The organism is Streptococcus sp. 3.1, assembly GCF_016648915.1.
Classification (GTDB): domain Bacteria; phylum Bacillota; class Bacilli; order Lactobacillales; family Streptococcaceae; genus Streptococcus; species Streptococcus salivarius_E.
Map to the genome: position 1 here is coordinate 1 of NZ_JACLQV010000007.1, position 57,671 is coordinate 57,671.

Annotated in this window: 53 protein-coding genes and 1 pseudogene (1 of these 54 running past the window's edge); 6 read left to right on the forward strand and 48 right to left on the reverse strand. The window is 40.7% G+C overall.

The genetic code is table 11. From position 1 onward, the window contains the following. Window positions 1-95: 95 nt before the first annotated feature. Both H7U02_RS05350 and H7U02_RS05355 read right to left on the reverse strand, forming a co-directional pair. A complete protein-coding gene (locus H7U02_RS05350; protein WP_073688448.1) occupies window positions 96-1,685 on the reverse strand; it encodes a DUF4231 domain-containing protein in 1,590 nt (529 codons plus the stop codon). A 2-nt stretch (window positions 1,686-1,687) separates the two neighbouring features. Further along, complete coding sequence (locus tag H7U02_RS05355) at window positions 1,688-2,419, reverse strand: ABC transporter ATP-binding protein (protein ID WP_002891761.1); 732 nt, start codon at window positions 2,417-2,419, stop codon at window positions 1,688-1,690. A 274-nt stretch (window positions 2,420-2,693) separates the two neighbouring features. Between H7U02_RS05355 and H7U02_RS05360 the strand changes: the two genes are divergently transcribed. Beyond that, entirely contained in the window at window positions 2,694-3,425 is a 732-nt protein-coding gene (locus tag H7U02_RS05360) for a DUF554 domain-containing protein (protein ID WP_037599106.1), read from the forward strand. A 351-nt stretch (window positions 3,426-3,776) separates the two neighbouring features. Here H7U02_RS05360 and addA read toward each other — a convergent pair whose 3' ends face one another. The 10 genes from addA to H7U02_RS05410 all read right to left on the reverse strand — a co-directional run bounded on the left by addA (window position 3,777) and on the right by H7U02_RS05410 (window position 19,726). Then, window positions 3,777-7,430, reverse strand: coding sequence for a helicase-exonuclease AddAB subunit AddA (gene addA / locus H7U02_RS05365; RefSeq protein WP_201042913.1), 3,654 nt, complete (start codon window positions 7,428-7,430; stop codon window positions 3,777-3,779). Continuing rightward, window positions 7,420-10,740, reverse strand: coding sequence for an ATP-dependent nuclease subunit B (rexB, locus tag H7U02_RS05370; RefSeq protein ID WP_201042926.1), 3,321 nt, complete (start codon window positions 10,738-10,740; stop codon window positions 7,420-7,422). Before rexB ends, addA begins: the two co-directional genes overlap by 11 nt. A 247-nt stretch (window positions 10,741-10,987) precedes the next feature. Beyond that, window positions 10,988-12,361, reverse strand: a complete 1,374-nt coding sequence (locus H7U02_RS05375) for a GHKL domain-containing protein (protein ID WP_070839219.1) — start codon at window positions 12,359-12,361, stop codon at window positions 10,988-10,990. Window positions 12,362-12,396: 35 nt separating this feature from the next. Next, complete coding sequence (locus H7U02_RS05380) at window positions 12,397-13,707, reverse strand: hypothetical protein (RefSeq protein WP_110981190.1); 1,311 nt, start codon at window positions 13,705-13,707, stop codon at window positions 12,397-12,399. Between the two features lie 279 nt (window positions 13,708-13,986). After that, window positions 13,987-15,729 carry a DUF6287 domain-containing protein gene (locus H7U02_RS05385; RefSeq protein ID WP_110981189.1) on the reverse strand — a complete coding sequence of 581 codons (1,743 nt, stop codon included), beginning with the start codon at window positions 15,727-15,729 and terminating at the stop codon, window positions 13,987-13,989. A gap of 9 nt (window positions 15,730-15,738) precedes the next feature. Further along, a complete protein-coding gene (locus H7U02_RS05390) occupies window positions 15,739-15,999 on the reverse strand; it encodes a hypothetical protein (RefSeq protein ID WP_002884593.1) in 261 nt (86 codons plus the stop codon). Continuing rightward, the gene (locus H7U02_RS05395) at window positions 16,000-16,815 is read right to left on the reverse strand and encodes an ABC transporter permease (protein ID WP_110981188.1); all 816 of its coding nucleotides are present in this window, start codon (window positions 16,813-16,815) and stop codon (window positions 16,000-16,002) included. Window positions 16,816-16,823: 8 nt separating this feature from the next. Beyond that, a complete protein-coding gene (locus H7U02_RS05400; RefSeq protein WP_002891779.1) occupies window positions 16,824-17,609 on the reverse strand; it encodes an ATP-binding cassette domain-containing protein in 786 nt (261 codons plus the stop codon). Between the two features lie 9 nt (window positions 17,610-17,618). Then, window positions 17,619-18,131, reverse strand: coding sequence for a hypothetical protein (locus H7U02_RS05405; RefSeq protein WP_110981187.1), 513 nt, complete (start codon window positions 18,129-18,131; stop codon window positions 17,619-17,621). Further along, the gene (locus H7U02_RS05410; protein WP_107372358.1) at window positions 18,128-19,726 is read right to left on the reverse strand and encodes an Hsp70 family protein; all 1,599 of its coding nucleotides are present in this window, start codon (window positions 19,724-19,726) and stop codon (window positions 18,128-18,130) included. The genes H7U02_RS05405 and H7U02_RS05410 overlap by 4 nt, the downstream gene beginning before the upstream one ends. A gap of 299 nt (window positions 19,727-20,025) precedes the next feature. On the opposite strand from H7U02_RS05410, the pseudogene H7U02_RS05415 reads away from it, so the two are divergent. Next, window positions 20,026-21,275: pseudogene (locus H7U02_RS05415) on the forward strand (ISL3 family transposase). A 234-nt stretch (window positions 21,276-21,509) separates the two neighbouring features. On the opposite strand, the gene H7U02_RS05420 reads toward H7U02_RS05415, so the two are convergent. From H7U02_RS05420 to H7U02_RS05445, 6 genes are all read right to left on the reverse strand, one after another. Then, window positions 21,510-22,547 (reverse strand): S66 peptidase family protein, encoded by a 1,038-nt coding sequence (locus H7U02_RS05420; protein WP_110981086.1) that lies wholly within the window; start codon window positions 22,545-22,547, stop codon window positions 21,510-21,512. Between the two features lie 96 nt (window positions 22,548-22,643). Next, window positions 22,644-23,339 carry a hypothetical protein gene (locus H7U02_RS05425; protein ID WP_110981087.1) on the reverse strand — a complete coding sequence of 232 codons (696 nt, stop codon included), beginning with the start codon at window positions 23,337-23,339 and terminating at the stop codon, window positions 22,644-22,646. A gap of 4 nt (window positions 23,340-23,343) precedes the next feature. Further along, window positions 23,344-23,790, reverse strand: coding sequence for a LytTR family DNA-binding domain-containing protein (locus H7U02_RS05430; protein ID WP_110981088.1), 447 nt, complete (start codon window positions 23,788-23,790; stop codon window positions 23,344-23,346). A 209-nt stretch (window positions 23,791-23,999) separates the two neighbouring features. After that, complete coding sequence (locus H7U02_RS05435) at window positions 24,000-25,727, reverse strand: zinc ribbon domain-containing protein (protein WP_070437928.1); 1,728 nt, start codon at window positions 25,725-25,727, stop codon at window positions 24,000-24,002. 46 nt (window positions 25,728-25,773) lie between these two features. Then, on the reverse strand, window positions 25,774-26,955 hold the full coding sequence (locus H7U02_RS05440; protein WP_073689911.1) for a DUF6574 domain-containing protein: 1,182 nt from the start codon (window positions 26,953-26,955) through the stop codon (window positions 25,774-25,776). A gap of 117 nt (window positions 26,956-27,072) precedes the next feature. Further along, complete coding sequence (locus H7U02_RS05445) at window positions 27,073-28,458, reverse strand: Cof-type HAD-IIB family hydrolase (protein ID WP_073689910.1); 1,386 nt, start codon at window positions 28,456-28,458, stop codon at window positions 27,073-27,075. A 73-nt stretch (window positions 28,459-28,531) separates the two neighbouring features. Here H7U02_RS05445 and H7U02_RS05450 point away from each other — a divergent pair, with 73 nt between their 5' ends. After that, window positions 28,532-29,497, forward strand: a complete 966-nt coding sequence (locus H7U02_RS05450; RefSeq protein ID WP_073688481.1) for an asparaginase — start codon at window positions 28,532-28,534, stop codon at window positions 29,495-29,497. A 3-nt stretch (window positions 29,498-29,500) separates the two neighbouring features. Continuing rightward, window positions 29,501-29,644, forward strand: a complete 144-nt coding sequence (locus H7U02_RS05455; protein WP_171966960.1) for a hypothetical protein — start codon at window positions 29,501-29,503, stop codon at window positions 29,642-29,644. A gap of 49 nt (window positions 29,645-29,693) precedes the next feature. Here the strand turns inward: H7U02_RS05455 and H7U02_RS05460 are convergent, their stop codons facing one another. The 18 genes from H7U02_RS05460 to H7U02_RS05540 form a co-directional block, all read right to left on the reverse strand. Then, window positions 29,694-29,906 carry a helix-turn-helix domain-containing protein gene (locus H7U02_RS05460; protein WP_002884695.1) on the reverse strand — a complete coding sequence of 71 codons (213 nt, stop codon included), beginning with the start codon at window positions 29,904-29,906 and terminating at the stop codon, window positions 29,694-29,696. 9 nt (window positions 29,907-29,915) lie between these two features. Next, window positions 29,916-30,524, reverse strand: coding sequence for a DUF2975 domain-containing protein (locus H7U02_RS05465; RefSeq protein ID WP_201042915.1), 609 nt, complete (start codon window positions 30,522-30,524; stop codon window positions 29,916-29,918). A gap of 191 nt (window positions 30,525-30,715) precedes the next feature. Continuing rightward, a complete protein-coding gene (locus tag H7U02_RS05470; RefSeq protein ID WP_022496192.1) occupies window positions 30,716-31,153 on the reverse strand; it encodes a hypothetical protein in 438 nt (145 codons plus the stop codon). Further along, window positions 31,140-31,379: a hypothetical protein gene (locus tag H7U02_RS05475; protein ID WP_155123901.1), complete on the reverse strand. Its 240-nt coding sequence runs from the start codon at window positions 31,377-31,379 to the stop codon at window positions 31,140-31,142. The genes H7U02_RS05470 and H7U02_RS05475 overlap by 14 nt, the downstream gene beginning before the upstream one ends. Window positions 31,380-31,396: 17 nt before the next feature. Continuing rightward, window positions 31,397-32,155 carry an ABC transporter permease gene (locus tag H7U02_RS05480; protein ID WP_014632622.1) on the reverse strand — a complete coding sequence of 253 codons (759 nt, stop codon included), beginning with the start codon at window positions 32,153-32,155 and terminating at the stop codon, window positions 31,397-31,399. Between the two features lie 2 nt (window positions 32,156-32,157). Continuing rightward, window positions 32,158-33,045: an ABC transporter ATP-binding protein gene (locus H7U02_RS05485; protein ID WP_155123900.1), complete on the reverse strand. Its 888-nt coding sequence runs from the start codon at window positions 33,043-33,045 to the stop codon at window positions 32,158-32,160. Continuing rightward, complete coding sequence (locus H7U02_RS11705) at window positions 33,032-33,271, reverse strand: Msa family membrane protein (RefSeq protein WP_398578091.1); 240 nt, start codon at window positions 33,269-33,271, stop codon at window positions 33,032-33,034. Before H7U02_RS11705 ends, H7U02_RS05485 begins: the two co-directional genes overlap by 14 nt. A 724-nt stretch (window positions 33,272-33,995) precedes the next feature. Then, on the reverse strand, window positions 33,996-34,502 hold the full coding sequence (locus H7U02_RS05490; RefSeq protein WP_201042917.1) for a hypothetical protein: 507 nt from the start codon (window positions 34,500-34,502) through the stop codon (window positions 33,996-33,998). A gap of 11 nt (window positions 34,503-34,513) precedes the next feature. After that, on the reverse strand, window positions 34,514-36,544 hold the full coding sequence (recG, locus tag H7U02_RS05495) for an ATP-dependent DNA helicase RecG (protein ID WP_260318441.1): 2,031 nt from the start codon (window positions 36,542-36,544) through the stop codon (window positions 34,514-34,516). Between the two features lie 118 nt (window positions 36,545-36,662). Continuing rightward, the gene (gene alr / locus H7U02_RS05500) at window positions 36,663-37,766 is read right to left on the reverse strand and encodes an alanine racemase (RefSeq protein ID WP_110980997.1); all 1,104 of its coding nucleotides are present in this window, start codon (window positions 37,764-37,766) and stop codon (window positions 36,663-36,665) included. A gap of 27 nt (window positions 37,767-37,793) precedes the next feature. After that, the gene (gene acpS / locus H7U02_RS05505) at window positions 37,794-38,147 is read right to left on the reverse strand and encodes a holo-ACP synthase (RefSeq protein WP_014635032.1); all 354 of its coding nucleotides are present in this window, start codon (window positions 38,145-38,147) and stop codon (window positions 37,794-37,796) included. A 5-nt stretch (window positions 38,148-38,152) separates the two neighbouring features. Next, window positions 38,153-39,181, reverse strand: coding sequence for a 3-deoxy-7-phosphoheptulonate synthase (locus H7U02_RS05510; RefSeq protein WP_201042921.1), 1,029 nt, complete (start codon window positions 39,179-39,181; stop codon window positions 38,153-38,155). An 84-nt stretch (window positions 39,182-39,265) separates the two neighbouring features. Further along, a complete protein-coding gene (locus tag H7U02_RS05515; protein WP_002891816.1) occupies window positions 39,266-40,297 on the reverse strand; it encodes a 3-deoxy-7-phosphoheptulonate synthase in 1,032 nt (343 codons plus the stop codon). A 20-nt stretch (window positions 40,298-40,317) separates the two neighbouring features. Then, a complete protein-coding gene (gene secA, locus H7U02_RS05520) occupies window positions 40,318-42,867 on the reverse strand; it encodes a preprotein translocase subunit SecA (protein WP_110980998.1) in 2,550 nt (849 codons plus the stop codon). 182 nt (window positions 42,868-43,049) lie between these two features. Further along, entirely contained in the window at window positions 43,050-43,394 is a 345-nt protein-coding gene (locus H7U02_RS05525; protein ID WP_013991167.1) for a hypothetical protein, read from the reverse strand. 2 nt (window positions 43,395-43,396) lie between these two features. After that, entirely contained in the window at window positions 43,397-44,344 is a 948-nt protein-coding gene (gene manA, locus H7U02_RS05530; protein ID WP_201042923.1) for a mannose-6-phosphate isomerase, class I, read from the reverse strand. Window positions 44,345-44,409: 65 nt separating this feature from the next. Next, window positions 44,410-45,303, reverse strand: a complete 894-nt coding sequence (gene scrK / locus H7U02_RS05535) for a fructokinase ScrK (RefSeq protein ID WP_004183453.1) — start codon at window positions 45,301-45,303, stop codon at window positions 44,410-44,412. A gap of 180 nt (window positions 45,304-45,483) precedes the next feature. Beyond that, entirely contained in the window at window positions 45,484-47,385 is a 1,902-nt protein-coding gene (locus tag H7U02_RS05540; protein WP_002884626.1) for a sucrose-specific PTS transporter subunit IIBC, read from the reverse strand. A gap of 189 nt (window positions 47,386-47,574) precedes the next feature. Between H7U02_RS05540 and H7U02_RS05545 the strand changes: the two genes are divergently transcribed. Then, window positions 47,575-49,017 (forward strand): sucrose-6-phosphate hydrolase, encoded by a 1,443-nt coding sequence (locus tag H7U02_RS05545; RefSeq protein ID WP_021143622.1) that lies wholly within the window; start codon window positions 47,575-47,577, stop codon window positions 49,015-49,017. Between the two features lie 8 nt (window positions 49,018-49,025). Next, window positions 49,026-49,991: a LacI family DNA-binding transcriptional regulator gene (locus tag H7U02_RS05550; protein WP_013991172.1), complete on the forward strand. Its 966-nt coding sequence runs from the start codon at window positions 49,026-49,028 to the stop codon at window positions 49,989-49,991. A gap of 90 nt (window positions 49,992-50,081) precedes the next feature. Here the strand turns inward: H7U02_RS05550 and nusB are convergent, their stop codons facing one another. The 12 genes from nusB to uvrA form a co-directional block, all read right to left on the reverse strand. Continuing rightward, window positions 50,082-50,516, reverse strand: coding sequence for a transcription antitermination factor NusB (gene nusB / locus H7U02_RS05555; protein WP_002884506.1), 435 nt, complete (start codon window positions 50,514-50,516; stop codon window positions 50,082-50,084). After that, the gene (locus H7U02_RS05560) at window positions 50,509-50,898 is read right to left on the reverse strand and encodes an Asp23/Gls24 family envelope stress response protein (RefSeq protein ID WP_110981000.1); all 390 of its coding nucleotides are present in this window, start codon (window positions 50,896-50,898) and stop codon (window positions 50,509-50,511) included. The genes nusB and H7U02_RS05560 overlap by 8 nt, the downstream gene beginning before the upstream one ends. A 70-nt stretch (window positions 50,899-50,968) precedes the next feature. After that, window positions 50,969-51,529 (reverse strand): elongation factor P, encoded by a 561-nt coding sequence (gene efp, locus H7U02_RS05565; RefSeq protein ID WP_002891830.1) that lies wholly within the window; start codon window positions 51,527-51,529, stop codon window positions 50,969-50,971. A gap of 115 nt (window positions 51,530-51,644) precedes the next feature. Beyond that, the gene (locus H7U02_RS05570; protein ID WP_110981001.1) at window positions 51,645-52,100 is read right to left on the reverse strand and encodes a deoxycytidylate deaminase; all 456 of its coding nucleotides are present in this window, start codon (window positions 52,098-52,100) and stop codon (window positions 51,645-51,647) included. Between the two features lie 18 nt (window positions 52,101-52,118). Continuing rightward, window positions 52,119-53,180 carry a M24 family metallopeptidase gene (locus tag H7U02_RS05575; protein WP_013991173.1) on the reverse strand — a complete coding sequence of 354 codons (1,062 nt, stop codon included), beginning with the start codon at window positions 53,178-53,180 and terminating at the stop codon, window positions 52,119-52,121. Window positions 53,181-53,312: 132 nt separating this feature from the next. Next, window positions 53,313-54,035 (reverse strand): hypothetical protein, encoded by a 723-nt coding sequence (locus H7U02_RS05580; RefSeq protein WP_225791566.1) that lies wholly within the window; start codon window positions 54,033-54,035, stop codon window positions 53,313-53,315. After that, window positions 54,025-54,846 carry an ABC transporter ATP-binding protein gene (locus tag H7U02_RS05585; protein WP_064523077.1) on the reverse strand — a complete coding sequence of 274 codons (822 nt, stop codon included), beginning with the start codon at window positions 54,844-54,846 and terminating at the stop codon, window positions 54,025-54,027. The genes H7U02_RS05580 and H7U02_RS05585 overlap by 11 nt, the downstream gene beginning before the upstream one ends. A 129-nt stretch (window positions 54,847-54,975) precedes the next feature. Next, window positions 54,976-55,836 (reverse strand): thioredoxin family protein, encoded by an 861-nt coding sequence (locus H7U02_RS05590; RefSeq protein ID WP_110981002.1) that lies wholly within the window; start codon window positions 55,834-55,836, stop codon window positions 54,976-54,978. 266 nt (window positions 55,837-56,102) lie between these two features. Continuing rightward, window positions 56,103-56,303, reverse strand: coding sequence for a hypothetical protein (locus H7U02_RS05595; protein WP_037602602.1), 201 nt, complete (start codon window positions 56,301-56,303; stop codon window positions 56,103-56,105). 36 nt (window positions 56,304-56,339) lie between these two features. Beyond that, window positions 56,340-56,489 carry a hypothetical protein gene (locus tag H7U02_RS05600; RefSeq protein WP_171966959.1) on the reverse strand — a complete coding sequence of 50 codons (150 nt, stop codon included), beginning with the start codon at window positions 56,487-56,489 and terminating at the stop codon, window positions 56,340-56,342. Window positions 56,490-56,663: 174 nt separating this feature from the next. Continuing rightward, window positions 56,664-56,909 carry a DUF3923 family protein gene (locus tag H7U02_RS05605; protein WP_107372368.1) on the reverse strand — a complete coding sequence of 82 codons (246 nt, stop codon included), beginning with the start codon at window positions 56,907-56,909 and terminating at the stop codon, window positions 56,664-56,666. 95 nt (window positions 56,910-57,004) lie between these two features. Next, on the reverse strand, window positions 57,005-57,671 hold the 3' portion of the coding sequence (uvrA, locus tag H7U02_RS05610; RefSeq protein WP_110981003.1) for an excinuclease ABC subunit UvrA. It continues 2,159 nt past the right edge of the window; only the last 667 of its 2,826 coding nucleotides appear in the window; the start codon falls outside the window, past its right edge — the gene reads right to left on this strand; it ends in the stop codon at window positions 57,005-57,007.

Below are 57,671 nucleotides of genomic sequence, written 5' to 3' on the forward strand. Positions count from 1 at the left end.
ACATAAAAAAAGAGAAGACCTATCAGGTCCTCTCTAGATGTTAGCTTTTCGTCACCCACTACAGTTGACAAAGAGCCCTCTTTAAACAGTTTGTTCTAGGCAAAAAATATGGCTCTAATACGTTTCCAACGTCTGCGGTCAACAAAGAGATAAACGATTAGGGCAATTAAAGCTATAAGCCCAGATACTATAGCGTTGACTACTAGGGCAATCCAGAACTTACTTGCAAAGAAGACAATACCTCCTAGCAAGGCAGCGATGAAAATTGTAAGAATAAAGATACCCATATAGAGCCACTGTCCGCCACCCCGATTGAAGAGCTGAGTGACTTCCTGCCAATTCACTTCCAATAATTTAAGGTCACGTTCAAAGAAATAGCCACCTACAAGATAGGTTGTTACGAGAAAACCAAGAGCGAAACTTGCCACCAAAATAGGATGGAGATGTGCAAGGAATATTAAACCAAGTCCTCCTAGTAAGAGGGATACACCGACTTGCAAGCCATAGAAAATCCAAAACTTTTGACGAAGATAGTCACCCGTATTGATTGGCAGGCTACGGATAAAGTCAAAGTTTGTTCCCTCTAAGGAAGTTGCCACCCCAAGAAAACTTGTTGGTTGCGCTGAAAAGAAACCAAAGGCAATTCCGACTAAAAGCATGAGCCCGAAATAGTCTGGACCTAAATCTTTCAAAAAGAAGGCACCTCCGCCCAGCATGATCATATATAATACTGGTACCACATAGGTATTGATAATGAGGGTTGAGTTTCCCAAAGTAGATAAATGATGGCGAACCAAGACCTGTCTTTGACTTCGAGTAACAACTTTTACCTGAGTCTTTCTAGCCTTTTTGTTATAAATGGCTTCGTGGAAATAACGAGGCATTCTGACTTTATAAAACCAAAGACCCAAGATAAGCACTGAGATAAGAGGAAGATAAAAATTTAGTAGAGCCTCCGGAGATAGAGGAGCAGCTACCACATCATAGTAACCTCTTAGATAAGGCAACAAAGGAAAATCGATATGTCCAGCACCCTTAACATAACCATTAAGAAAACCAACCATCATGATAGGGAACATAATCAATAGGGTTGACAGGGTCATCAAAATAGTCGAATAGAGCTTTTGACGAGAACTGCGAACAATCAGCGTTCCAACACTATTAGACAGAATCACTGAAAAAACGAGATTGATAAAGAGAGAAACGATAAAGGATAGAAACCCCACGACTATCCCCAGCGGGCCAATAAATTGCCAGTAAGCTAGAATGAGAAGACTAAGGATAGGTACCATGAAGGTCATCCCAACCATAGAACCTGACAAGGTCTTGGCCAAAAAGACTTCTGATGGCTTTAAGGGAAGAGGCAGATAAGCCTTGCTATCCTTACTATCGTAAAAGGTACTATAGAGAGCCGTAAAAGTCTGGAGAAGCCCCATGACTGAAAATGTCAAAAGATATAGGGTTAAGACTCCAGGATTGGCCTTATAATCGACACCTACAAAAAGATAGCTATATACAACCGTAAAAACAATTAAAATCAAGAGTTGTTGTCTAAGCATGGCATTAACGATGGAGAAATTAGCCTTTTTCTTTTTCTCCTGACGTTTCTGTAGGTTAGTTACTGCTTGAGGATTTGCATAGAGGAGATTAATTTTAAAAAGCTCCCAAACATGGTTCCAGTTCATGACTACACCTCCTCGATCTTACGTCCAGCCATTTCCAGATAAATAGTTTCCAAATCCTTGTCAGGGTACTGAGACTTAAGTTCCGCTAGAGACCCTTGGAAGATGAGTTTTCCTTTCTTCAAAATAGCAATACGATCACAGAGCTGCTCAGCTACACTTAGAACGTGGGTTGAAAAGAGCACACTATTACCCTCCTTAGCGTGGTTACGCATGGCTTCTTTCAAATCATAAGATGCCTGTGGATCCAGACCAGTCAAAGGCTCATCCAAAACCCAAATCTGCGGATTTACCAGAAGAGCACCGATAACGACAACCTTCTGACGCATACCGTGAGAGAAGGAAGAAATGAGGTTATAGCGACTTTCCGTCAAGTCAAAGGTAGCCATAAGATTAGTCAAACGTTCCTCAACCTGACTAGCTTCCAAATCATAGATACGTGTCAAAAAGTACCAATAGTCATTAGCAGTTAAATTTAAGAATAAGTCTGGTGAATCTGGCACATAAGCGATTTTTTTCTTGATAGCATCACGATGTTGGCTGAGGGCCATATCATCGACGTAAACTTCACCGTAGCTAGCTTCAATGATAGACGTCAAAATGGAAATAGTCGTGGTCTTACCAGCCCCATTGTGACCAATCAGACCAAAAATCTCACCATCTCGAATCTCGAGGTTAAGATCTGAGAGAGCATCCTTATCTTCATAACGTTTCGTTACGTGTTCAAAACGAATCATCTTTTATCCTTTCTTGAGAATCTATTTAACAATAGTCTCATTTTACACTTTATATTAGATTATAAATTAGAGTTGTTACCTTGTTTTTTATGAACAATACTCTAAGAACACTGGCAATAGATTTAGATAAGGCTATTTCCTTACCTTCTCATTTATTGTATCATTTCAAAGATACAATTTCAAGAAAACGTTTGTAAAAACGAGACAATTTTGCATTCGATCTTTGATAATGCTAAACTTATAGTATTTAGAATAAATAGGAGGAAAATCACTGATGCCAACTGGAATTATCATCAACTCGCTATCTATTATCTTAGGAGGAATCGCTGGAGGGCTCTTCGGGGACTATCTCAGAGACGATTTCAAGGAAAATCTTAACCTTATCTTTGGTCTAGCCTCTATGGTAATGGGGATTAGCGCTATTATGAATATGGTTAATATGCCTGCGGTTATCTTTGCAGTAGTTATCGGTACCATCCTTGGGCTGGCCCTAAAATTTGGAAACCTCATCAACAAGGGAGCTGGGCTTATGGAAAAAGGCTTGTCCAAGATTACACCAAGCAAGCAAACAGGGTTAGCTCACGATGAATTTTATGCGCAGCTCTTGACAGTTATCGTCCTTTTTTGTGCGAGTGGTACAGGAATTTACGGGAGTCTTGAGTCTGGGATGACAGGCGATGCTTCTATCTTAATTTCTAAATCTATCCTAGATTTCTTTACGGCTATGATTTTCTCTTGTAGTCTAGGCTACATCGTCTCCATGATTGCCATTCCACAATTTATCGTTTTCTTCCTCCTCTTTGTGAGTGCTGGTTTCATTCTCCCTCTAACAACAAAAGCCATGATTGGAGACTTTAAGGCTTGCGGGGGCTTTCTCATGATTGCGACCGGTTTTCGTATTATGAAACTGCGTCAATTCCCAACAGCAGATATGATTCCAGCCATGATTCTGGTTATGCCTATTTCCTGGGCCTGGGTCAATTGGGTGGTTCCTTTGATTAGTTGATATTAGGATTAAAATAAACTAAAACCGTTAGTCTCATGCTGACGGTTTTTATCTCTATTTATTGCTATTATGGATCCTAACTATTAAAAACTAGTAATGTTTGTGGCAGTTAATTCTAATTTTTCTAACCTTGTTTAGACTAAGATGAGTTTGTTATAATAGCCCTTGTAGGCCTAAGCAACCTACAAGATACTTTTTTTCATAACTATTTCCATCCTCTAATATTTTAACGAACTTACAATACTGATGGAAATCTATCGAAAAGACTGGTGTGTGCACACCGGTCTTTTTTGGTGGGATTAAGACACAAAAAACCACTCTTTCACCATGAAAGAATGGTTAGGCTATAGCTTATACTTCTACGACTTCCAAGTCTTTTCCACCTAGGAGAATAAGGTATTTATCAATCTTATCTATTTGATAGGCTTGGCTGAGTGCTTTAGCATAGAGGCTCATTTGACCTTTGTAACGTTCCTTAAGTTCACTAGGATGAGTGAAGCGGTCCGTCTTATAGTCAAAGAGGACAATACGGTCTTCAAGAAGAAGGTAGCCATCGATGATACCACGGACGACAAAATCTTCTTTACTAGCGGGATCTTCTGCCAACATAGCAAATGGTGCTTCACGACGCAACTTACCACGGTTAGCTAGAATGAGCTTCCCAAGTTCGGTGTCAAAGAAGCCTAGTAACTTTTCTAACTGCACACGCGCCTTAACTTGATCATCTGCCGATACCCGACTCAACGCCTGTGTCAAATCTTGGAGGGTCACCTTGTCAGAAAGAATCAAGCGTTGCATGAGTTCATGGGTGGCTGACCCAACTGCAGCTCCAGTGACCTTAGTTTTTTGCCCAAAGTCTGGAAGCTCAAAGGTAGTGGTAGTCTCAAGAGGTTGCACTTCCTCTTTCTTATCCATAATATCCACCCCTTCGGTATCCATAACAGGTTCGTGGAAGGCTTTGAGCTGGCTCGGCGTACGCACAGATGGAAGGTCAATCGCTGGTGCATAAAGCTGGTTGAGTTTTTCAACACTTTCTAAGACAGTTAGAGCACGCTTAATGTCTTCCGTCTGGCGATTGTTAGATAAATCATCAGCATCTACTGCTGCTTTAACTTCAACCTGACCAATAGCCTCTGGCGTCAACTCCTCAGCCTCAACAAAGCGAACAGTAAACTTGAGATCCTTTCTCATAAAGGCGGTATCCAAAGCCATAACCCAATCCTGATAAGTAGCGATTTGGTCACGGAGAGCTACTGATAGGCGATTATTTTCGACATCCGTGCCAAATTGCTGGGTTAACTTTTCCTTACTACCCTTACCAACCAGGTAGAGTTTTTTCTCTGCACGTGTCATTGCAACATAGAGCAGACGCATCTCTTCTGAGATACTTGCTCTGCGCTCTTCCCTACGATTTTCCTGGAAGGTTAAGGTCTCTAGAACAACATTTAACTTGGGCAAATTGGTGTTTATCTGGTCTTTAAGGTCAGCTAGGTACTTAATGCCAAGTCCTTTTTCACGGTTGATAATATACTTACCACTTAGTCCATCCCTACTGTGACCAATGAACTTGCGATTCATCTGCAAGACAAAAACATACTTGAATTCTAGCCCCTTGGACTTGTGAATCGTCATAAGGCTAACGGCATTTTTAGGAACCAAGTCTGTCACTTCCTCTAGGTCGTTACCGCTAGAAATGATCTTATCAATCATACCAATAAAACGAGAAAGTCCCTTAAAACCAGTCTTTTCATAGGCATTGGCTCGCAAGGCAAGGGCGTAGAGATTGGCCTGGCGTTGCTCAGCTCGTGGAAGACTGCCAACATAATCATAATAGAAACGATCGTCATAAATCTTCCAAATGAGATCGTAGAGCGAGTGCCACTTACTGTAATCACGCCAATCTGCCAGAGTCTCAGTGAAAAGGGTCAACTTGGCATCAAGTCCTTGCGTGACAACTTCCGGATGGAGGCCTGATTGCGTATGGGCTGCAAGAAGCTTGTCATAGAATTGCCCCTCATCAGCCTGGACAGCAATACGAGCCAAATCATCCTCGTTGAAATTAAACATCGGTGAACGAAGGAGGGCAACGAGGGCATAGTCATTAAGAGGATTATTGATGGCACGAAGGGTATCCAACATAATCATAACTTCTAGTGACTCTAGGTAGCTTGACTTGTACTCGTCAGGAACCAAGGGAATTCCGTGCTCCTCAAAGCTTGCCATCAAGTCCAGATAGGTGTTGCGGGTTGGTGCTAGGAGGGTAATGTCCTCAAAACGTACACCCTGCTTATGCAGACTGATAATTTCTTTGATAACCAAGGAAATCTCACCACTACTGATAGGTTGATCAGAACCTTCCTCGTCAGGAGTCATACTAGCTTCATCACTATTGTAAATCAGAACCTCTGTCACATTTTCAGGATGGGGTTCTTTTTGCTTCTCGCTACCCGCTACCAACATGTGTGTCTTGTCATAGAGGATGTCCCCGATTTCCTGGTCCATGAGGTGGCTAAAAACACCATTGGTCGCATCAAGAACTTCAGATTGGCTACGGAAGTTCTCTTTAAGGAGAATCAGCTTACCTGCATCTGGATTTTCAAGGAAAAGCTGGAACTTGCCATTAAAAATCTGAGGATCCGCCTGACGGAAACGATAGATGGATTGCTTGATATCTCCCACCATGAATCGGTTGTGACCGTTAGAGAGGAGCTCCAATATGCGTTCTTGAGTATGGCTATTGTCTTGATACTCGTCTACCATTACTTCATGGTAACGGTCACGGTAGCTGGCTGCCACCTCTGGATTTTCCTCCAAAATACGGATGGCAAAGTGGGCAATATCTGAGAATTCAAAGGCATTTTCCTGAATCTTGGCCTGTAAATACTGGTCTGAAAAATCAAGCACAAAGGCCTGAAGCAGCTCTAACAGAGGTAGGATGTCATCATTATGCTTGGTCAAAACCTCGAGGACCGTTAGTTGGGTATCAATCTCACGCAACTGGGCCACAAACTCATTTTTGGTCTTGTTGTAAGCTTCCTTGTAGGCCTTGAGTTCCTCGTCTTTAGGACGGGTCATATTTGTCAAGCCAGTCCCTCCTGACAGAGTCAAGAGTTGTTTGAGCAAGTCCTCCATATCGGTTTGGTCATTGGCCAAGGCTCCCTCCAGAAGGCTAATGGCATCTGACACATTATTCAGATACTTGGCCTTGGCAAATTCACGCTGAGCTAGACCTAAATGGTCTCTTAAGAAGGCTAAGAAATCAGCCAACAAGCCATCTTTGAGACCCTCTAAAAGCTCAACTTTAGCCTTGTCTGGCTTGGCACCCGTCTGCCCTTTTAAGAGATTCTGACGTAGCCATTTTTCAGGACCTGCAGTAGCCTGAGAAAAGTTATAGACATCGTAAACTAGATCACGGAAGGCCTTACTAGTCTTACCATTTCCAGCGAAGTTGCGGACCAATTTTTGGAAAAGTTGGGCATCCTTCCCTTGCATGTAATCATTGAAAAGATCGGTATAAACCTCATTTTTCATGAGTGTCTGCTCAGCAGGATCTGTCATAATGCGGAAAATAGGTGACACCCCCAGGAGATAGCCATACTGATTGACCAATTTCTGGGTGAAGGCATCCATGGTTCCAATATCAGCCGTCCCAATTTTGGCAATCTGGTCTGAAAGAAAGGCACGCTCTTCATCCGTCTCAACTTCTCCCAACTGCTCTGTCAGACGCTTTTCCAGACGCTCTTTCAACTCACCTGCAGCCTTTACCGTAAAGGTTGAGATAAAGAGTTGGTCAATACCAACGCCACGTCCAATCATATCAAGGATACGCTCAACCATGACAAAGGTTTTTCCTGATCCGGCCGAAGCTGACACAAGAATATTGCTACCATTACTGTAAATGGCTTCAATCTGCTCAGGTGTTAACTTGCGTTCCTTGTCAGAAGCTGCTTCTTGGGCAATGCGTTCCTTAATCTCTGTTGGACTTAAAAAAGCTTTAGTCAACATGGTTGTCCTCCTGGTCTTTTTTGTCTGCTTTTACAGCTTGATCAGTGACTGGAAAGGGGATGATATTTTCAGCAACTTGCATCTGATTATTGTCCTCGTCTTTTGTCATCAGCTCCAAATAGGCTTCCTTCTTGCCCTTACTTGGTAAACGCAAGAGTTTACGAGCCTGTCCCATGTGGCGGTCGGCCTCAAAATGAGTAATAGACTTGATTTGATCCCCTTGAACAGACTTGCCATCCTCGGTATAAGGATTGACCGCAAAATTCCCACTTCGAATAATCTCAGCAGCATCTGTAAAGAGTTTTATATTGTAGTCTAACAAGGTTTCTAGGTACTCCTTATCATAGGTGACAGTCTTTTGTAAATCATAGTTTCCACCAGCCAGATGCTCTGTTTCTGAAGCCACAAAGAGCCCCTTATAGGTCAATTCCTTATGAGCCTGAGCTGCTAGCTTATCCAGACCAAACTGAGCCAAGTTAAGCTGTGGGTCCTGCATGTGAAGATACATGGCACCAAAAAGCTGGTCAGCATCGACCTTATAGGTTTGTCGAAGGGCCTCCAGATAGGTCACCAATTGCGGACTGAGGCCATTGTAGAATTTCTGAATGTCAAAGACATTTTTACCTGATTTGTAGTCAACGACACCCAGAGCCCCATCCGTTAAACGGTCCACTCGGTCAATAATCCCTGTAATCTTGATGCTATTTGCTAAAAGCAAGTCAAACTTGGCTTCCTCACGCTCAACCTTAACCGCCGCATTGTCACGCAAAACACTGGCAGTTGAACGGGCGATATCTTCCAAGATCTGACGAGACAAGCGACTCTCTTGGTCCTCGGTATAGAGAATTTCAAAGGGTTGTTCCTGATTGGTCTGAGCAATAGCCTTTTCCAATTTATCATCGAAGTTTTCTGACGAAGAATCACCCATCACACGCTCAAAGACACGGTGTAAATAAGTCCCGTGGTGTCGAGCATCTGGATGGATGGATTCCAACTCTTCAAGTCCCAAAACATAACGCAAGAAATAAAGATATTGGTTGTTATAGAAGGTCGTCAGAGCCGAAGCTGATAATTTTAGTGGTTCTTCCCCCGGAAAGACCAGCTGCATGACCTGATCATCCACCTTGGTCGTCGTCACATCGTCAATCACATTTGGAATCAAGACTTGGTCCTTATCAAGTCGCTTACGGAGATAACGCACAGCAACTGACCAAAACGTCTGCGTTTCCTTGTCCAAATCAGCATCTAGATGGCTACTGTTAAGGGCAATGACAGTCGATAGGAGGTCCTTGTAGTTCCCAATCTGGTCACCCTTAGCCTCGAAACGATTACGTCCCTTTTCAACCAAAGGAAGACCAAGGTCAAGAAGTTCCTTCAAATAAACCGACATGTCATCCTGCGTCTCATTGAGAATTTGTGGCTGACTAAGCACCAATTGTTCACTAGCCGCATTGAAAAGCGACATAGCCACAAAATGCCCCCGCTGACTATTACTCTGCGTAACAATATCCAAACTCCTATGCTCATCCGTCGCCTCATTGATACGATTACGCTCCTCATCAGACAGGAGACTCTTATTTTGCCCAACCTTTGGAAAATGCGACTGAGTCATGCCTAAGGCAAAAACATAAGGAGCTGAATGTGGTTGAATCAAATCGTATTTCTTCACATTGACCACATCAACAGTGGCTGGGACCGTACGGTAATCACAAGCCAACATTCCCGAACGCAAAATTGACAAAAAGTCATCCACTGACAGTGTTTCTTCCCCAAAAATAGTCTCAACCTGCTCCAAGAGTTGGGTGAAAGACTTCCAGACCTGTTCATTCTGTTCTTTTTCAGCTTCACTGGCCTTGACAGTCAAAGCAGCCATCTGATTTGGCACTTGTACAGTCCCTAAAAAGACCGCAAGTTTCTTAAGCAGACTAGAACCCTTTTGTTTGCGACTGTTAAGTAACTTGTCCAAAGGCTCTACCAGTTGTGAGCGCAAGGCATTAAGCTGGTCTAAATCATACTTATCACGACTATTGGCCGTAAAATCAGACAAGAACTTGTGACGCCCCTTGATATCTGCAAAATTGACATAATACTCAAAAAGGTCTAAGTCCTCTTGAGTAAAACCGCCATAGAGACCTGATTTTACGAGATTAAGCAAATCCTCGGCACGATAATTATAGCGCTTGATACGCTCTAGCGAATCCACAAACTGCACCAAAGGATGGCTAGACATGGTTTCTTCCTTACCGAAATAATAGGGAATATCAAATTTTCGGAAAATCTGACCCACCTGAAGCTTATAACTCTCCTCATCACCAAGCAGGACCAAGATATCCTTGTAGCGCTTGCCATCCGCCAGCAACTGACGAATACTCTTGGCAACCTGAGCCACTTCTTCCTTTTGGTTGACCACTTCCCAGACCTGCAAGGCTTGCTTGTCTTGATCAGTAACCTTCTCATCCACCGTACTAAAATCATGACGGCTTTCTAAAAGACGACTAATACGTGCAAAAGAAGGATTGCCCTCTTTGTCTGTCGTCACGTAGTCAGGTGTCACCTTATAAGTCTGAGCCAAAGTCTTCAGAAAATCCACTGAAGCCTGATAAACATTGCCATAAACAAAGTTAGCCTTATAAGCTTTTTGACTGGCATAGGTCCCAATGACAATCTGGTGGCACTTATCATTCAAGAGTGCAACCAGTGCTTCCTCCTCAGCTGAGAAACGCGTAAAACCATCAATGACCAAAACCGTGTTACTCAAGGCCTTATCGAGGTGGCCTGAGGTAATCTCCTTGAAGAAGGCACTGAGTTTGGATTGATTGTCGAAATCTCCCGCCAACAAGAGATCCTGAGCCGCACTGAAAATCCTTACCAAATCCTCTTGTTTCTCCGCCTGATCCAAATGCTGCAAATCCAGAACTGTCATATTAGCCTGCTGTAACTCTTTGTAAAGGTCCACCAATTGATTAATAAAGTTACTATCCTTGCGTAAACGACCATAAACCTTGAGCTCATCATCGCCCATATGTGACAAGACCTTATAAAAAATCATGGCCAGACCAGTATCATCCAGCTGAGTTTTCGGGTTACTCGTATTGAGAATAAAGTACCTAGCCATCTGAGTAAAACGCGTCACCGTAATCTCAAAGGACGCTGACTGAGGCAGGTAGTCCAAGACCTTACGCTCCTTTTCAAATGATAGGGCATTAGGAGCAATATAAAAGACCCTCTTTCCCTTTTGAGCATAGCTAGTTGCCTGCTCCGTCAGAATTTCAGTTAAATCCTGAGACATATCCGTATAAAGTAATTTCATAAGACGTCCCTTTCTTGTCTCTACACCAGTCGTTAGGCTAAGCAAGAATTGCCATTCACTTAGCGCTAACAACCACTAATCCTTGCTATTATAACACAGAATGAAGCAACAATCAGACTCCTCCCTTATCCCTTTCTAGCCCTCTGTCCTATGGGCCGGACATAAGCTTAAGCTCAACAGCAAAGAGCACTACTTTATGGATCTGTAACGAAAAAAAAGCCAAATCCTTTGATTTAGCTCCATATATTTATTTAAAAATCAATTCCTGTTTGAAGAGGTAATCACCACTGCTTGTAATCAGATTGGCATCACTATACTTCCTAAGAATATCCTTGGCTGAGTGAAGGTTAAGACCAGAGGTCTTCTTCTGATTTTCTTCCTGCATAATGGCATCAAGATCAACTTTTTCTTCTTGCGTCCTATTTTCCATGACGAAATGGTAGCTCCCATCCTTATCATGGCGATGGAAACTAAAATTGATTTGACTGGCAGGTACCTGCTCACTCTCATCAATCGCATTACTAAAGAAAATGGACACCAGCAAGGTCAAGTCAACCACGTTCATGGTAAAGCCTGAAATTTCCTCAGGAATATCACAAGTCACTGGAATATTACTACGTTTAGCCTCCATCATACGAGCCGAAAGAAGACTACGTAAGGGCAGGGATTGAATATTTTCTAGCTTAGGATTATCAATGACACGGAAACGTTCAAACTCCTTGGCGCTCTCCCTAAGAACATTCTGATACACCTGTTCAGCAAGAGCCTCTTCCTGGTCACGCACCTCCTCTGAAAATTGTTCCACAACCGTCTGATAAGACTGTCTGTATTGTAACAATTCATTGTAGAGAAGATCAATCTTTTGGTTGGCCTTGGTCAAACTATTCAAATGCCGTTTTTCCTCCATGGCCAAACTTTCTTCCAAATACTGCCTAGATAGTTGATTAAGATGAGCAATTAGGAAAATAAAGGCTACTGCAGATAAGAGAACCCATAACATACGAAATCTCAATTCCAAATCTGGAGAATAACCAGGTAACCAGTCATCTAAATTCACACTGAGAAAGATTCCCAATAAATAAATGGCCATTGCTAGAGCAACTCTTCTAGAAATCTGGAGATTATGAAAAGAGTCATCACTATAGACCTTCCAACGCTTCAAATCCAAGCCCAAGAAACGGTCAAAAACAAAATAAAGTGGCAAAATCAAACCGTAAGATAAGAGATAGAAAAGAGCATTCGACCCTACCTCAGCGACAGGGAGATTCAAGAGAAGGGGAATAAAGAAGAGTCCCAATAAACGATAAAGCAAATCTGATGTCACCACTGGAAACAAGGTATGAAAAGCATACTGCGTTACCGTCCAAGTCTTTCCTTTAGCCAGAATAGCCAAAACCATCAGAATAAAGACATCAGCAATCATGTTCATACTCTTAATATTATACTGAAGGACCACATCTAGCAGGGCTAAGGTCAGAAACACCGTCCAGGAGATACGAATGTCTGTCATTCGTTTGAAAATAGCACAGTTTATCGTCAGCGTTATAATAATCTGAATGGCTAGAAAGGCATCTGTATTATAGAGATTTAAAAAATTTATTCCCAAAAACGACTCAAACATCGAATCTCCTTTCTATATATTTTTTTACAAGTTGTTTAGTATTCAAATTGCTGTCTATAGATGAACTTATCATTCTTAAAGCTAAATTTAGACTGAGGGTAACGCTCCATAATATCTTCGAGCTGTTCATTGATTGACAGATGATTCTCGTACGCCTTGTGAGGTGCCTCAGCGCTGTCTTGCGAAAGGGTTGTCTCTACAGAGAGGACCTGAACCTCACCACTTTGGTAATAAGACAGACGAACTAAGCTATTTTCTTGCCCATGAGCTCTCAATAAGGCATTGTCCAAGAAGGTCGTTAGGACAGCTGATAAATCCACTATATCAATATGGGATGGGGATATAGGGTCTGGAACCTCCATGATAAAATCAATTCCAACAGCATGAAACTCCATATACTTACTCTCAATGACGGAACGTAGCAATTGAGAAAGCAGGTTGGAAATATCTGGCATAACCTTGCTGAAGGGAACTTCTTCCTCACATAGGTTTTGACTGTCTCCCTCTTGACTAGTAGCCAGAACAGTCTTAGCCTTCTTAGGTACAACTACCTTAGGCACTCCATCACGGTATAACTCCTGATAAAGATGGAGGATATGCCTACTAGATTCCTGTAAGCTCTGAAAATGACGTTCCTGCTCCTCTTTCAACTCCAGAAAAAGTTCATCCTTTATCCACTGATTGGCATAGGAAACAACGATAAAGAAGGCGCCTGTTGCCAATAGAACGACCAACTTAGCATAATTGTTAACCACTTCCACAGGCCAGATACTAGCAAAGTAAGGCATGAATTCATTTAAAAGCCCATATGAAAGAAAGGCAAAGCTAACCCCAATAACAATAGGGGTGAAGTGTATGCGCAAGCGCTCCTTTTCCTCGACCTGCAAATATTCATAACCAATAAAACGGTGAACCAAGAGGTAAATAGGATAGGTAACTACCACACAGATAAACTCCGTTAAAGATTCTGAAATACGGCTAGTCAAGTCGGCTCCCAAAAGTAAAGGAAAGACGATTAATGACAAGCCCCGTATAATGATATTAGTTGTTCCCCAGGCATAAAAGCTATTAAATACCGGCTCTATCCATGGCAAGTCTGGACGTTTGTAATAACTAAAACAAAATAATATGAGAGGATTAAGTAAAAATTTGAATCCCATAGGAAGAAGGGGAGTCAAAACAACTGACAAAAGACCACCTAATAAAAGTAGCCTCCAAGAAATCTTGACCCTACCAGCTGCATGAAACATCAGATAATTGACAAAGAAAATCAAGAGTGTGTCTATAGATACTAGCCAATGAAAATCTTTAAAAACAGCAAATAGCGATTCAATAATAAAAGTCATTCTTTTCCCCCTCTCCCTTTAATCTGATTTAAGAAACTTCCTCAAAAATCCCCTAGGAAGCCCTTTTTACAACACTACTCATTATATAGCTTTTTGTAAGTTTTCACAATAATTAAATTTCTAATAAAGTTTATAATACCTCTAAGAATCCATTTATTTATATAAGATGGACTTACTATTAAATTAAAGTTACAAATGTAACATAAAAAGTTGAGATAATTTTATCTCAACTTTTAGGTTATAACATTACTTTTTTTAAGACTTTCACCCTTGTCAGGTCTAATCAGCCTTGTAGTAGAATTGTTTGGCGTCAGATTGTGCACTTCCTGATTGGGTCACCAGGATACGGTCTTTGGTGTTATCTGAAGCATCGGGATAATTTCCTGACACATTCGGTAATGTCGTACCTTTAGGGATGAAATAGATTATTGCGCCATACATTCCTGTTCTTAGGCTCGCTCTTAGGTAGCCATTTTCAAGACTGGAATTAGCATTTTGAACCTCATAATCTGTTGGTGCAGTTACTTGATCCTTAGAAAATGTCAAACTACTACCATTCCCATTCTTCCAAGTCCCTTCAAGGCTTTGGAAGTTATTATCCTTGATAGCATTAACATCCATGCCTGTTTGATCGGTCTTGGTTTCCGTTTTTGATTCTGTTTTGGCCTCTGATGAGCTTGACGATGACTCTGATGTTTGTGAAGAACTTGAAGATTCTGAGCTTTCAGACGTACCAGCACTAGAGTAATGCTTGAGCAGCTCTTGGTAAGCCTCTTGCATGTCATCTGGTGCTACCTTATAGGTCTGAACAGCCTTCTTATCGTAATTGCCCTTCCAGTAGTTAGTTACATAATAAACAGTACCATTAGAGCCTAGAACGATTTGGTAAGAATCCTTATCTTGGTCAACCAAATCCTTATAGAGCTTGTTATAGCCATTATAATTGCCACCAGTTTTATCATCAGCTGAGAAGTCCTTAAAGAGGGCTTTCTGTTCAGCGGCATCGTCTTCATACATAGCATGTTTCTTATCCTTCAAGGTATAAAGACGGAAGGATGATGTTGGGCTATAGTCTGCGGTCTTACCACTATTGTCATTAATCCCTAAAGCAAAGGAATCAACCGTGTTTTTATAGTCCTTGAAGTCATAGTTTGAGACTTCCTTACCATTGATGATACCACTCGGAACACCAGTAATATGTTCATAGCCATCCGCATTGATGAGATTAGCAAGGATGGTAATCGTTTGGCTGCTATCTTTTTCCTTAGGTGCCTTAAATGAAAGGAAGGTTGGACTACCATCATTGACCTTAGTGATACTGTCAAAGCTACTTTGAACTAAAACAGCATCCTTGGCATAATCAGACTGATAGAGCCATTTCCCAAAGGCTTCTGTGATGGACTTAATGTCTTCAGTCGAATAGTCTGCAATATAAGTGGTTTCCTTATCACCATTGACATCGGTCTTAGTCTTGATATCTGCATTTGGCTTATTTGGATCGTTAGAAGACGACTCTGAGCTTGCGTCGCTACCAGAGGATGAACTACTTGATTCCAAAATATCCTTAATAATGCTTTTAACTTGGCTACTTGAAGAACTAGACGAGGCCTCGCTAGACTCAACAACTTCAGACCCCCCCTCAACCTGAGTATAGGTGTTTGATTCAGTCATTTCAACCTTTGCATCTCCTCCAGGCACCATACTTGGTGTGATACGGATAGTACCGTCTGAGTTGCCGTTAGTTCCAGCCAACTTAAAGCTCAAAGAACGGTCTTCGCCGGCTTGGGCATCAGCCTGATAGGTATCCCCAGTCTCCGTATTTTTAACTTCGTATTTGTCTCCCTTGATTTTTCGGACTTCAAAACGCACCTTGTTCCCGGTATTCTTATCGACAACGGTTGTGGCATAAACTCTTGAAGACGATGTGAAAGCCGTGCTCTGAGTATATTTTCCAAGTACCATGAAGACCAAAAAGACAATCAAGGCCAAACCGATAAACTTTTTATGTTTAAACTGTTTCATGAGGTCCTCCTAGATAAATAGATAGCCTACAACATAGCCAAAGAGAGCAATACAAATCAAGAGCAAAATTTCCAAAACTAAAAACCAGCTAAACTTGAGATCGCCCAAACCAACCTTAGACAAAACTTGTCTGAATTTAGAATTTTTCTGTCTGCTCAAACCACTAGAAAGAGCAAAACCAGTCTTAGCAGCTTCAGCAACTTCCTTATCGCTCGGCTTGCGGCCATGCTGAACTTGGAAGTCAATCAGCCATTCATCATATTGTTGCATTTATTTCTCCTTCTTCTGAAGTGTGACGAAAAAGAGTAGGGCATAAACGAGGCAATGAAGCACCAAGGCCCACCATTGTCCCCAGAATTCGCCTGTAGACCCTTGAAAAGCCTCCAACTGGCTCTTAGGGACAGGAACATGGTACTTAGCCAAACTAGATGGCAAGTCTGACAAGTCACTAGAAATCCCAAAAAGCTTGTGGCCATAACCTAGATAGACAAATTTTTGTACCCAATCAATGGCTTTTGGCAAAGATAGGATAGTTCCCGACAATGAAAATTGCATGATACCCACAACGACTGCTAGGATAACAGAGGTAATCTCAGATTTGCCAACCAAGGCTGAGATAAAGAGGGCAATAAAATGCGACGCCAAGAAAACCAGAAGCACTGTAATCCCAACTTCCCAACGGTAGGAACCAAAAATATGACCAGCGTCTGGAAACTCCTTGTCAAAGAACTTACTAAAGACAGAGTAAGATAGGATAAAGACAATGGTTTCCAAAACGGCAAAGAAGGCGTGAATCCCCATACTAGCCAAGGCAAAGGCCGAACGACTCAAACCTGAGAAAAAGTCACGGTTGAGGACCGAGCGTTCCTTAGAAATATAAATACTGTTTTGAACCACAATCAAGAGACTGGTTGAAAAAAGTAAGAGAAAGAGGGTCATTCGAGTTGTTTCGAAATCTTTCAAAAATCCCTTGTCCTGAATATAGAGGATTAAGCCTTCGAAAGCGACAATGCCCAGAAGAACCTTAATAAAATCCATGTAGTGATGTTTAAATTTATACCAACTTAATCGTAATGCTGCGTTCATAAGTCTCCCTAAATCTTGTAAATACGTGTTGAAGCATTGAGCTCTTGGTAGACATCTGCGATATTCATATCCATATATTTACGAATCATATAAGGATCGCTAGTCTTGTATTCCAAAAGCAACTCTTCATAGGTCCCTGCAAATGTCGGACGTCCCTTAGACAAGAAGATAATCTTGTCAAAAATAGCCAAATTTTCTGTGTTGTGGGTAATAACCACAATAGACTTGTTAGCTGATTTAGCCAAGATTTTCAAGGTACGTAAGAGATTACGGTCACTAAGAGCATCCAAGCCTGAAGACGGCTCATCAAGGATAAAGTAGGGACTAGGGCTAAGAAGTTCGATACCAATGGAGACACGGCGTTTTTGCCCACCAGAAAGCTCTGAAATCTTCTTGTTTGCAAATTCCGTCAACCCTAAATCATCCATAATCCCTGCAATGCGATGCTTTTTAGTCAGCTTACCACTTCCTTTCAGATGATGGTCCGCATAAAAATCAAAGGTCTCAGATACCTTGAGGTACTCACGTAGAAGGTTTTGTTGGGGCACATAGGACCAAGAGCGTGAACCAGCAGTCACAGGTTTGCCATTTTCTAAAATACGAAATTGTTGGCAGGTTGGTTTAAGCTGGCCAAGGAGAATCTCAGTTAAGGTTGTTTTCCCTGAACCAGAGGCACCCAAGATACCGACAACTTGGCCAGTCTCCATAGTAACATCCAAATCTGTAAAGAGCTGGTTATCATTTCCCTTATATTTGAAACAGATATGTTCAAATGTTAATTGATTGGTTTCCATTAATATCTCCTAAGACATAAGTAACATCAAAGCCACAATTAGAATGGCTCCGATAATAAGAACGATGACATTGATATTGAAAAAGAGAATCAAGCTTAGTAGAATCACAAAGGCGAAGGCCGCAAAGAGGTAATTTTTAAGAGATGACTCTTTAGTCTGAGTCACCGCAACAGGTTCAAAAGGGATTTCCTTTTTACCTGTTACATTGCTAGTATCAGTGGTCGTCCCCTTTTCAGCTTCCAATGCCTTTCTCTGAGCCTGTCTGAGTTTTCGGTCGTATTGTAACTTCTCATGGTCTGAGAAAAAGATTGAGCGAATCGTGTAGAGCTCACTGCGCAAACGCTCTCCCTCTTTATCCAAGGTACCATTTATCCAGAGTTCCTCCAGCTCTTCACGTAAAAAGGAAAGTGCCACGAAACAATCTTGAGCCGACATCTCTGGAGAGATACGGTTACTGACCTCTCTTAAATAAGATACTTCCTGTCCTGTCTCTGTATCAATTGCTTTGTAGTAGTCTATCATGAGATGAATTTAGCAAAAATAGCTTGAAGTTCTGACAAGTCTTCCTTAACCACTTCTTGGGTTTGGTTGACTTGTGCGTTGACTGAAAAGCGTGCCACAACAGTATTGCTTCGAGGATCAGACACTGTTACGGTAACAATTTGTTCTGAATCGAAGGCATAGGTGACTTGTGCCAAAAGCTCGCCTTTCTGACGAGGTTGTGGCACTTGTCCTTCCACTTGTCCCAAAATCTTTACAGCAAAAGGATTTTCGTAATTTCCTTCTGTGATACGAAGTTTAAACTTACTCTGTCCATCCACGACCGCAAAGAGATCCTTGGTCACTGCCAAAGGCAAGACCGAGTTACGTGGAACCACGACACTATTATAGTAGTCACCCACAAAGCTGTAGTTCTTGTTTGGATTTTTCTTGAAGAGCAGACCTATTCCCTGAGAGGTCACATCCTTGACAACTACTCTGTCTGTCTCAGTTGTCTTACCATCCTGGTGCTCAGAGAAGCTAACCTCGTTATTGACGATAAGGTCGGCCAAAATGGATGCCCCCTGTGCCACGATAGTGTCTGGATTAAGGTCAAACTTAGGTTCCAAACCACTCATCAGGCGAATCATTTGACGAATCATTGGCATACGTGTTGAACCACCCACAAGCAGGATATGGTCAATCTCTTCCCATTTCAAGCCAGACGCTTGAAGGGTAGATTGTACCTTGATTTCAGTATCTTTGAGGAGGTCCAAGGTAATTTCATTGAAAATTGCTTGAGTAATCAAGACACCGTAACCTTGACCATTGACATAATGCTCATAGAGGGCTTGGTCATTCACAGATAGACTAGTCTTAATCTGCTCAGCCTTATATTGAAGTTGAATTTTTTCCTTCTCGGAAAGGTTAGTCATATTGACCCCTTGTTTTTCCAACTCCTGCATGATGTAGCCCACAAGACGCTTATCAAAGTCAATCCCACCAAGGCGTGAATTCCCGTCAGTCGCTAAAATATCATAGGCATGATTAGCCACGCGCATGATGGTAACATCAAAAGTTCCTCCACCAAGGTCAAAGACCAAGACATTTCCTTGGGCACTTTTAGTGTGGGCATAGGCAATGGCCGCAGCTGTAGGCTCATTGATAATACGCAAGACGTTAAATCCTGCGATACGACCAGCATTCTTCGTTGCCGCACGTTGATCTGACGTAAAGTAGGCAGGCACGGTGATGACAGCATCCTTGATACCGTCTGCTTGTCCCATTTCCTGACCAACGACATAGGCGCGTTTACGGAATTCGTTCAAAACCAAGGCCGAAAGAATAATAGAATTGACACGTGTGTGGTCTGGTGTATCACTAGCAATCGGACGCCCGATGTCACGTTTGAAGTCAAATTTAAAGTTTTCTGTACTTCCGATTTCTGTCCCACGCTCAATGGCTTCTTTACCAAAAGATACATGGTTTTGGCCACTAATATTTGAGAAGTAAACCGCTGAACGTAAGACCTGATCGTCATTCGTCCCCATCGGAATAATCTCTGGCACATCTTCACGAACAACAGCCATAACGGAATTCGTTGTTCCTAAATCAATACCAATCGCTTTTTTTCTCATAACAATTTCCCTTCTAGCCTCATTCCTCATTTTGAGTTTTCTTGACTATAGCTCCAAGCAGGCATCCGCTTAGATTGTCTCCATTCATCGCTGTCACATAAAACTCCAAAAGAGTAAAGTTATTCCAGTCTAGTTTTTTTCACTATACTATATTATCACAAATAAAGAGACTATAAAAGGCTCTATAATTTCTGTAGTGGGTAAAACCACTGTAGAGATTATAGAGCTTTTTAAGTGTACACAAAAAGTCCCATAAGAACTATAATGAAAAGCGACCAAACCATCATTAGGAAGAACTTATGAGACTTATTAAGAATACCACAGAATTAATCGGAATTAAAGACCAAAATATCAAGATTTCACTTGTTTTTGAAACTGACACTCATATAGAGATTCAAGCAAAACTTGATTACCCTGCACCATCATGTCCTCACTGCCAAGGAAAGATGATCAAATATGACTTTCAAAAGCCTTCTAAAATCCCTCTTCTCGAGCAAACGGGAACTCCAACACTACTACGTCTGAAGAAACGTCGCTTTCAGTGTAAAAGTTGTAGACGAGTCACGGTAGCTGAGACATCAATCGTTGAGAAAAACTGCCAAATCTCCAATCTAGTCCGACAAAAGGTTGCACAACTCCTAACTGAGAAGGTCTCACTAACTGATATTGCCAGAAGACTTCGTGTGTCGACGTCCACTGTCTATCGTAAGCTTGACCAGTTCACTTTCAAAGAACATTATGACAAACTTCCAGCTGTTATGTCCTGGGATGAGTTTGGGTTCAAGAAAGGGGAATTGGCTTTTGTGGCGCAGAATTATGAGACCAACGAACTCATAACCATCCTTGATAATCGTCGCCAAACCTCTATACGAAACTACTTTTTAAAGTATCCATTAAAAGCTCGCCAACAGGTGCAGTTTATCACGATGGATATGTCTGGAGCTTATATTCCACTTGCCAAAAGACTTTTTCCAAACGCTAAAATCGTTCTTGATCGTTTCCACATTATCCAGCACCTTGGTAGAGCCTTTTTAAAGACTAGAATTGCAATCATGAACCAGTTCGATAAGAAGTCTCTACCCTATCGAGCCTTGAAAAATCACTGGCGTCTCTTTCAAAAAGACAGCCGTAAACTATCTCTCAACTCTTTTTATTCAAAGACATTCCGGCAAACCTTAAGTCCACATGAAGTCGTTGAGAAGACACTAGACTTTTCAGAAGAGCTTACCGACTACTATACACTTTATCAGCTCTTACTTTTTCATTTTCAGGAGAAGAGAGTAGATGAGTTCTTTGACCTGATAGAGGAAAATAGGAGCAAGGTCAATCATTATTTTCAAACTGTCTTTAGGACTTTTCTTAGACACAAGCAATACATCAAAAACGCACTAGAAACAGACTATTCAAACGCAAAACTTGAAGCGACTAACAAGTTGATCAAAGACATCAAACGCTTAGGGTTCGGTTTTAGAAACTTCATCAACTTTAAGAAACGTGTCTTCATCACACTGAGCATACATAAAAAGAGGACCTATCCGGTCCTCTCTAGATGTTAGCTTTTCGTCACCCACTACAGTTGACAAAGAGCCCTATAAAATAGGAAAAAAGGGAGTAGGACCGAACAACTTTTTAAAAATTGTTCCTTGCCCCACTCCCCTTGAGTATCAATCAATCTGATAGACTGGATGAACTTATAAATACAGGAGTATTATCTACTTAAAGTATCATGCTTTATAGCAACTAAGATACTCCTACTTTCTAAAAAAAAGCTGAGAAATTCATCTCAGCTTTCTTTGTTATAGTCAAAGCGAATGACTTGCTCCGTTGCATCTACATGGGCGTGGACTCCGAAGGGGACAATTGCTCTTGGTGTGGCATGGCCAACGTTTAGATTATAGACAATCGGGATATTGCTATCAATGGTGTCCGTTAAAGCCTCCTTATAGTCGTCATAGAAGGTTTCATCCATAGGTTTTCCGACTAAGAGTCCACTGATGACTTCAAATATCCCAGTTTCTTTTATAGCCTGCAACATTTTTTTGAAATCATCAGGTTCAGGCTTTTCTTCACTTGTTTCTAGCAATAGAATCTTTCCTTCCCAGTCGGATAAGTCAGGGAAAAGTTTGTATTTTTGGCAGAGGTCTGTGCTATCTGCGTGTAGAGAGTTGTCAAAGATATCGTAGAGGGATTCGAGGCAACCGCCGAGAATTTCCCCCTCGAACTGGGCAGTTCCTTGTAACAAGTCAAAACCTGTATTTGCATGGCTGACACGAGGTGTTCCCAAAGCTTTGGGACTGAAGTCAGTTCTTTCCTCATACCAAACGTCACTAGGTCGAATTTCTGAGATTCTTCCCGTCTCAATCAATTCTTTGAAGTAGTGGAGGCTATATGGCAACATCTCTTTGTCTAACTCACAAAGATCTGCTAGAAATGATTGGCCGTAAAAAGTCTTGATACCTAGTTTATGTAACATGAGGTGGTTCATAGTTGTATCTGAGAAACCGAGAAAAATCTTTGGTTTGATAACCTTTTGTAGTTGGTCATTTTCAAAGAGGTAGGGTAGCAAGCGATAGGTATCGTCTCCACCAATGGCGCATAGGATCATGTCGATGCTATCATCAGAAAAGGCATGAATCAAATCCTCTGCACGAGCTTCAGGATGTTCTTTGATAAAATCTAAGCCTTTTAGTGAATGGGGCAAAAAGACAGGTTTGAGTCCCAGGTCCTTGAGACGTTGAATACCCAAGTCCACTTCGTGCTTGACAAAGTCTTCACCGATAATCCCACTAGATAAACTTATAATACCAATAGTAGAAACCATGTCTTGTCCCTCCTGAAAATAGATTGAGCCTATCTTATCACAGGAGATGAGATAAAACAATAGGTATTATATTAATCAGAGGTTCCCTCCACTAACTTAATCAATCGAACTCTCACCAACATAAATAATTTCTAAATTACCCAAGGAAACATCACCTTTGATGTAGAAGTCCTTGTTAGTTAAGTTGCTAGGATTTTCCTCATGCTGTACAGCTGAAAGAGAGTTATCCACATTCACATGTACCCGCCAATCACTGGGCACATAGAGGCTAAGACTTCCAAGAGAAACGTCCACATCAAACTGGGCAGATGGCCCCTCAATACGGCAATTATCAAAATAAACGGAAGCCTGGCCTAAACTAACATCCGCACTCCCATGCGTAAATTGCTGGTCATTGAGATATTTGGTCACTGTTGAAAAAGTGACATCAATATCATTTCCACCATTATTAGCGTCTGAGCCAGTAGAACCCAGTCCAAAACGATTCTTTGTTTTACTAGAAGAATTGAAGAGAATGTTCAAGCCAATAACTGCAAGAATGGAAGAAAAGATAAGGACCGAATTAGATACTGGAAGAAAATGGAACTGTCCATTAAGTGAAAATAGAGCCACAATGCCATAGGCGAAACCAAGACCAAAATGTCGCTTCAAAAGACTAGAAAGGGACAAAATTGCCAATAAGACTACCCAGGCCAACATCCAAATACTAATTTCCCATTTTATAAAATAGTCTTGTACAATTACCAAAGCTGCCAAAAGGATCAAGAGGATCCCAATTAATTTCTTTTTCATTATCTTACCTCATTTCGTTTAGTCGTTCTTTTAAAACTTGATAGTAGCGTCTTGATACATGGACCTGCTTGTGGGTCTGATAGAAATTCACCGTACTAGTCCCCGAAAAAGACTTCTCTAAAGAATAAATCTGCTTAGCATTAACAATCGTCGATTTGGAAATCCGACAAAAGGCAATCGGGAGCAACTCTTCTAATTTGTAGAGCTTTTGCTTCACCTCATAGGCCTCATCCTTGGTATGTCCAAAAATCTTTTCCCCGTCTGTTTCAAAAAAGAGAATATTTGCCAAATCCAGAAAATATTCGCTTCGATCCTTGTAAAAGGCTAAAGGAACTAACTTTTGCTTTAGAATAGACTCTTGGAGCTGGGCCAATTCCTGTGTTAACCGAGGAGCTCGAATCAAGATTTCAGGCTCATCCATGGATGGGTCCAATTCGATTCTAACTTTCATAATACTCCTTTCTTGTCCTTTTGATGCTTCCATTATAACAACTGCTTTACACAAAACAAGGCCTTTTAGGTAAGTGGCACGGTTTAGCCCCTAAGAGGTAATAACAGACAAACAAAAGAACCTGGCTGTTGCCAAGTTCTCATTTTTAGTGTGGAGGACTCCCTCCCATTTGTAATCTGTTCAATGCTGACTAACTGGGCAAGCAACTACTACTTCACAGTATCTTCACGACTCACTTTTTGTGATTCACCAGCCTTACCATTGATACGGTAGTCGCTGTAGTTAGAACCACTACTGCTAGAGTCGCTATCGTCACCAACATATTCCACATTACATGACCAAGAGATTTTATCTTTGATATCTCCTGATGACTTAAATTTCGAATCATAACCATAATAGAAATCATAAACTGCTGTGAAGGTCACCTTGAAGGTCTTCTCACCAGTCTGAACGACTTCTGTGACGTCAACGTCTGAGAAAGAAATACTATCAGCAGCACGGTTTTTAGCACCCGTAGTATTTCTATCAATATCAGCTGTTACATCCTTGTACATGGTATCATCAGTACCATTAAGGAAAATGTCGGATACACCATCTGGTGTTGTGTTGTGATTAGAAGCGTAGCTACCAAATTTACCGTAGGCAGCAGTCAAAAGACGATCTGCCGTATCACGATCAAGAACACCATCAGCATCTAGAGTAACCGTTTGACCTTCAGAGAGTTTCTTAATAGACAGTGTCTCTGTCTTGATAGAGCTACCATCTTCGAAATTCTTCTTAACATAAACGGCTGATGATCCAGCTACTGCTACCTTGTTAACATCTAGTTTCCCTGAGTTAAGGGTTCCAATCTTGGTACCACCAACGTAGAGGTCTCCATCCTTAAGATTAGACTTAACAGTAAAGCTAAGATACTCTACAGAAAGATTGACTTCTGTTTTAGAGGTCACATTTTCCTCAGATGAGACAGTGATATCTTGATCATTGACCTTACCAGAAGCCACAAAATTGTAAGTTCCTGGATAGAGATGGTTCAATTTAGCCGTGTAGTTATTGCCATCTGTAGTCGCATAAGAAACCCCGTTAATAGTCACATTCAAATCAGCTGTATTAACGGTTAAATCAACCGTTCCAGGATCTACCACGACTCTCCACTTAGGAAAAATAAGGAACTGACGCCCAACCTTTTGCATACGTTCGCCAGACAGGAGTTGGCTCTTGCTATAGGCTTGTGTACTTTTAGTGTCTGTGTACTTGACTTCGGATGTTTTAATTTCCTTTTTAGTATCAGACCATACTTGGTATTCCAAGCTATCTTTAAAGCTCTTCTTAGCTGCTGCTTCATAACGCTCTGCTACTTGACCACGTGAGTAGTAATAAGAACCAAAGCCGTAACTAGCAAGCGCTAAGACTGCTGCAACAACACCAGCAATAATCAGGATTTTCTTTCCTTTAGCCATGGCTGGCTTGGCTGGTTTCGCTGCCTTACCATCTGAGATAAACTGATGGATGGTTGACACATCATAACCTGAAGACTTACCAAGTAAGAATTCCTCAGGGAGAGGCTGACGTCCAACATAGGTTTTAAAAGCCTTCATCCAGATGGCTTGTGCTTCTTTAGAAGCAGCCTCTGAATTTTTTTCAGTTTGACCTTGATCTGCTTGAGATACTGGTGAAAGCTCCTTAGTTTCTAAAGGAGTCGTTTCCTCTTCATCACCAAGCGGTACATCTTCAAACACTTCCTCGGCAACGTCATACTCATCAACTTCTTCTGTTGGTTCAGAAGGAGTGGCTTCTTGGTCCAAGCCCATTGCCGAAATGCCTTTAATAGCCTTTAAGTCAAAGTCTGCTTTCTGGCCTTCTTCAATCTCCAAAACATGGGGCGGACGACCAACTGCCTTTTCAAATAAATCAATCCACTTTTCTTTTGTTGCCATAAAGACTCCTATAAACTTACTTTTTCAAAAATTGCTAGATGTTTGCTTAGAATAGAAGACCTACTGTAAATGATGACATGATAGCAAATACGATTGCAAACAAGATTGACAAAATCACACCATTCAAAAGTGCTGCCAAAATCATTTGATAGAACTTATCAGCCTTCCACGCTGTTGTTACAGGAACAATTGTAAATAGATTAGCAATTGCAAATAAGAAGTAAACAACATAGAACAAGAATCCTGGGAAGGCAACAAGTCCAATAGCTCCCAACAAGATTGTTACAAGCAAGATTGGCAAGGCTAATGATGTCAAACGACCAAAACGATCAAAGCTATTCAAGAAAGTAGTCTCAGGGTCACGGAAGATGGCCTTACGTGTCACAAATCCTGCCAAGATAAAGGCAAAGATAAAGAGGAAGGCAGCTAGGATACTTGCGAAGAAGGCTCCAAAACCAATGCTAGATGTATGACTTGAAACTGGAGATGAGTAAGCATCTGTTCCATAAGAACCAAACATACTAGACAGTACATTTGTGGTTGACACAATTGAGCTAACAACTTTACGTGCAACAGCGCTCAAAATTGCAAAGAATGCAAGTCCAGTCAAGAGTGACAAGAAGATGTAGTTAAGCCAACCATTGTGCTTACCATAATCTGTCATGTCAGCTGGACGACGCCATGCATTAAGCAACCATGTCCAATAGTTTTTGAAAGTTGTCGCAAATGCTGATGGTTGTGCTGGAACAACTACAGCTTGGCCATTGATAAATTGAACATTTTGACCTGGTTGAAGCGGTTGACCGTTAGCAAAAGCTGTTTGTTGACCAGCTTGAGCATTCGCAAAACCAGCTTGTGGTTGCACTGCTTGATTTGGCACTCCTTGTACTGGAGCAGTTTGAGCCCCTGCAAAGCTTGGTTGTGCTTGAGCAGCCTGAGCATTTGCAAAAGGAGCTTGCGGTTGTGCTTCTTGTGCACCAGCGAAAGTCGGTTGTTGTTGCGCCTCTTGTGCACCAGCGAAAGTTGGTTGTGGCTGCGCCTCTTGTGCTAGTGTTTCTTGGGCACTAGCGAAAGCTGGTTGAACTGGCGCTTCTTGTACTGGAGCAGTTTCTACTGCTGGGGCGTCATCTTGGAACTCACCAGCTGCAAGTGCTGCTGCAATTTCTTCTTCAGTCGCTGAACGACCATTGATGGCTTCAAAAAAATCTAACCAATCTGCTTTAGTCATAATAATCTCCTTAAAAATACATAGAATGACTTTATTTTATCACAAATAAAGCCATTAATAAATGTCATTTTTATTAGAAAAAGGTTCGGAGCAAACTGTCCAAACCTTTATAACTTCTTATTTACTTCTTTGTAGAGATTTTTGAATCTGACGATCTAGCTCACGTTTAATGTGTGGTTCTGGTGCAAATCGCGCTTCCCAATCACTTGGTTTAAGAATTTTGTGAGTCACAGGATCAAAGTGAGCTTTGCCATCTGGGAAAATTTTACCCATATTAGCCTCATGAACCGTATCAAAGAAAGGCTTAGGATCCACACCCATAAGGACAAATGAGCCATAGGTCAAGTAAAGCAAGTCAGTCAATGCATCCACCTGACCAACCATAGTTGACTCTGAGTGCTCTTTAGAACTAACTTTGAGCGCTGCCTTGTCAAGAGCAGCATGCAAATCCAGAACAGCCTGACCAAAGACACGCTTGTCCCCACCTGATGAAGCATAGAGGAATTCGACAATTTCTTCCAACTTGAAGTCCGAACGGTGACTAGCTTCCTCAATACCGTAAACACGAGGCATATCGGTAGTTGAGCCATCCATCAAATGGTGGAAATCCTTAACCTTGTTGAAATTGTCATCATCACTGGTAAATGAATTCTCTGTTTCAAAGTGAATCAAACCATAGTGTGACAAGGCTTTGGCAATCCCATTCTGGTTATTAGTATCAGTGACATGGGTAGCCTGGTCTTTCAGTTCGTCTTCACCATTTCCCATGGCAACACCAACGCCAACGCCAGACAGCATTTCTAGGTCATTTTCCGAATCCCCAAAGGCCATAACCTCACTGAGTTCGAAACCAAAAACCTCACCTAGATGAGCAATACCTTTCAACTTAGATTGATTCGCTGAAATAATATCGGCTGAGTAAGGACTTGAGCGGGTAATCTTCACATGAGGAAATTTTTCTTCAATATCTTGTGTTTCACCCACCGTCGCTACCATAACTACCTGATAAATAGGCTCACGCATGATAGTTTTAAGGGTTTCAATGCTTTGTGGCTTGAAACGACGAATCAAAGACTTGAAACTACGCTCCACCATCTTAGCCCAGGACTTAGGGACAATACGACTAACGATTTGCCCAAACTTACTCGTCCCCATACTGATAATATTGGAACCAACAAGACCTGTACTAGTCCCTAGAGAAATCTCTCTACGGTGCTTGGTGGCATAGCGAATCAAGTTGTAGACTGTTGATTTAGGGAGCTGGTTTTGATAAAGGATCTTGTCGTGAGTCAAAATATACTGACCGTTATAAGTGACTGCAAAATCCAGACCTAGATTGTCCATGAAAGGCTGGACAAATCCTGGACCACGACCTGTTGCCAAACCAACTAAGATACCATCTTCCTTCATTTGACTGATGGCTTTTTTGGTTGAACTAGACACGCGTTTTCGGTCATTTAGAAAAGTCCCATCAATATCAAAAAAGACTGCTTTAATGGCCACAGAGCTCCCCTCCTTCTAACATTTTATGCTAAAATAAATTATAACATAAATATGATAGTGAGTAGTATAAATGATAAAAAAAATCCTAGTCCTTCACACTGGAGGGACCATTTCCATGTCAGCGGATAATGATGGCAGGGTCAGCCAAAACGCTGATAATCCCATGAACCATGTGGGACTTGATTTAGATAATTTAGAACTAACCGTTCTCGATTTTCTTAATATCCCAAGCCCACATATCACACCCTACCACATGCTGGATATTTACAAAAAAATCAAGGAAACAGCTGGTCAATATGATGGTGTGGTCATCACTCATGGGACAGATACCCTGGAAGAAACAGCCTACTTCCTAGATACCATGGCCGTCCCTGAGATTCCAATCGTTCTAACTGGTGCCATGCGTTCGTCAAACGAGCTAGGAAGCGACGGGGTCTACAACTATCTATCAGCCCTACGTGTTGCCAGTGATGACAAGGCCGCTGACAAAGGAATCCTGGTCGTGATGAATGATGAAATCCATGCAGCCAAGTATGTGACTAAGACCCATACCACAAACGTGGCAACCTTCCACACACCAACCCATGGTCCACTAGGCATCATCATGAAGCATGATATCCTCTGGTTCAAAACTGCTGAGCCTCGTGTTCGCTTTGATTTGGAACAAATTACAGGAACAGTACCAATCATAAAAGCCTATGCAGGGATGGGTATTGGAGATGGTATCATCAGTCTCCTGGATCCTGAGAAGATTGACGGTGTCGTCATCGAAGCCCTGGGTGCTGGAAACCTCCCACCACTAGCTGCAGGAGAAATCACAAAGCTTATGGACAAAGGAGTCCCTGTTGTGCTCGTCTCCCGCTGTTTCAACGGTATCGCCGAACCTGTCTACGCCTATGAAGGGGGTGGGGTCAAACTCCAAGAAGCTGGCGTTATGTTTGTTAAAGAACTCAATGCACCAAAAGCTCGCCTCAAACTCCTCATTGCACTTAGTGCAGGACTAAAAGGCCAAGAATTGAAAGATTATATCGAGGGATAAGACATGAAACTTAGCATTGAAGCAACCGATAAATTGGAAAATAAAGATTTCCACTATGAACTAACCATCTCAAAAACACATATCGCCATGGTCTGTGGTACCGTGCTAGCCAGTCTAGCGCTAGTCGCATGGTTGAAGAAAAAATAAAAAGCTTGAAGCATGGTCACCAGAAAGGTGACTGAACTGCTTCAGGCTTTTAGTTTTCTTCGTCAGGTCTATATTCAAGAATATCTCCTGGTTGGCAATCTAACTCCTTACAAATGGCATCCAGAGTCGTAAAACGGATTGCCTTGGCCTTGCCTGTCTTAAGAACCGAGAGATTGGCTGGGGTAATACCAATCCGTTCTGCCAGCTCACCCGAGCGCATCTTCTTCTTGGCAAGTTCAACGTCCAAATTGACAATAATCATAAGCCCCTCCTAAATCGTATACTCATTTTCCTCAGCAATGGCATTAGCCTTAGTCAAAATCATAGCGACAGCATAGAGGACAAAGCTAACTAGCAAATAACTGATGTTAAAGAAACTATAACTCTGGTTGCCTGTTCCAAACGTAAAAATACCATTATTGATAAAGGTCCCAAGGACTAGCAAATGCGCTGACCAACGAACCAACTTAGCATTTTTAGCGATGAAAATATCAGAACGATAAAGGTTAATCAGAAAGGCACGTAGGCACAACAAGAAACCTATGTTGACTACCATACGAAGGAAATCAATGATTGCTGTAAAAATTGTCAGACTAGGGCCCTTGCTTGTTACAGTAACTCCTGAGCCGAGAAGCATACGCAAACCTTGTTGTAAGAGTCCTTCATGACCAGTCAGGATAAAGGCATCAGTAAGAATGGTAATAACAAGACTTAAAAAGCCCGCAAAAAGGAGGACATTAACGAACAGGAGAATACTACGTAGACGTTTCTGTTCTTGCGTTTCCTGACGATTTTTAGCACTTTTGGCCGATCTCCAACCATAATAACTAGAGCCAGCCAAGGCTAGGATGATTAAAAAATAAAATAAGATAGTTGTCATGTGTTACCTCGATTGTAAATTCATTTGATTTCTTTGAGCATAGACTAGAAAAAGCCAAGGTGCCTCTAGGAGCCCTTGACCTCATACTAAATCATTAGCTAACTATTAACAGTATCAATTATATCGAATATCAATATAAAATACTAGTTTATAGGTAAGATTTTACTACTTTTCAACTAAGATTCCTTCAATTATTTGACAGCTGTTTGTCCCTTACGAAGACGGACAGCATCACAAGCTAGAGAGACCAAGAGGAGCCAGACTGATGTGCTGAAGTCCACTACAAGGTGATTAGTCGTTCCCAACTGCAGGAAGATATTCAAGGCTGATGGCACAAAGGTTAGAAGAGCAGCCTTTTTCAAGAAGAGAGAAAAATCTTCTGTCCAAAATGCCTTCCAAGTAAAGTCTTTAAGCTCTTTACGAAGGAGACAAAGCAAGGCAAGATAGAAGGCGAATTGTAACTCTGAGACTAGCCAGTAACCCCATCCAGAAAGGTAATGAACCTCAGCACCTGGAAAAAGATTAGTCACATCCACAAAAGGAAGGATAAGTAAAGCAAGCATTGCAAGACCGTAGATTGCCATAAGAAGAATAAGAACAGCGTTGATGATTGATTTAAGTGTTTTCATGATAAGTATTTCCTTTATTAAATAGTTTTTGGTATATAATTTCTCTGATACTGTCAATAAAGTTCATTCTATCACGATCTGCTAAACTGCCCATAATTAAAGGCAAAGCAAGTGTAGATAAGGCACCGATAATACTTAGAATTAATCCTACTATAAATAAAAAGTACTCAGGTATAAGAAAGCGTCTAATTTGAGATAATACTGAAGAACTTTTTTTACTCTCCATAATAGTACCTCAACCCACTAATACTCAAGTCTACTGTAAAAATATAAAGAAGCAATATACAAAATTGCATAGTAGACTACAAATAATAACATAATAAGTAATATACTACTATTAAAAGACATATGACCTAACACATTAACATAACCGTTCGGAAACACATATTTTAGCGAAGCAAGTTGTGGAGCTATAAAAGAAAAAAGTGCAAAAATAATTCCTACAAGCATAGTGAATCCATTTGTCAAGATAATTGATGCCAGACTGGCAACTAATAAACACAACAAAAATACCAAAATAGTCCCTAAAATACTAATTACCGTATACTGTACATCATCAATTTTGGAAGGCCAAAACCTACCTGATGTATATGGTTTATGAACCAAATAAACATAATAAGTAAACAATGATGAAAAGAAAGTTATTACTATATACAATATTTGAAACAATAAAATCGCTCCTAACTTTGCATTTAAAATAACTTTTCTACTAATATCTTTGTAAAGATACATAATACCACTTGTAATTTCATCCCTAAAAATCGTACTTACAATATAAATAAAAACTACTAATGGCAAGGTCATTTGGTACTGAGTAAATAAAACTGCACTAAAAAACTCTAAAAAGCTTAGTGACCCTACTGGGGCGCTCAATTGCATAAAATTGGTATTAAATAATCCTACAACAATTAATAGCATTGGGAAAAAGCTAAAAGCTAACGCAATTTTTGATTCTTTTTTCTTCAACAATGCTTTAAAAAAAGGTAATGTTAAGTAATTCATTCCTATTCCTCCACAAATAATCTTTCTAAACTATCCTTTTTTGATAAAACATTATTAATTAGCTTAGCAACTGCAAGTTGTTCCAAGATACTATTTAATGCTTCATTATTTACAGAATTATCAATTTCAATATTATTTTCACTATACTTTAAGCTATATTTTTTCACAAGATTCTCTATCAAATGATTATCTTCATCTCTGAAAATCTCATTCAGCTCTATTATAATACTATTTTGCTCCGTACTGATTTTATCATCAATTATCCCTGATTCAATGAAAAGATAACGTGTACACAAGTCTTCTAATTCTGCTAACTGATGACTAGATATTATCATTGATGTTTTATTAACTTTTGACCATTGTTTTAAAATTTCCAATAAATTTTTAACACCAATAGGATCTAAACCCACAAAAGGCTCATCTAACAACACAAATTGAGGTTCCGTAACAAGAGCCAATGCTAAAGCAGTTCTTTGTTTCATACCAAAAGAAAAATCTATAGGTTTTCTATCTTTAGCTTCCCAAAGTCCGACTAATTTCAGTATTTTTTCGATATTATCTTGATACTGTTCTTTCTTATGAATTTTAAGATATAACTTTAAGTTTTCTTCAACACTAATTTGTGGAAAGAATACAGGTTCTATCATGATTCCAAAATCTTTAAGAATATTATCTTCTTTAAAAATGTCCCTACCATTAAAAAAAACATTCCCTTCTGTAGGATTTTGAGATTTTGCTAATATTTTGAGCAAAGTACTCTTCCCTGAACCATTTTTACCTACTAAACCTATAATATCTCCCTCTTCAATCGTAAAATTAGCATTTTCTAAAGAATAAAAAGCATTACCCTTATATTTTTTTCCTAACCCTTTAACTTCAATTATTGCCATTTTTCTTCACCATACGTTCCATAACTTTTATACTAATATACTCTACCAAGAAATAAATTAAGGCTACAAATACAATTTGAGAAGGCTCAATTAAACTATTATTTATCTTGATATACATTTCTCCACTTGTTATTGTATTTTTTTGAATAAAACTAGTCCAGACACTAGAAACTTTTAAAAATAGCCCTATAAAAATGTAAGCAATTAAAGAGATTGCTGGAAAAATTCATCAATGTCTTGCTTCTGGGCTCAGAAATTAAGTAGTTCTGTGGTAAACTGAGTCATAGAAATAAATCTCTTTCTAGTAATGTGTTGCAACTCTACTATAACGGATTTATTCCTTTTTGTGTTTACACAACTTATTTTACACTATCATTTCTCTTTTTCGCGAATAAGATTATCTTTATCGAAAACTTATTATCGTTTATCGATAATTATATAGTACACTCTTAATTTCTCCTTGTCAACACATTTTTATCGTTTTTCGATATTTTTTATCTAAAAATCAAAAAAACCAGTCAAGAAAATCTCAACTGGTTAGCTTACTTATGTTAATCGCCTAGACTGGTCATACTTCCGTCTAGACTTTTTATGAGTTTAAGAGGAGGGATTCTACGTTATGAAAAAAAGGAAAAAGGGATTTTGGAAAATGAGGGATGAAAGTTGTAGAATATGGGTAAATTTAGCCTCTTCCTAGCATCAATACTAGTTTTGATAAACCTTAAAGTCTTGAGGATGCTTCTGGAAATTTCGATTGTAGGTTACTTTAATTTTTACTGTCATTGTTTTGTCCTCCTTTTTAGGAATGGTTTGGCCTAGCCAAAACGTTTTATTATCAAAAACTATCTCGTTTTGATGGTTTTATTATAGGTGTCCTAACTTAAAGAAAGCTTGTAATAAGCTTGAAGGAAACTTAAAACTCTCAGTGAGTTTACTGAGAGTTTTTCTGTCTAAAGCATAGATAAAATAATTCCCAAGACCAGAGCCACCCAAACGGCATAGCGAATTGTCGCATGATAGCGGTAACTTTCAATAACCTTGGGTAGCTTTGTAAAGAGATAGGCAATGTAGGCAACTATGGAAAGAAAATACCCTTTAAAATTCCAGGACGAGCCTAAGATACTAAAATCTTCGAATAGGGGCACAAGCATCAGTACAGCCGTAAGCATACACCAGACCGGCAAAAGCGTCCTTTCCTTTTGATGCTGTATATGGATAATCAGCTGAGCTATAAAACCCGCGATGTACATAATCAGTAATACCGAACAAACTAGAGAGATAAGAAGTGAATAAAGATATAGGGTATGAAAGTCCGTCTTTCCTTCTATCAGCTTTGCCAATTCGGTAATAAACCAAATCAAGATGAAGGCGAAAAAATAAAACAGGAGACCTAACATCATAAGAAATAAGGGATGCAAGATAGCAAAAAAATCGATTTTTAACCGTTTCTTTTTCATGGGTTCCCTCCTCAATCAAACTCGCCTTGACTTCTCAAATGAGCTCCTAGCACCTGCCAATCAGGATTCTCGCGCCAGTTAGGGTCAGATACAATTTGGCTGGCCACGCGCCTTGCTTCTTCTAGGATATTATAGTCTTCCACAATATCAGCCACTTGAAATTCAGGAATTCCTGACTGACGTGTTCCAAAGATTTCTCCTGAACCACGCATTTTAAGGTCCTCTTCTGCTAGAACAAAACCATCCGTAGTCTCACACATGGCCTGCATGCGTTTTTTACCGGTATCATTTTTAGGATTAGCCACCAAGACACAGTAGGACTGCTTATCTCCACGACCTACACGGCCACGAAGCTGGTGAAGCTGGCTAAGTCCAAAACGATCCGCATCCATAATGACCATAACCGTAGCATTTGGCACGTTAACCCCCACTTCGATAACTGTGGTTGATACTAAAATCTGAGACTTTCTGTCCTTGAAGTCCTGCATAATTTGGTCTTTTTCATCATTTTTCATGCGACCGTGCATCAGAGCTACTGTAGCTGAATCACCAAAGAAATCTGTGAGTTCCTGATGAAGGGCCACCGCATTTTTCAAATCGAGAGCCTCAGACTCTTCAATCAAAGGTGAAATAAAATAGACCTGAGCATCTTTGTCCAACTCGCCCTTAATCCAAGTCAGTACGGTATCTAGTTGCTCATGTTTAACCCAACGGGTAATAATGGGCTTACGTCCAGCCGGCATCTGGTCAATGATTGACACATCCATCTCTCCAAAGGCAGTGATCGCCAAGGTCCTAGGGATAGGTGTCGCTGTCATCATAAGGACATCAGGATTGTCACCTTTCTCACGAAAAATACGACGTTGATTAACCCCAAAACGGTGCTGCTCATCAGTAATTACTAGCCCAAGCCTGTGATAAGTCACAGCATCCTGAATCAGTGAGTGAGTCCCCACGATCATCTGAGCCTCCCCAGATTCAATTTTGGAAAGAGCTACTTTTTTGTCCGCTGCCTTCATCCCAGAAGTTAGGAGCACTACCTCTAGCTCAGGAAAAAGCCCCTGCAAACTCTGATAGTGCTGCTCTGCTAAGATTTCCGTCGGTACCATGAGGGCAGACTGCAATCCTGCCGTGTAGGCTCCATACATGGCAAGGCTAGCGATAACTGTTTTCCCTGAGCCCACATCTCCTTGCAAGAGACGGTTCATATGAGCCCCAGATTTCATATCAGCTAGGATTTCCGATAAACTGCGCTGTTGGGCTTCTGTCAAGGGAAATGGTAATTCTGCAATTTTGTCTTTGATTTTAGCTTCATCGTAAGCAATTGCTAGACCATTGGTTTCGGACTTATTCTCAGCCTTCAGCACCTGTAAGTTCATCTGGAAATAAAAGAGCTCCTCAAACTTTGTCCTACGTAAAGCCTGCTTATATTCAGCCAAATCTTTCGGAAAATGCATGGCACGCACAGCCTCTTGGCGTCCCATAAGACGATACTTGTCCATAAGCACCTGTGGGAGACTCTCCTCCAACAAATTCAAGGCCCCACTATCAAAAGCTGCCTTTATAGCCTTTATCAACTGGGCCTGACTAACGCCCTGGGCCACATGATAGACTGGCTGCATATCGTCCTCAACTTGAGCCAATACTTTCATACCAGTCACAGCCGACTTCTTCTGGTCCCATTTGCCAAAAATAGCCACTTCTGCCCCCATCTCAATCTTGTCCACAAGATAAGGTTGGTTGAAGAAACTAATGGCAATCACTGCTTCTCCTTGCTTGATTTTAAAACTCAGACGATTCCGTTTAAAGCCATAATACTGCACATTGGCAGGTGTCACCACCGTTCCCGTAATAACAGCCTTTTCGCCATCCATCAGTTCAAAGATAGACTTACTCTTAAAATCTTCATATCGGAAAGGAAAATAAAGCAAGAGGTCCCCAACCGTGTGCAAATCTAATTTGGTAAATTTTTCAGCGGACTTAGGACCAAAGCCTTTCAAATCCGCAATTGGTGAATCTAGTTGAATCATATCCTCTATCATTTCTATCGTGTTCTTCTCCTCGTGAAAGAGGAAGCCTTATCAGCTATTATAACACATGAAAATGGTCTTCACTAAAATCAAAAAATCCAGTATCAAACTGGATTTCTCTTTATTTATATTAGTCATAGCTACGAGGTACACGATCACTAAGCAAACAAAGGACTTCGTAGTTGATAGTGCCACGTTTTTCAGCCACCTCTGTCGCAGTGATGCTTGCTCCCCCATTTTCCCCCATAAGAGTGACAGGAGTTCCTAGGGGATAAACCTTAGGAAGTCGAACAGTGATCTGGTCCATAGACACACGCCCAACAATAGGACAAAGCTGGCCATCCACAACAACGTGGAAACCTTGTAAATCTCTGGTCCAACCATCCGCATAGCCAATCGGAATGGTTCCAATAACCTCATCAGCTGTCGTCGTATACGTTGCACCATAACCCACATCTTGACCTGCTGGCAGGGTCTTAACATGAACAAGTGCTGTCTCCAAGCTTAAAGCAGGACGAATGTTATAGGGAAGGTCTAAAGCACTGCCACTAGGATTGAGACCATAGATGACGACACCTAGACGTACCGCATTAAAGACTGTTTCTGCATGCCAGATACTTGTCGCAGAGTTGCTAGCATGTACCAAGCGAGGGCGGTCCACCAAGTTATTAACCAAATCCGTGAAGAAGGCCAATTGACGCTTGAATTTACTATCATCTGCCTCATCAGCTGTTGCAAAATGTGTAAAAATACCTTCGACATCCGCACCAAGTGACTTCAGACCAGCAATCAAACTATCTGCATCTCCTTGGCTACGCACCCCAATGCGTCCCATACCTGAATCAATCTTAATATGACAGGTCAAACCAGTCAAATCAAGCCCTTGCTTCTTAGCTATTTCCAACCACTCAAGCGAAGCTACCGTCAGAGTGATGTTTTCTTGAATAGCCAAAGGAACCTCGTCTGGCAAGACGACTCCTAAAATAAGTATCGGTTGCTCTAAGCCAGCCTGACGGAGTTCAAGTGCCTCGTCTAGGTTGGAAACACAAAAACCATCTACCTGTTTAGACAAATGCTTGGCCACCGCAACAGCCCCATGACCATAAGCATTGGCCTTAACAACTGCAAAAGTCTTTACCTGTTTAGGGATGTGACTAACCACTTGTTCAATATTTTCTGAAATTGCTGATAGATCAACCTTTGCCAAGGTTGGTCGATGTAAACTTGAAATCATAAGCTATCCTCTTCCAACATCTATCTCTTAGTTTTTTTCTAAAATGACACTTGCCTGAACAAAATCACCGCTATGAGAAATCGAGATGAAGACATTGCCTTCAAAAGGCGACTGGGTCACCACTGGCGCGCCCTTGTCATTGGTCAAAATTTCAATATCCTTAAAGCCGACTGCTCCAATACCTGTACCCCAGGCCTTTGAAAATGCTTCCTTACCGGCCCAGCGACCTGCTAAATAGGATATCTGACGATTGCCAGAAAGGGATTCAAAACGCTCCCACTCTTTTGGTGTCAATACCTTTTTTGCAAAACGTGGATTGCGGTCATAAGCCTTTTTAACAGCTGAAATTTCCTGCAAGTCTATACCATGTCCAAAAATCATAATTGTTACGAAAGTCGATTGTGGATTTCACGAATAAGACTATCTGTCTTATCCCAACCAAGACATGGATCTGTGATTGATTTACCGTAAACTTCAGGTGTGTCTTGACGACCATCCTCAAGGTAAGACTCAATCATAAAGCCACGCACGGTATCCGCGATACGCTCATCCCACTCACGGTTAAGAAGGACTTCACGCACAATGCGAACTTGTTCCATGAAGTTTTTACCAGAGTTATCATGGTTTGTATCAACAAGAATAAATGGGTTTTCCAAATTAAATGCACTATACTTGTCCAAAGCCTTAACCAAGTCTTCGAAATGGTAGTTGACAATGTTCTGACTATTTTCATTGTTGGCACCACGCAAGATAGCGTGAGCGAGTGGGTTACCATCTGTTTTAACTTCAGCGCCATTGTAAAGGAAATGCTGTTGGTTCTGCGCAGCATAGATACCATTAAACATGACATTCAAATTCCCTGACGTTGGGTTCTTCAAACCAATTGTCACATCAATACCTGAAGCTACAAAGCGGTGTTCTTGGTCCTCAACCGAACGTGCTCCAACAGCGTGGTAGCTAAGCAAATCATCAAAGAAGGAAAGATTTGACGGATAAAGCATCTCATCAGCGATTGGGAGGCCTGTTTCAGTAATAATACGTGACTGAAGGTGGCGAACCGCCTTAACCCCAGCAAGAAGGTCTACATCACCCTCTGCATCTGGCTGGTGGATAAGCCCCTTATAACCGTCCCCATTAGTACGTGGTTTAGCTGTATAAACACGCATAACAATAAAGATTTTGTCCTTCACTTCTTCCTGAAGTTTGGCCAAACGGTGAGCATAGTCAAGAACGGCTTCTTCATTATCAGATGAACATGGACCAATAACCAAGAGAATACGTTTGTCCTCACCCTTGATAATTTTTGCCAAGGCCTCATCATTAGCCTGTTTAGTTACTAGTGCGTCTCCCGTAAGAGCATGCAATTTCCTTACTTCCGCTACATCAATCAGCGGACTATTTTGATGAATTCCCATCTATTTCCCTCTCTTTGTGAAAAGAGAGCGAACCGCTTGGTCATCCAAACGGTTCACTCCCCATATATGGTTTCTGTTACCTTATTATTTTGACAAAGTATCGTGGATTTCACGAATCAATTCTTCTGTCTTATCCCAACCAAGACATGGGTCAGTGATTGATTTACCATAGACATCTGGCGCATCTTGACGGCCATCTTCAAGGTAAGATTCAATCATGAAACCACGTGCCACTTTGTTGATTTTTTCATTCCAATCACGGTTAATCAAGGTTTGACGAACGATACGGATTTGTTCCAAGTAACGTTTACCTGAGTTATCATGGTTTGTATCAATAACGATGAATGGATTCTCAAGGCCCATTTGTTCATAGTGTTCAATTGTTTCAAGCACATCATCATAGTAGAAGTTAGGTACGTTTTTACCATATTCATTCGTTGAACCACGAAGAATAACGTGTGCCAATGGGTTCCCTGGAGTTTCAACTTCTTCACCGTTAAAGAGGAAGTTTTGTTTGTTTTGTGCGGCGTAGATACCGTTAAACATCACGTTAAGGTTCCCTGATGTTGGATTCTTCATACCAGTTGGAACATCAATACCTGACGCAACAAAACGGTGTTGTTGGTCTTCTACAGAACGTGCACCAACGGCAATGTATGACACAAGGTCATCTACCAAAGGAAGATTTTCTGGGTAAAGCATTTCGTCAGCAGTTGTGATACCAGTTTCAGTGATAACACGGTAGTGAAGGTTACGCACAGCCTTGATACCGTTAATTAGGTTTGGTTTCCCTTCAGCATCAGGTTGGTGTACAAGTCCTTTATAGCCATCACCATTTGTACGAGGTTTAGCTGTATAGACACGCATAACCATAAAGACTTTATCTTTAACTTCTTCTTGAAGTTTAGCCAAACGGTGAGCATAATCAAGAACAGCTTCTTCATTATCAGATGAACATGGACCAATAACCAAAAGCGTACGGTCATCTTCACCCTTGATGATTGCTTCAAGCTCTTTATCACGAGCTTGTTTCTTGGCAAGGGCTTCACCTGTTAATGTAGTTGATTCTTTAACTGCATCAAAATCAATTTTTTCACTTACTGCTTTAAAAACCATAATAATTACCTATTTTTTTCCTAAAATTGTTTACGACCGTGACAATTTTTAAATTTCTTACCAGAGCCACATGGACAGAAGTCATTACGACCAACCTTACTAAAGTCAATTTCTTGACCATTAGCATCTGCTTGGTGGGCCTGGATATTGCCTGTTGCTGTTGTCGAAACACGTTCATTCACATTTTCACGAGATTGCTCATGAATTTGTGCTTTCATCATTGTACGTGTCACATCATATTCAATTGCCCCAATCATATCTTGGAACATCTTGAACCCTTCAGATTGATACTCAACGATTGGGTTGTTTTGTGCATAACCACGCAAACCAACGGCATTACGTAATTGATCTAGAGCATCGATGTGGTCCGTCCACTTGTTATCAACAACCATCAAAATCAAGACTTTTTGGAATTCACGGATAGCTTCCTCTGAACGCAATTTCTTGATTTGACGAGCATAAACATCATCTGCTAACTCATTCAAGTAAACTTTAATAGCGTCATAATTAACACTACGTTTCGTTACCTCTCCCACTTCTTGTAAATCTTCAAGTGAGATGGCATTCTCAGGAACCAAGGCCTGACGAGCAAAGTTCAAGATACCTTTAAGAGCTTCCTCTTGATCATTGCGGCTGTGACCATCTACCGTACGGTTAATCGTACGCGTAATCATAGCCTTAATCTCAGGTTCAAGGTCACGTTCCGCTGTGATAACATCATAACGCTCAGCGTAGATGATTTCACGTTGTTCACGCATAACGTCATCGTACTGAAGGACTTGTTTACGAGTATCGTAGTTATTTCCTTCGACACGTTTTTGAGCCGCTTCCACTTGGCGTGTCAACATACGTGATTTGATAACAATATCCTCATCATCAGCATTCAAACGTTCCAAGACTTGCTTGATACGATCAGAACCGAAGCGACGCATCAATTCGTCTTCAAGTGAAAGATAGAATTGAGATTCTCCTGGGTCCCCTTGACGTCCCGCACGACCACGCAACTGGTTATCGATACGACGGCTTTCGTGACGCTCTGTACCAATGACACAGAGTCCACCAAGGTCAAGAACCCCTTCACCAAGTTTGATGTCGGTACCACGACCGGCCATGTTGGTCGCAATCGTAACGGCACCACGTTGACCCGCATTCATGATAATATGCGCTTCTTTTTCGTGGTTCTTGGCATTAAGCACTTCATGAGGAATACCTGCTTCAACCAACATCTTAGAAATCAAGTCAGATGTTTCAACGGCAACCGTACCAACAAGGACTGGTTGCCCCTTTTCATAACGACGTTTAACATCTTGTACCACAGCGCGGAATTTAGCATCCAAGGTAGGGTAAAGAAGGTCATCATGGTCAATACGTTGAATTGGACGGTTGGTTGGAATCGGAATGATTCGCATGTTATAAATTTCACGGAATTCATCTTCCTCAGTTTTACCAGTACCAGTCATCCCTGACAATTTCTTGTACATACGGAACATATTTTGGTAAGTGATTGAGGCAGATGTCTTCGTTTCTTCTTGAACTGGCACACCTTCTTTTGCCTCAATGGCTTGGTGGAGTCCATCTGAGAAACGACGACCTTCCATAGTACGACCTGTAAATTGGTCAACGATAAGGATTTCTTGCTCAGGACTGACCACATAGTCGATATCATGCAACATGATGTAGTTGGCACGAAGGGCGTTGTCAATATAGTGAGTCAAGGCAACATTGTCAATATCGTACAAGTTATCCAAGTTGAAGAATTCTTCAGCCTTGTCAATACCTGAGTCATTCAAACCAATCGTTTTCGTTGGAATATCAATAGCATAATCATCTTCTGTTAATGTCTTAACAAAAGCATCCGCACGATGATACAACTGATTAGTTTCTGAACTTACAGGACCTGATACGATCAATGGTGTACGAGCTTCGTCGATAAGAACTGAGTCAACTTCATCGACCAAGGCATAGTTCAATGGACGTTGTACCATGTTTTCCTTACGAACAACCATGTTATCACGAAGATAGTCGAAACCTACCTCTGAGTTGGTTGAGTAAGTGATATCACAGTTATAAGCTTCACGTTTTTCAGCTGGTGATTTGGCTGAAAGGTTAATCCCTACTGACAAACCAAGCCAACTATAAAGCTCACCCATTTCAGTTGCATCACGCTCTGAAAGGTATTCGTTAACGGTGATAACGTGCACACCTTCACCTGAAATAGCATTTAGGTAAACAGGCATTGTCGCAGTCAGGGTTTTCCCTTCCCCTGTACGCATCTCTGGGACGTCACCATGGTGAAGAACAATACCACCCATGATTTGCACACGATATGGGAAAAGTCCAAGAACACGTTTTGCCCCTTCACGAACAACTGCAAATGCCTCTGGCAAGAGTTGGTCTAGGCTTTCTCCGTTTTGATATCGTTTTTTAAATTCTTCTGTTTTTGCCTGAAGTTCTTCATCTGAAAGAGCCGCCATTGCATCAGCATAGCTCTCGACTTTCTTGGCAGTTTTTTCTAGTTTCTTAATTTCGCCTTTATCATTTTCAATGATTTTGCGTAATATATTTGCCATCTTTTTTCCTTTCGACAGTCTTTATCTCCATATTTTACCACAAAAGCCCCCTTTAAACAAGAAATCACTCAAGGATTGACAAAGAAAAAAGCCCTAGTTTAAGGGCTTTCACAATGGATTTGCAAATAAACGAAAACTTTTTTATTAGATTCACTGAAAATATCGACAATAATGCTTTAAAACTACTTCTTAGAGTTCTCTTGGCTCTCTAGGATATCCTCAAAATCATGCAAGAGATTTTCAAAAGCCTGCTCAAAGAAGACATGGTCGGTGCCGCTATAGGCCTTCATTATCATAGGGCTAGCTTCAAAATCAACGTAGAATTGATAGTCCAAGACACCATTTTTCCAGTAAAATTTGATGCTAGGGGAGGCTGTTTTTTCACCGCACATACCCGGAATGGCCCGTTGTAAGCCATAAATGTGATCTCCATAATCTTTCAGACGATAGTAAGCTCCCTCAAAATAATAGGATTTGCCGATTTCAATACGCTCAAATAGTGCAGCTAAAACTTTTTCATTACTCATACTTAAGCCTCGTTAGGGTGACTGACAATCATCTCCAATTGTCCATCAATTTCCCAATCTGTCACATCATTTGGAAGAATGAAGTGATCACCTTTTTTTAGACAATAAATGCGTGAATCAATAGTCATAGTCCCATTGCCAGAAAGTACCGAACAAAGAAAATAAGGAGCTGATTGCTTGAAGTCAACCAAGCCACTGAGTTTCCATTTATATACGGTGAAGAAGGAGTTTGATGTCAAACAAGTCGACTCTAATTGCAAGGTCTTAACAGTTGCTGGGATGCTATTTTCTGGGTCCCCTAAATTCAAGACATCAAGAGACTGTTGAATATGAAGCTCACGTTTATTGCCCTGATCATCCCTACGATCAAAATCATAGACACGGTAAGTGGTGTCGCTAGATTGTTGAGTCTCTAAAATCAGGATACCTGGACCAATAGCATGCATGGTACCACTTGGTACAAAGAAAAAGTCACCTTTTTTAACAGGAGTTTTCGACAAAAGTCCGTCCCAATCACCTGCTTCAATTAAGGACGCCAATTCTTCCTTGGTCTTAGCCTTGTGACCATAAATAATCTCTGCACCCTCTTCAGCATCAATAATATACCAACATTCTGTCTTTCCTAGCTCACCTTCATGCTCTAGTCCATAAGCATCATCAGGGTGTACTTGTACTGAGAGACAGTCATTAGCGTCCAAAATCTTTGTCAACAAAGGAAAAACACTAGTCTTGGGATTTCCAAAAAGTTCTGGTTTATCCTTGTAAAGTTCTGCCAGATGAAAACCAGCATACTTCCCGTTTTTGACATAGGATACACCATTAGGATGGGCAGAAATTGCCCAGTATTCACCAGTGTGTTCACTGGGAATATCGTAACCAAACTCTGTCTTAAGTCGATTACCTCCCCAGATTTTTTCATGCATTGGCGAATCTAAAAATAAAGGTTCCATTACATCCTCCTGTATAGAGCAAAACGCCTTAAGATCATGTCTTAAAGCGATTTTACATATTTTGCTTATTTGCGTGAGTGTTTGTCAGCTACATCTTTGGCAAGTGCAAAGTTACCAAGTGTCGCAGAGCCATTACCTGAAACAGCAGGTGTCACAATATACTCAGTCACGTCTGGTACTGGAAGGTAACCATTCAAAAGAGCTGTGAATTTTTCACGGACACGACGAAGCATGTGTTCTTGTCCCATAACACCACCCCCAAAGACGATAACTTCTGGACGGTAGAGCACAGTTGCCTGGACAGCAGCTTGAGCAATGTAGTAAGCTTGGACGTCCCAAACGTCAGAGTGCTGATCAATCAATTCACCACGAATACCTGTTCGAGCTTCGAGTGATGGTCCAGCAGCCAAACCTTCCAAACACCCACGGTGGAATGGACAAGTTCCGTTAAATTCATTGGAAACATCATTTGGGTGAAGAGGTACATATACGTGACCAGCTTCAGTGTGACCCATACCACCAATGAACTCACCATTTTGAATAGCACCGGCTCCAATACCAGTTCCGATAGTGTAGTAAACAAGACTCTTAACACCTTTACGAACAAGTGTCTCACCATAAGCAGATGAGTTAACATCAGTCGTAAAGTAGAAAGGAATATTAAACTCTTTAGCAATCAAACCAAGAAGGTCGACATTTGACCAATGTGGTTTTGGTGTTGAAGTCACAAAACCATATGTTTCAGAGTTTGGATCAACATCAATTGGTCCAAATGAACCAATTGCAATTCCAGCCAATTGATCTTCATAACGTTTGAAAAATTCAATCGTACGGTCAATTGTTTCGTAAGGTGTAGTTGTTGGGAATTGAGTTTTTTCAACGACTTGGAAATTTTCATCACCAACAGCACAAACAAATTTTGTACCACCAGCTTCCAAGCTTCCGTAAAGTTTAGCCATAGGTAAAGCTATCTCCTTTTATGATCAATAATAACTATTTATACTATTATAAATAAAAGCTAGGCAAAAGACAATCTAAATGAGACCTTGTTTAAGGAGGTACAGACTACTCTGCTTCATACTTTTCTTTATGAGCCATTTAACTAAAAAAGCCGAATTGGCTTCGACTTTTCTAGCTTATTATTTAACTGCGATGAAGTCTGCACCTTCAGCAACTGAACCAGTCGCTACTGATGAAACATCTTCGAAGTCTGCAGTGTTTGTAACGATAACCATAGTTGTATCGTCAAGACCTGCTTCAGTGATTACTGAGCTATCGAAGGTAGCCAAGACATCACCTTTTTTAATACGTTGATTTGCTTGAACTTTAGCATCAAATCCTTTACCGTCAAGTGAGACAGTGTCGATACCGATGTGGATAAGCACTTCAGCACCTTTATCAGATTTAAGACCGTAAGCGTGACCTGTTGGGAAGGCGATTTGCACTTCACCATCAAATGGTGCGACTACTTGGTTTCCTGAAGGTTTAATAGCGGCACCTTTACCCATAGCTCCTGATGAGAAGACTGGGTCATTAACATTTTCCAAAGCTACAACTTCACCTTTAAGTGGTGCAGCGATTGTTTCGGCTTGCAATGCAACTGGAGCTGATTCTGCAGATGCAATATCTTCAGCAACAACTTCTTTTTGAGCTTCAACTTCTTCCTCTTTGTAACCGAAGATCCAAGTAAGAGCAAAACCAAGAGCAAGTGTTACAAGTACCATGATCACATACTTAAGCACTTGACCGTTAAGGTAAAGAAGAGTACCAGGAACGATTGTTACACCAAATCCTGTACCAGCGAGGTTAAGGATTGAGGCCAACCAACCACCAGCAGCACCAGCGATAAGACCCATGATAAATGGTTTACCGAAACGAAGGTTAACCCCGAAGATAGCTGGTTCAGTGATACCAAGTACCGCTGAAAGAGTTGCAGGGAAAGCAAGTGCTTTCAATTTAGCATCTTTAGTTTTAACACCCACTGCAAGTGTCGCACCAGCTTGGGCAGTCATAGCAGCTGTGATGATAGCGTTAAGTGGGTCTTTACCAGTATTAGCAATGAGGTTAGCTTCAAGCAAGTTAAAGACGTGGTGAACCCCTGTAACGACGATAACTTGGTGAACTCCACCAAGAACAAGACCAGCAAGACCAAATGGCAAGTTAAGAATCCATTCTGTAGCAGCAAGAACATAGCTTTCAACAGTATGGAAGACAGGACCAATGATAAAGAGGGCCAAAGCTGACATTACTGCGAAGACGATAAGTGGACGCAAGAGAAGGTCAAGAACGTCTGGAACCCATTTACGAACCCATTGCTCGAACTTAGCACCAAGCAAACCTACGAAGAAGGCTGGAAGCACTGAGTTTTGGTAACCTACTACTGGAATAAAATCAAAGAAGTAAATTGGTTTAGCAGCACCTGATGCAACATCCCAAGCGTTAGGAAGGGCGTTGTTAACCATCATCAAACCAAGAACCAAACCAAGAAGTGGTGAACCACCAAATACGTTAAAGGCTGACCAACAAATCAAGGCTGGGAAGAAGGCGAAGGCTGTATCTGTCAATACAACTGTGTAAGTATAGAAATCAGTAGCAGCAAAAGCTTTTGATGTTGTACCGAACAAACCAAGAACTGTATCGTTATTGATTGCTCCACGGATACCCATGAAAAGACCAGTCGCTACGATTGCTGGAAGCAATGGAACGAAAACGTCACCGAATGAACGGATAGCACGTTGGAACCAGTTACCTTGTTTAGCAGCTTCTGCTTTTTGTTCGTCTTTAGATGCTGTTGGAAGACCTTGAGCAACGACTTCGTCGTAAATCTTGTTAACAGTACCTGTACCAAAAATCATTTGGTATTGACCTGAGTTAAAGAAAGCACCTTGAACTTTTTCAATGTTCTCAGCCTTTTCTTTATTGATTTTGTTTTCATCTTTGACCATCACACGTAGACGAGTCGCACAGTGAGCAACACTGTTGACGTTTTCACGTCCACCGAGGGCATCGATGACTTCTTTTGCAATTTGTTTGTTATCCATTTGCAAAATTCTCCTTAATAAAATTTGGTATGAAAGCGTTTAGCTTTTCTTTACGATAACTATTTTAGCATCTTTCTGCCATATGTCAACCGTTTAGCATATTTTTTTTATTTTTTGTTATAAATCGTTGATTTTTATAGGTAAAACGTTTACTATATTATTAACAAATAGATTAGGAGATTACTAAATATGAATCTACCAACAGAAGTTCGTTACCGTCCATACGCAGATTGGACAGACGAAGAAAAAACAAAGATTAGAGAAAATGTCGCTAAATCACCTTGGCGTGCAAGTTACCATATCGAACCAGAAACAGGGCTTCTTAATGATCCAAACGGTTTTTCTTACTTTAATGGTAAGTTCCAACTTTTCTACCAAAGTTGGCCATTTGGAGCTGCTCATGGTTTGAAACAATGGGTGCATACTGAAACTGAAGATTTGGTTCACTTTACAGAAACTGGTGTCAAACTCTTGCCAGACCATGAAAATGATAGCCACGGTGCCTACTCAGGTTCTGCTTATCAAATCGGTGATAAACTCTTTATCTTCTATACTGGGAACGTTCGTGATGAAAACTGGATTCGTGACCCACGTCAAATCGGCGCTTGGATGGATAAAGACGGCAAAATCGAAAAATTCGACAAGGTTCTTATCAAACAACCTGCTGACGCTACTGGGCACTTCCGTGACCCTCAAATCTTCGATTACAAGGGACAATTCTACGCTATCGTAGGTGCTCAAAACCACGATAAACAAGGTTATATCAAACTTTACAAGGCAGTAGACAATGATGTCGAAAACTGGGTTGAGGTTGGTAATCTTGACTTTGGTGGCACTGGGTCAGAGTACATGATTGAGTGTCCTAACCTTGTCTTTGTAGATGGCAAACCTGTTCTTCTTTATAGCCCACAAGGTCTCGATAAAGCTGAACTTGACTACGGTAACATCTACCCTAACACTTATAAGATTTTCCAAGATTTCGACACAGAAAAACCTGCCCTCGTTGATGGCACACCAATTATCAACTTGGACTACGGATTTGAAGCATATGCAACTCAAGGCTTTAATACTCCAGATGGTCGTGCCCTTATTGTCAGCTGGATCGGTCTTCCAGATGTGGACTATCCAACTGACAAATACGACTACCAAGGGGCTATGAGCTTGGTTAAAGAATTGTCTATTAAAGATGGCAAACTCTACCAATATCCAGTCGAAGCCATTACAAGCTTACGTGCTAGCCAAGAAGATTTCTCTGAAAAAACGGCAACAACTAACACTTACGAGCTTGAACTTAACTTTGAAGCTAACACTCAAACAGAACTTGTCCTCTTCGCAGACCAAGAAGGAAATGGCTTGTCACTTACAGTTGATACTGAAAACGGAAAAGTTATCCTTGACCGTTCTAAAGCTGGTGAACAATATGCTACTGACTTTGGCACAAGCCGTGAATGCGCTCTTGATGCCGGTCAAGCTGCAACAGCAAACATCTTTGTAGATAACTCAATCGTTGAAATTTTCTTCAACAAAGGTGAGAAAGTCTTCACTAGTCGTGTTTTCCCAAGTACAGAACAAACTGGTATCAAAGTAACGTCAGGAAACGTTTCTGGACACTACTTCAACTTGAAATACTAAGGTGATTTATGGTCGCAAAGCTTACTGACGTTGCCGAACTGGCTGGTGTGAGCCCAACCACAGTTTCTCGCGTCATAAACAAAAAGGGCTACCTCTCACAGAAGACCATTGACAAAGTTCACGCTGCTATGCAAGAACTCAACTATAAACCTAATAATTTAGCTCGAGGTCTTCAAGGAAAGTCGGCCAAACTCGTTGGCTTGATTTTCCCAAATATTTCCAATATATTTTATGCCGAACTTATTGAACGTCTTGAGGATGAACTCTTTAAGCAAGGCTATAAAACCATTATTTGTAATAGTGAGCATGATCCTAACAAGGAGAGAGACTATTTGGAGATGCTTGCCGCCAACCAATGTGACGGCATCATCTCGTCTAGTCACAATCTTGGTATTGAGGATTATGAGAAGGTTGAAGCTCCCATCGTTGCCTTCGACCGTAATCTCGCCCCAAAGATTCCTATTGTTTCGTCTGACAACTTTGAAGGTGGCAAGTTAGCCGCAAGAGCTATGGTCAAGGCTGGCTGTCAACGCATTGTCATGATTACAGGCTATGATAATTCGGATTCTCCAACAGGACTTCGTCAACTAGGTTTTAATTATGAATTGGACAAGAAAGGTATTATTTGTCCTGTTCCAAACGATTTGTCTCTCATGCGACGAGAATTAGAAATCAAATCTATTATCTCTCGTGAAAAACCAGATGGCATCTTTGTTTCGGACGATTTAACAGCTATCTTGGTTATGAAGATAGCTAGACAATTGGGACTTTCTATCCCAGATGACCTAAAAATCATCGGTTATGACGGTACCGCCTTTATCCGTCACTTCTACCCAGAGTTAGCAACTATCCAACAACCTTTGGATGAAATTGCTAAGCTTTGTGTCGAAATTCTTCTCAAGAAAATTAAAGGCAAAACAGTTAATCGTGATTATGTACTTCCAGTGAGTCTGATTGCTGGTGGCAGTATATAAATGAAAGTCGCAAGAAATCTCCGCTTGCGACTTTTTTCTTGTTACATTTGTAGAAAAAAAGAAGTTGAAACAATGCTCAACTTCTTTTGCTTATGCTTCATCTGTCACAAACTGGCTAAGTACACCATTAATGAACTTAGCAGATGTTTCATCAGAATATTTTTTAGCGATTTCAATGATTTCGTTAATAGCTACACGTCCTGGTGTTTCTTCAAATGACGTGATTTCATAAAGTCCCAAACGAAGGAGAGTACGATCTGTCACAATCAAACGTGAGAGGCTCCAACCCTCTTTCAACTTTTCTTCAATTTGACTATCAAGTTGGGCCAACTCTTCACGGACACCTGTTACTAGGCTAAGGAGAAAGGCTGGTACATCAACTTCAGTTTCTTCGTCAATTGGCTTGTCATAAGTGTAAGCGAAATGTGCTTGTTCCAGAGCTTCTCCACCAAATTCAAGGGCAAAAAGCGTTTGAAAAGCACGCTCACGAAGGTCACGACGTGAATCTTTAAAGATATTAGTCATTCAAAAAATCCTCGTTAAACAATTCAGCCAAGTCTGGTTTTTGTGACTTTTCAGTAACAATAGATTCAACGTGAACATTGACTTCTGAAATTGCCACTTCTGCCATATCATAGACAGCTGTTTTAACAGCCTTTTGAATTTCAATTGAAACCGCTGGTACGTTAACCCCATACTGAAGTGAGACGTAGATATCAGCATTTACAGTACCATCTTCTTCTGTTCGGAGGTAAACACCACGTCCCAAGCTTGTTTTGCTGAGACTATCCGTAACATTTTTATTTTGAAGGGCGTAAACACCTTCCACTTTAGTTGCAGCGATACCTGTAATCACTTCGAGCACGCGAGGGGCAATTACAATTTCACCGATATTTTCTGTAGTCATCGCATGTTTCCTTTCCGTTAGTTTGGAAAATAAAGCCTTCAAACCAGTGGTTTGAAAGACTTAGTTGGGCTTAGGCACGTGATACGTAAGTACCTTCAGCTGTGTTGATAACCAATTTTTGACCAGCTTCGATAAAGTCTGGAACGTTAACCACAAGACCAGTTTCAAGTGTTGCAGGTTTACCTGAACCTGTAACTGTTGCACCTTTGATTGATGGTTGTGTTTCAGTAACAGTCAATTCAACAGTTGTTGGCACTTGAACACCAATAACTTCTGTTCCGTAGAATTGGATTTTTACGTCTGAGTTTTCAAGGATAAATTTCAATTCTTCTTGAACGTTGGCTACTGGGATTTCATATTGGTCATATGTTTCAGTGTTCATGAAGTATGCAGTATCATCCATTTGGTACAAGTATTGTGCTGGTACTGTTTCGATGATTGCTTGTTCAAATTTTTCTTCTGGACGATAGCTAGTATCAAAAGTTGAACCTGAACGAACATCACGCAATTTCATACGCATGATTGTGTTACCTTTACCAGGTTTGTGGTGGCTAGCTTCAAGAACTTTGATCAATTTGCCATCGTTAGTTACGAAAGTCATACCCGCACGGAGTTTACTTGCTTCAATCATTATTAAATACCTCTTTGTAAAAAATTATTATCAGTTTATTCTACCATAAATGATAGCATGGCTCAAATGTTTTATAGATTCAAGCCCAATCCTCAGGCTTTTTTCAAAGAACAAACTATTCATCCATTCCTAAGTGAACCTCTGGAACATCATGTTGCAAATAAGAAACGCCTTTTTGTTCCATCAATTCAATCGCAAAGGGATGGGGCCTATAATTAGCTTTGTATGTAATCTTAACAATACCAGCTTGCAAGAGGGCTTTGGTGCAGTTGATACAAGGAAAATGAGTCACATAAATCTCTGTATTTTTGGTAGAAATCCCCTCTTTGGCACATTGGATAAGGGCATTCATCTCTGCGTGTACCGTACGAATACAATGACCATCTTCCATATAGTGGCCTACTTCGTTACAGTTATCAGTCTCAGAAACTCCGCCGTTATAACCTGTAGCGATAATACGCTTGTCCTTGACTAAAACAGCTCCAACAAAGGCACGGTCACACGTAGAACGCTTAGAAATCAGCTCTGCATTAGCCATAAAATAATCTTGCCAAGATAAACGGTTTGGCATAAAGTATTCCTCCAAATCTTAGAGAACAATCAATTCCTTAGGCGCAAGGGTAATCAATTCACAACCATTTTCTGTGATAATGATGTCATCTTCGATACGAACACCGTATTTATCAGCCAAATAAACACCTGGCTCGTCCGTCAAGACCATACCAGCTTCGATAGTCTCATCAGAGTTACCAAAGTAAGGAATCTCGTGAATGTCAAGACCGATACCATGTCCAATACCATGTGTAAAGTAGTCACCGTACCCCGCTTCGACAATAACATCACGCGCAACCTTATCATAGTCACGACGTGTCATACCAGCCTTAGCTGCGTCAATCAAGGCCTGGTTAGAACGTAGAACGATATCATAAATTTCACGCTCCTCATCAGTGGTGTCACCAATATGGATAGTACGAGTCATATCGCTAACGTAGTGGTTGTAGTAGCAACCAAAGTCCATCGTTAAGGTTTCACCAGATTGGATAACCTTTTCTGAAGCAACCCCATGAGGCATAGCAGAACGGTAACCTGAAGCAATGATAGACTCAAAGGAAACCCCTGAAGCTCCGTACTCACGCATACGGAAATCTAGGAAGTTTGCCACTTGTAGCTCTGTTGTTTGACCGGGTTTAATGAAATCAAGCACATCTGTAAAGGCACGGTCTGAGATAGAACAAGCCTTACGGATAGTTGCCAATTCTTTTTCGTCCTTGATCATACGCAACTCTTCCATGAAGTTGCTTTGTGGTGATAAAGTGTAGCCTTCAAAAATCGCTTGAAGACCTTGATAGTAAGCAAATGATACCTGATTATCAAATCCGATTATTTCCAGTTTATCAGCCTCGATAATTTTAACAATATCCTTAAGCGGATCCTTACTTTCGATAATATCAAAGCCATGCACAGATTGTTTGGCAATGAGGGTATAACGTGAATCCGTTAAGAAGAGGCGACGATTCTTAGTAATGAAGACAGTCGCATTTGTCCCCCAGAAATCTGTTAAATAATAGATATTTTTTTGTCCTGTCACCAACAAGGCATCAAGGCCTGATTGGGCAAGTTTGGCATCAAATCGTTCAAGTCTAAGTTGCATTATGAATTACTCCTTTGGTATTTTAGGTTAATTATACCAAATTTTCAGACTTTAAAGGATTAAATTGGCATTTTAGAGTGTTTTTTTGATGTCATAAAGAAAAAGCCAGATGAAACTCTGACTTTATTAGCATTATACAAAGGCTCGCTTTTCGTAGATAGTTGGCGCAAAGAAGAGCAAAACCAGAGTCCAAGCAAACAAAACAAGGGCTTCGCGAAGACTGAAGAACTGTTGACCGCTAGTAAAAACTGCTCGCATAAAACTAAATGGCACATAAGTCATCAGCTTAGTCATGGTATCCCCTAAACTAGCCAAATAGAGGGTGAAGAAAGTCATTCCTGTTACTCCAAAATAAGCCGTTACAAAGGCTGTCAAGGTATTTTTTACAAACAAGACAAGCAAAGAGGAAACCATATAAATAAAGGCTCCATAGAGTAGGAAATCAATATAGATGTCTCTGATATAATCCCACAAAGAAAAATCTACATGCTGCACAGAATACTTGTAGAAGGCCAACTCCAAAACCAAAATAGTAGCAGCAACTATAGATAACACAAGGAAACTTAAGAGTTTTCGAAGAATAACCTCGCGTCCAGATAAGGAAGACACCCGAATCATATTAATTGTTCGATTCTGAAATTCTCGTCCAAGACTAGATACTGCTAGATAAGCAAAGACGATATCCACGATAAAGGAATAACTGGCAATAATCGCTGATGGCCCAAGGTAATCTCCCTTATAGCCATCACATAAGATTACAATTGCACCAATCAAGGCTACCAATCCAAGACAAATAAAAACACTCCTCGTCACACATTCCTGCTTTAAAAATACCGTTCTCAATTTACTTTTCATTGAATAGCACCTCACTTAATCCTTCTTTTTCATAAGTAAAAGGAATCCCCTCCCGATCCATAACCTGCTTAACAGCTGCTAATCCTTTGACTAAGATGTCATGCTTTTGTCGTTCAAAAGATAGACCATTTAATTTGAGCAGAGACATCAATGACTTCAAACTTAAATCCTCAGTATAAATCTTGTATTTGACATTATTACTGTCATCTAAGTAAATCAGCTTATGATTCTTCAACAAAAAGTTTTTCGTACAAACCTGTTCAAGGTTAGACAGGATATGACTTGAGATAATAAAGGTTAGGCCATGATTTTTAGCTAACTTTTTAATTAATGTGAGGAGACTGTTGATTCCATTAGGGTCTAGACCATTTGTAGGCTCATCAAGAAGGATGAGTTCATCTGAAGCAACTAAGGCGATAAACAAACCCACACGTTGCTTCATTCCCAAAGACAATTTGGAAGCCTTGCGTTTAAGATAGGCTGCTACCTCCAACTCGTCCTTATAACGGTCAATCAACTCATAATCCTTACTGTACAATTTACAATAAAATTTAAGGTTTGCTTCAACAGTCATGTTAGGATATAGGGCTGGAGCTTCAATCAAGGCTCCTACAGTTCTTGTTTTTAAGTCAATAATATCCTTGGGTCCTGCCAAAATACCTGAAACTAGTTTCATCAGGGTTGTCTTCCCTGCACCATTATTACCAATCAAACCGGCAATATCCCCCTTCTCTAACGTGAACGAGATATTATCCAAAACGGTTTGCTTTCCAAAACTATAGGTTAAGCCTTTCACCGCTAGCACTGTCATGTATTTACCTTTCTTTGTTTAAATAACTAGCCCAATCGCTTATGATACACGAAGAAATGACCTTAGACCAAGGCAGAGGAAATCATATTTGATAAATTCTTTTATTTCTCCAACTTAGAAAATAGTCTGTTAGATAAATTTCCCTAAAAGACTTATAAGCAGATCTGTTAGATTCCTAAAAACTTGCTTAATTTGAGACATTAGGCTAGTAACAGACCCTTCAGTATGATTAATTACATCCTTATCACTATCCTTGATAGTATCTTCAGAAGGGGACTCAGGTAAGGGATTTTCCACCTTCTCTACTACTTCTGTTCCCTCTGGTGTCTCTGTTTTCTCAGTTTCTTCCTTGAAAACAGCCTGATAAATAGCTTGGGCATCTGGAGCACTGCCAAGATAGCCAGAAACCAATTGACCATTTTTGAGACGAATGACACTTGGAGTCCCTGGAATTCCTAGCTTATCAAATAGTATTTTACGAGACTCACGGTCCAACTGATCTGAATCTGTATTGTAATAAAGAAGCTGACCATCAATCAGGGTATTGAAATCCTTCAAAACCGGAGAATTTTGACGACAATAGTAGCAGGTTGGCCGGCCAACATAAAGGATATGATCCCCGCTATCTTCAGTCAACATATTTGTGACATCACTATAAGAGACTGGCTTCAGGTTTTCAAGATTCTTTTCATAAGTTTCAACCGAGACCTCTTCGGACCTTACTTCTATCTCAACCACTCCTGTCTGTGATGATTGAGGAAGCAAATTTTCCTTTGTCTCACTAATAGATTCAACTTTCTCAGCTACCTGTTGAGAAGCTGTTTCAGAAGAAACTTCCACATTCTCTACTTCACCATTCTCAACAGAATTATTTGATAATTCGACTGTAGATTCCTTAACATCTAACTCATCCGCTGCTCCACTAAGCACCGCTAACTGGCAAGTACCTAAAACAAAACTCGCCATCAAAATAAATTGTATTTTCTTCATGTATTCTCCTTATTTGTTTACCGTGTGACATCTTACTTTTTACCAATTAACAAAAGCAATGGTACCATGACACTAATTACCATGTTCCTCTCCTTTTTCTATTTATATTAATATTTTAGCCACTAAGTCCAAGCTATGACTTCATTATAAGAGCTTAACGAAATAAAAAATAGTGACATAAATGTCACCATTCCATAAGATTAAAGACAAAAAGAAAAGGCTAAGCAATAAACTCAACCTAAGACTATAGTAATCAACAGAGAAAATCATTTCTCCTTATCCTTACTCGCTACTCTAAGCGCAAACAAAGAAAAAGCTAGTGAAAAAGTTGACCAGACGAGACAATGGTCAATAAAAGCAACACCTTCGGTGAAACTTAGTGTAGCATTTATGATCACAATAAATAGCCAGACAATCACGATAACAATGCTTAAACTTCTAATAAGATTATTCTTCTGTTTATCCATACTCCTCTTTCCCATATCTGGTGCTCATGGTAACTTCTAATCGCCATAAGGAGGTCTTCTTTTCAACCACCATTTGTTCCAACCCAATCGTTCAGGTAAGGTTTGAGGTTTAGATACAAAACCACCCCCTGTAACATTTTCTAAGGTTTCAGCATTGAGCTCTTCACCATATGCCTTAGTTCGCATTCTTATTTCTCCTTTCTTTTCAAAAATAAATACAGCAATAACCACTTGGACTATACAAAGATTTAGTCGTCTTGGAGACCAAGTGGATTTGGGTATAAGATCATTATAAGTTCCCCCTTTTCAAAAAAATAGTGACATAAATGTCACTATCACTGAAAACAAAAAGACAGACCTTTATAAGACCTGTTCTAAAACTTGTTTACTTCTACTACGGTGTTTCAGAATAAGATAAAAAATAACTTCAAAAAGAAGAAAACTAAAATAGAGCCCTAAAATATAAAGCAAAGTTTCCCATTTATCTGTTGCTGATTGAAAATGGCCGTGATGATCCACTGTACGAATGCTAATTAAAAGACAAATATCTAGAAATAAGGCTAGAAGAATACCATTAAATCCTATAAAAAAACGCTTTTTAACCATAGTCTGACTCCTGTATCTTTTTTCTTAACCATAGAATAGCAAACTCAACTTAAACCAGCCTAAAGCAAAAAAAGACTCAGAGAGCCCTTTTTTCTTTATGTCAATTTTTCTTTCAAATATTGTCCTGTGTAGCTTTCTGGAACAGCTGCTACTTCCTCTGGAGTCCCTGTAGCTACGATGGTACCCCCACCGACACCGCCTTCAGGACCCAAATCAATGATGTGGTCTGCGGTCTTGATAACATCTAGATTGTGCTCAATCACGAGAACAGTGTTGCCATCATCCGCAAAACGCTGAAGCACCTTCAAGAGACGAGCAATGTCATCTGTATGGAGACCCGTCGTCGGTTCATCCAGAATGTAGAAAGACTTCCCAGTAGATCGTTTGTGTAACTCACTAGCCAGTTTCATACGTTGAGCCTCACCCCCTGATAAGGTTGTTGCTGGTTGTCCCAGAGTCACATACCCGAGCCCCACGTCCTTGATAGTCTGAACCTTACGAGCAATCTTAGGAATAGCCGCAAAGAAGTCAACTGCGTCATCAACTGTCATATCCAGAATTTCAGCAATATTCTTCCCCTTATAACGAACTTCTAAGGTCTCAGAATTATAGCGTGTGCCATGACAAACCTCACAGGGTACATAAACATCGGGCAAGAAATGCATCTCAATCTTAATAATCCCATCACCAGAGCAGGCTTCACAACGGCCACCCTTGACATTGAAAGAGAAACGCCCCTTCTTGTAACCGCGAATCTTGGCC

Bases quoted from the DNA above. Each gene is read 5' to 3' on its own strand.
- H7U02_RS05350 (WP_073688448.1), bottom strand. From the start codon at position 1,685: ATGAACTGGAACCATGTTTGGGAGCTTTTTAAAATTAATCTCCTCTAT.
- H7U02_RS05355 (WP_002891761.1), bottom strand. From the start codon at position 2,419: ATGATTCGTTTTGAACACGTAACGAAACGTTATGAAGATAAGGATGCT.
- H7U02_RS05360 (WP_037599106.1), top strand. From the start codon at position 2,694: ATGCCAACTGGAATTATCATCAACTCGCTATCTATTATCTTAGGAGGA.
- addA (WP_201042913.1), bottom strand. From the start codon at position 7,430: ATGTTGACTAAAGCTTTTTTAAGTCCAACAGAGATTAAGGAACGCATT.
- rexB (WP_201042926.1), bottom strand. From the start codon at position 10,740: ATGAAATTACTTTATACGGATATGTCTCAGGATTTAACTGAAATTCTG.
- H7U02_RS05375 (WP_070839219.1), bottom strand. From the start codon at position 12,361: ATGTTTGAGTCGTTTTTGGGAATAAATTTTTTAAATCTCTATAATACA.
- H7U02_RS05380 (WP_110981190.1), bottom strand. From the start codon at position 13,707: ATGACTTTTATTATTGAATCGCTATTTGCTGTTTTTAAAGATTTTCAT.
- H7U02_RS05385 (WP_110981189.1), bottom strand. From the start codon at position 15,729: ATGAAACAGTTTAAACATAAAAAGTTTATCGGTTTGGCCTTGATTGTC.
- H7U02_RS05390 (WP_002884593.1), bottom strand. From the start codon at position 15,999: ATGCAACAATATGATGAATGGCTGATTGACTTCCAAGTTCAGCATGGC.
- H7U02_RS05395 (WP_110981188.1), bottom strand. From the start codon at position 16,815: ATGAACGCAGCATTACGATTAAGTTGGTATAAATTTAAACATCACTAC.
- H7U02_RS05400 (WP_002891779.1), bottom strand. From the start codon at position 17,609: ATGGAAACCAATCAATTAACATTTGAACATATCTGTTTCAAATATAAG.
- H7U02_RS05405 (WP_110981187.1), bottom strand. From the start codon at position 18,131: ATGATAGACTACTACAAAGCAATTGATACAGAGACAGGACAGGAAGTA.
- H7U02_RS05410 (WP_107372358.1), bottom strand. From the start codon at position 19,726: ATGAGAAAAAAAGCGATTGGTATTGATTTAGGAACAACGAATTCCGTT.
- H7U02_RS05420 (WP_110981086.1), bottom strand. From the start codon at position 22,547: ATGGTTTCTACTATTGGTATTATAAGTTTATCTAGTGGGATTATCGGT.
- H7U02_RS05425 (WP_110981087.1), bottom strand. From the start codon at position 23,339: ATGAAAAAGAAATTAATTGGGATCCTCTTGATCCTTTTGGCAGCTTTG.
- H7U02_RS05430 (WP_110981088.1), bottom strand. From the start codon at position 23,790: ATGAAAGTTAGAATCGAATTGGACCCATCCATGGATGAGCCTGAAATC.
- H7U02_RS05435 (WP_070437928.1), bottom strand. From the start codon at position 25,727: ATGGCAACAAAAGAAAAGTGGATTGATTTATTTGAAAAGGCAGTTGGT.
- H7U02_RS05440 (WP_073689911.1), bottom strand. From the start codon at position 26,955: ATGACTAAAGCAGATTGGTTAGATTTTTTTGAAGCCATCAATGGTCGT.
- H7U02_RS05455 (WP_171966960.1), top strand. From the start codon at position 29,501: ATGAAACTTAGCATTGAAGCAACCGATAAATTGGAAAATAAAGATTTC.
- H7U02_RS05460 (WP_002884695.1), bottom strand. From the start codon at position 29,906: ATGATTATTGTCAATTTGGACGTTGAACTTGCCAAGAAGAAGATGCGC.
- H7U02_RS05465 (WP_201042915.1), bottom strand. From the start codon at position 30,524: ATGACAACTATCTTATTTTATTTTTTAATCATCCTAGCCTTGGCTGGC.
- H7U02_RS05470 (WP_022496192.1), bottom strand. From the start codon at position 31,153: ATGAAAACACTTAAATCAATCATCAACGCTGTTCTTATTCTTCTTATG.
- H7U02_RS05475 (WP_155123901.1), bottom strand. From the start codon at position 31,379: ATGGAGAGTAAAAAAAGTTCTTCAGTATTATCTCAAATTAGACGCTTT.
- H7U02_RS05480 (WP_014632622.1), bottom strand. From the start codon at position 32,155: ATGAATTACTTAACATTACCTTTTTTTAAAGCATTGTTGAAGAAAAAA.
- H7U02_RS05485 (WP_155123900.1), bottom strand. From the start codon at position 33,045: ATGGCAATAATTGAAGTTAAAGGGTTAGGAAAAAAATATAAGGGTAAT.
- H7U02_RS05490 (WP_201042917.1), bottom strand. From the start codon at position 34,502: ATGAAAAAGAAACGGTTAAAAATCGATTTTTTTGCTATCTTGCATCCC.
- recG (WP_260318441.1), bottom strand. From the start codon at position 36,544: ATGATAGAGGATATGATTCAACTAGATTCACCAATTGCGGATTTGAAA.
- alr (WP_110980997.1), bottom strand. From the start codon at position 37,766: ATGATTTCAAGTTTACATCGACCAACCTTGGCAAAGGTTGATCTATCA.
- acpS (WP_014635032.1), bottom strand. From the start codon at position 38,147: ATGATTTTTGGACATGGTATAGACTTGCAGGAAATTTCAGCTGTTAAA.
- H7U02_RS05510 (WP_201042921.1), bottom strand. From the start codon at position 39,181: ATGGGAATTCATCAAAATAGTCCGCTGATTGATGTAGCGGAAGTAAGG.
- H7U02_RS05515 (WP_002891816.1), bottom strand. From the start codon at position 40,297: ATGGTTTTTAAAGCAGTAAGTGAAAAAATTGATTTTGATGCAGTTAAA.
- secA (WP_110980998.1), bottom strand. From the start codon at position 42,867: ATGGCAAATATATTACGCAAAATCATTGAAAATGATAAAGGCGAAATT.
- H7U02_RS05525 (WP_013991167.1), bottom strand. From the start codon at position 43,394: ATGAGTAATGAAAAAGTTTTAGCTGCACTATTTGAGCGTATTGAAATC.
- manA (WP_201042923.1), bottom strand. From the start codon at position 44,344: ATGGAACCTTTATTTTTAGATTCGCCAATGCATGAAAAAATCTGGGGA.
- scrK (WP_004183453.1), bottom strand. From the start codon at position 45,303: ATGGCTAAACTTTACGGAAGCTTGGAAGCTGGTGGTACAAAATTTGTT.
- H7U02_RS05540 (WP_002884626.1), bottom strand. From the start codon at position 47,385: ATGGATAACAAACAAATTGCAAAAGAAGTCATCGATGCCCTCGGTGGA.
- H7U02_RS05545 (WP_021143622.1), top strand. From the start codon at position 47,575: ATGAATCTACCAACAGAAGTTCGTTACCGTCCATACGCAGATTGGACA.
- H7U02_RS05550 (WP_013991172.1), top strand. From the start codon at position 49,026: ATGGTCGCAAAGCTTACTGACGTTGCCGAACTGGCTGGTGTGAGCCCA.
- nusB (WP_002884506.1), bottom strand. From the start codon at position 50,516: ATGACTAATATCTTTAAAGATTCACGTCGTGACCTTCGTGAGCGTGCT.
- H7U02_RS05560 (WP_110981000.1), bottom strand. From the start codon at position 50,898: ATGACTACAGAAAATATCGGTGAAATTGTAATTGCCCCTCGCGTGCTC.
- efp (WP_002891830.1), bottom strand. From the start codon at position 51,529: ATGATTGAAGCAAGTAAACTCCGTGCGGGTATGACTTTCGTAACTAAC.
- H7U02_RS05570 (WP_110981001.1), bottom strand. From the start codon at position 52,100: ATGCCAAACCGTTTATCTTGGCAAGATTATTTTATGGCTAATGCAGAG.
- H7U02_RS05575 (WP_013991173.1), bottom strand. From the start codon at position 53,180: ATGCAACTTAGACTTGAACGATTTGATGCCAAACTTGCCCAATCAGGC.
- H7U02_RS05580 (WP_225791566.1), bottom strand. From the start codon at position 54,035: ATGAAAAGTAAATTGAGAACGGTATTTTTAAAGCAGGAATGTGTGACG.
- H7U02_RS05585 (WP_064523077.1), bottom strand. From the start codon at position 54,846: ATGACAGTGCTAGCGGTGAAAGGCTTAACCTATAGTTTTGGAAAGCAA.
- H7U02_RS05590 (WP_110981002.1), bottom strand. From the start codon at position 55,836: ATGAAGAAAATACAATTTATTTTGATGGCGAGTTTTGTTTTAGGTACT.
- H7U02_RS05595 (WP_037602602.1), bottom strand. From the start codon at position 56,303: ATGGATAAACAGAAGAATAATCTTATTAGAAGTTTAAGCATTGTTATC.
- H7U02_RS05600 (WP_171966959.1), bottom strand. From the start codon at position 56,489: ATGCGAACTAAGGCATATGGTGAAGAGCTCAATGCTGAAACCTTAGAA.
- H7U02_RS05605 (WP_107372368.1), bottom strand. From the start codon at position 56,909: ATGGTTAAAAAGCGTTTTTTTATAGGATTTAATGGTATTCTTCTAGCC.